This is a genomic window from Mesorhizobium sp. M0991, from assembly GCF_040318915.1.
Classification (GTDB): Bacteria; Pseudomonadota; Alphaproteobacteria; order Rhizobiales; family Rhizobiaceae; genus Mesorhizobium.
In genome coordinates, this window is sequence record NZ_JAMYNE010000035.1 from 1 (window position 1) to 51594 (window position 51594).

Sequence of the window (51594 nt, forward strand, 5' to 3'; positions counted from 1 at the left end):
CATGCCGAGCAGCAGCCTTCGTTGGGATGACGCGGTTCGTAGATGCCGTCCTCATCGATGATGAGCGTTCCGACAAGGCCGCAAACCAACCAAAATCGGACAGAAACTTGGGGCAACGGCATGCGGAGCGAGATAAGCGATGCCGCGTCCGGTTCTCTCGCGCCGGCCGAGATCGCAATCCTCCGATTTTGGTCGAAACCCTCCATACCACACCCGCCATGATAAAGGGATGCAACAGATTCTACAACTAAATTTACAGCATCTTTGCGACTCGGAAGTCGCCGGCAATGGTAGGCTCGCTACAACATCTTAGGTCAGGCACGGCTTTGGCTGAACGATGGTGCCGATTTCACTCGGACTGCACAGCACGCAACGTGGGAGTCAACAGTCAATGACAAGAAAAGCGCTCATCCTGGTTGAAGGCAGTACGAGGGGTACTGGTCTGCTGTTCGTCCAAGCGGCCCAGCGTCTTGGTCTCTGTCCAATTACGCTGTCTGCCAAACCAACTCAGTACGACTATCTTGTGGCGGAAAATCTTAACGCAATACGCGTCGACACTAACAATCTCGATGCGCTGATCCGCGAATGTTCCCAGCTACGTGCGACCTACGACATTGCTGGCATTACGAGCATCCAAGACTCGTTCTATGCGACAGCTGCCAAGCTCTGCCAGTACTTCGAGCTGCCGGGACCCAACCCCGTATCCATTGAACGATGCTGTGATAAATTCGCTCAACGTCAGCTCCTCGCGGAGGCTGGCGTACCAATACCCGCTTATGGCGTGGCAACGAATGCAGCGGAAGTACAAAGCGCTGCCGCGAAGATCGGCCTGCCGGTGGTTCTTAAGCCAGTCAACGGCAGCGGCAGCAGGGGTGTCCGATTGTGCCGCAACCTCGATGAGCTAGCCGCGCATACGGCCTATCTTTTGGGCGGGAAGCACATATGGCGTTCTTCGCCGAGGGTACTGGTCGAAGAATTCGCACAGGGGCCCCATTATTGCGCCGAGATAGTAGGAAATGAGGTCGTTGGAATTGTCGCCGCCGAGCTCGGCCCCCCACCATATTTCGTCTTCCGTGAGATCACTTTCCCGGCCTTGGTGACTGATAACGAACATGATCGTATCGTCGATGTTTCACTGAGCTGTTTGCAAGCTCTCGGCCTTGGCTGGGGACCAACGAACATTGATCTCCGGTGGACGAAGCATGGCCCAGTCGTCATTGAAGTCAATCCGCGTCTTTCTGGCGCGCCCGACCCTCAACTGGTTCAGCTGGCTTACGGTGTCGATCTCATTACCGAGCATATCAAACTTGTCATTGGGGACAAATTGAACTTGCGCAGAAGGCATTCGCACACTGCGGCCGCGCGGATCCTGCTTCCTGATCGCGATGGCACACTCGATCGCATCGGTGGCGAGAGGCGGGCGGCTGCTGTGTCAGGTGTCGCCGAGGTCAATTTGTATGTTGAACCCAAGACGCCGATCATCAGGAAAGGCGATTCGGGGGACTGGATCGGGTATGTCATCGCCGCTTCACCCAGCCCAGCTCAGACCGAAGCGATACTTCAGCGTGCCGTCGATTTAATCAGCTGGTCGATCACACCATTTCCGGCCCTTGGCGAATAGGACTAATCTGCGGCTTACTGCCGCGCACCAGCGCTGGTCGGGCGACAGGTAAAAAGTGATCTCGCCTAGGTCTGCATCGACATTCCCCGCGTGGAGATCTGACGCTTCAACGGGGAATCGCAGAATTGGACATCTATTCGGCATGCGATGTGAGCCTTGTCTGATTTCGGCCCCATTAACGCAGGGTGTGAAACGATCATCATCTGGGGTTCACCAACCACGTATTCTGTTTCACAATTTTATTACGTTGCTTCTGTTCAATAAATTCGATGTAACGCAAACTTTACAGTAAATAAATTTCGTTGGTTGCTGCCACATGATAGAGCGTTGGCGATGCCGGCCCGAGACCCGCGCGCAGAGCAGCCTCACAAGGCCAGCTTTGCGGACCAGCGTTAACATCGGCGCAAATAACTGCGGAGCAGAGTGTGGAACACCCGCCGCTCATTGCGAATTCTCAAGGTTCGAGGCCGGTAACCAGATTGTCCGGCAAGTTTCATTGGCCACGTCAATGCATCCCCTGAAGACAGTCAAGGAAGCGTTTGCGGTCGAGTTCAGCCGATTTCTCGACCCGACTGATAGCATTTCCGACTCAGAGCAGTTGTTCGAACTGTTATCGGCTTTTGTCCTGAATTTTGATTGCCCGTGGATTGCCTATGGCGCACTTACAACCCACAAAAACTTTTCACGTCCGGTCCGACGCGATACGGCCGTCATGCTGAATTACCCCGATGAATGGCAGGAGCGCTGTTTGGAGATGGGTTGTGACAGGATAGCCCCCGTCATCCAGGCGAGTCGAAAGCGCGTACGCGCCTTTCGATGGAGCGAGGTGTATAGTCACGCAAGCACGACTGAAGACGAAAGGCGCGTTTTCGATGAGGCCGCGACATTCGGCTTAAGGTCAGGCATTACCATTCCGTTGCATGGCCCAGATGGTAGCTTTGCAACAATGAGCTTTGCCCAACCCTGGGACCGAGACTTCGGAGATGGAACAATCAGCTACTTGCAACTTGCAGCGTTACATTTCCATCTGAGGATCACGAAGTTCACGAACTTGAACGGCATCGAAGAACCCTTTAACCTTTCCCCAAGAGAAAAAGAATGTATTCTGTGGGCAGCGAGGGGAAAATCCTCGTGGGAAGTGGGAGTGATCCTAGGAATTTCCGTGAATACGGTCAACTTCCATGTGAAAAATGCGATGCGAAAATTGGGGGCGGGTACCAGAACGGTAGCTGCTATAAAAGCGGTAAACTTCGGAATTGTCGAACTGTGAAAAAAGGGCATGCACCGAATTGCTTTCGACCGGAACCCGATACAACTTTATGCTGGTTGAGGAGGTCATTTCTATCGCAGACAAACAGAGTTTGGCCTGGGTTCTCTGATCGGCAGAATCGTCGAACAGCGCCGCGGCTCTTAACGGAATGGACCGGCCTCGGTCACGGCAGGGACTCCTCTTCACGCCGGGCGCTGCAGAGCTCGAGAGTTGGCGGTGGCCGTCACCCTGATGGCCGCCTGCTGCTCGGTTTGTCCGGTATCAGACCGAGTTGCACCAGATCAAGCAGCGCCTCTATTACGGCGAGCGTGAGAAAGCGGCGTGCGGCGCCTTCCTGTTCCCGCAGGACTGGCGCATGGTCACTCAGGTGAGGTCATTCTCAATCGCGATGACCAGGTGCAGGCGAGGCTCGGCCTCGTCTTCGCAAATTCCGCAAGTTTCACATTGCGCGGGCCGTGATGCGCTACCTGCGAAACAACGATCTGCCGCTGCCCGTGCGTCTCGGCTCGCCCAGCGCGCCGCACGATGTGTATGGCGGCACGCCGACAGTTCACGGTTCGCAGCATTCTTTAACACTGGCTATGCTGGAGCGGATGTCTATGGCCGCGGGCGGGTGGAAGGCAGGTGGATCCGCCATAGCGTTTATCGCCCGACGACCACCAAGGTCGCCATCGCCGACTCGGATTGCCTTCAGGCTGCTCATGGCTGGTTATATGGTTTGGGGGCGCCGCGCAAGGCACTGCTGCATGGCATCGCTGTGCCCGGAAATGCGCGCTCCGCCACAATGCGGGGCGGCTGCCTTGGGCGTCACATCACACCGTCTTCGACTACGTCGCCGCGGCTGGCTCAACGGGCGGCAGCTCACGACGGCCAGCTGTGGCAAATCGAACTCGCAGACGACGAGATCAGCGGGCGCGACCGCTCGCACCAGGCGATCAAGAAGAAGGCATCATGAAAACTTCGCTAATCCAACTCTGGCTGACGCCATCCTGAATCGCGTCGTTTCGAACACCTGTCGCATCGATCTCACCAGCGAGAGCATGCGAGAACAGCGCTCGCCTGTCGGACCGAAATACCGCACGATTGACCTGAAGTGTAACCGATCGAAATGCCAAAGAAACCCAGGATCAGTCCGAGAATGGCTGCCTTCAAATCGGAACGCCGGCCGGAATGAAATCGGAAACTGGCTCGGTGGTGTGCACAGCCATCGCCCGAGAACTGGGCGGTGTCATGTGGGCGTCGCAAAGAAGCCCAGGCGATCAGGTCATACACGTGCGACGACTTTCATCTCGCGGATAGTCGGAGCGGGACCACGGCAGAGGAATGTCCCGTCAGACGCTTTGTGGCGGGCAACATCGCCGACCAAAACGGCAGGCTTGGCCTTTCTCAAGGCTCAGCCGAACAAGACCGACCGCAATGACGCCCGCTGATGATGCGGGTCAATTTCTTTTGCAACCAAAGCCAGAAGCGCTGGGCGCTGCTAACCGCGCGCAAGTTGCTCCAAGAAAAGGCCATTGCCATTCAGAACGATGTTCGCGGGTTGTTGCGTTGTTGCGCAATTTTGGGCTCAAGGTCGGCAAGGCCAAAGCCGTCAATATCGAGGCGCGCATCCGCGAACTCATCGAGGGCATGGGCGATGAACGTCGCTAAGCGGCATGGCCGGCAAAAAGCGATCGTCACACCGTTAAAGTGGCCAAATCATCGCTTTGTCCGATATCTCTGACGTCTTTCGGGGGGCTTTGTTTCTTGCCAGTTGCGGCCTGATTTCGTCCGTAAGCCAAGAAAGAGATAACAAGGTGGTGGAAGATGTCCTTCGCGGGACAATGGATGAGGATGAGTTCGCTGAACAAGCAAACCGATCGCACTGCCGCGATCAGGAGGCTAAGAGATTGTTTCTATCATTTTCCGAACTCGATGCAGGGTGAGGCCTGAGCACCGTCGGAGATGCAGCAGCATAGGTGGGGGGCGCCATCCCGACGGTGATCTCATCAACCACGCAACTGCGGGCTTTTTCATAGTTACGGTTTCCAATGGCTTCGATCATTCTTTCTAGATGACGCGTGATGCAGCGTCGTCTGTTCATATCAGCTGCCATTTGGGTGAAGGTCGGCCCGACGCGGCACCAGATCCGGCTAACGTCCATGGCTAGTAGGCTCGCTTGATCAAGTTTCAGAATAGCCAATCGGAGCGCCCACACCGCTGCTGCAAACACGACTGGATAGTCGCGCTGACTGGCATTGCAGATATCTGCGTGAAGGGCTTTGAATTCGCGCCAGTCAGAGGTGCGATAACGTGGGGTTGCGATCGAGAATGCCAACCCTTCGAGCGCGAGGCGGAGCTTGAGCATTTCGTCGAGTTCGGGCTGGTTCAGCAGCGGTACGATTATTCCCGATCGCCGGTTTTGGTGCAGTGCTTCGGCTGCAGCGAGTTGCGAAAGCGCATTGCGCACCGGTGTGATACTAGTGCCAAAACGTTGGGCAAGCATCCGGACCGTGAAACGCTCTCCTGGGGCAAGCTGACCCAGAATCAATGCACATTTCAGGCGGGCATAGGTGCGCTCCGTGAGAACATTCAGCTTAGCGTAGGGACGCGTCGAGGACGTTGGACTTAAGGATGAGGGCATGTGTTCGAAGTCGAACAGTGGCTCGAGTGTTGGCCCGCTTTCATCCATCTTGTGTACCGCGCAGCTCGACCATATCCTTCGCTGAACGTCATCATCACCTTAGGATAGGGCCGGTACAATAGGGGGCTTGTCGGTCGTCTCGGGTACGTTTTCCAAGATGCTATCGCACAACCGCTCTACGTCGCAGACCTCATGATCAGCCGTAATGCACACCCGAATCCCCGCCTTTCCTTGCCCGACTGTCGGGAAGAACGTCACTGAGGTGTAGAAGCCGGCATCGAGAAGCTGTCTTGCGGTCGCAATCGCCTTGGCCTCCGTTCCGATGGCGATCATTCGGATCGGAAGTGAATTGCCTTGCTCGGCTGTTGCGACACGGCGGTCAAAGAGATCGATCCGTTGCGCCAACCGCCTCTGCCTTTGGCTGAGTTCTGCCGAACAGTGAATCCTGCACGAGCCAAGCGCCGCGCCAACTGCCGCCAGATTGGCGGCGGCCGAAAACGAATAGGGAATGGCGTAGCGTCGAAACAAAGCCTCCTGGTCGGGCGTTCCGACCATCAACATGCCCCCCGATGCGCCGAATCCCTTGGCCAACGAAGCCGCTATGATCGTGCGGTCGCCCAGTACTTGCGGAAACTGAGAGCGTGCAAATCCTTGGCCCTGAGGTCCAAACAGCGATATGCCATGAGCATCGTCGATGTAGAGAAAGAGCCCATAGCGTTCCTGGAGCTGGCGCAGTTCCTCAATCGGCGAATTGCCACCCATTGAGTAAACACCATCGCAGACGTAGGCGACTACCGGATTGTCGCGGCACAAGCGTTCGAGAGCGTGAATGTCGTTGTGCGCGATCGTTTCCACCCGTGCTTCATCAGCCACCACCGGCTTATGATAGGCGAGCGAGATGTGCGCAGTACGATCGAACACGACGACCGGCTTTCTCCCGCCTGTCAATTGCCCCGAAGCAAGGATGGGCATCGCACCCAGATTGGCGAGCATAACAGAGGAAAAGGCGAGCACACGCGCGCAGAACATCTCCGAGAGGGTTGCTTCAAGCTCTGCCAGAAGATCGAAATTGAGTCGCGTTCGTGCGCAAGACCAGTGCAACGAGCGATGCGCCTCAATCGCCTCGATTGCGCCAGCGACGATCACCGGATGGTTGTCGAGGCCCAGGTAGGAGCATCGCACGAAATCAATTACCTGCGGTCGACCGTCAAGAGGACCGGTGCCCAAAACAACTGTGCGTCCGGTCGTGGAGCGCCCCTGGACACCCATGAGACCGGCCGCGTGAGCCGCATCAAAATACGGCCTGCTTTGGTTGATCACGTAGGCGGTGTTTCGGAAGTGTCCGGTCAGGCGATCACCACCCGAGACATCTATCTGCTGCATGTCATTCTCCATTCTGATCTGCCAAAAACACGCAGCCGACCGCTCAGCCGAGTCGGCACAACAGCGAGGCTTGGCGACCGCTGGCCCAACTTGGGGTTCTTGCGGGCTGCTCGATCGCCCGCTGGTTCACACAAACTTAACCACTGGTCACGTCGCTAGGGTAGCTACCAAGTCAGATGGGGTCAGGTGGTGTGGACTCGTAAGTTTGAGTTGTGTGCGTCAAGTTCGTCAAAATGGCGTGGCATCGCGGTGACGTCGGCGTCTCCGCCGAGCCCCCGCGTTTAGCGGCGCGGCGGACACATGACCGTGCTCAGGCGGCCAAGGCCCTCAGGCTGTCGACTTCATGTGCTTGTGGTGAGCTAAGCGGCAGCCGATAGAAGCTCAGCGTCTCCTCGATGTTGTCCTCCACCCAATTGACCAGCTTCGGGTATTTGGCCTGCCATTTGGCGATCCACTGCGCCGGGTCGCGTTTGACCTCGGCGAGGTCGCGCCGGTCGTAGAACCATCTGAACTCCATGAGGCAGTCGTCGTCGACCCTGCGCGGCACGTAATCGAGCGCGTTTCTGCGGCACGTAATCGAGCGCGTTTCTGAGGAAGTGGGGACTGTCTGGAATTCTGTGCGCGAGGCCATGATGATGGAAAGGAGAGAATCATCACATGGCTATCGAGAAGGAACTCCTGGACAGCTGCTTGCCGGTCGTGATCCGAACGAGGTTTTCGCCAGCTAGGCGGTGCTGGTGGCGATCGGCGTGGATTGGGAGGGCCGGCGCCAGGTTCTGGGCGTGGAGCGGCCAACCGGGAGAGCCATTCGAGCTGGCGCGAGTTCCTGACGGGGCTCAAGAATCGGGGGCTCGCCGGCGTCGAATTCGTCGTCTCCGACGACCATCCGGGGCTCAGGGCGGCAATCCGCGAAGCGGTCTGGCAGCGCTGCTATATGCACGTCCTGGGACTGTCAGGAATTCTGTGCGCGAGGCCGGTTTCGTCATTGGCTGACGAACCTTTCGCCGAAGACGACGGCGAACTGGGTCTTGGCCTCGAACCACTCGTGCGGCGATCGTTTCCATTCCTCGGCCGCTTGGTTCAGCACGAGATATAGCAGCTTCATGGCCGCTTCGTCACTCCGGAAGGGTCCCCGGGTGCGGACGGCGCGGCGCAGCTTGGAGTTCAGCGCCTCTATGGGGTTCTACCGGTATGATCATGACGGTGCCATCTGGTCCCCCGCTGGAGATACGAGATTTTCGGCGTATGGTGCGACTATCCGGGACAGGGGCACCGGGAGCACGCCAAGTGCGGGCAGGCCGATGTATTCGATGAGCTGCGAGCTCGCGTTAGTAGCTGGCCGCGCCTGCGACCTGCCCGGTTGCGCCGCCAGCTTTGCGTGATCGCCGGATATCGCTGCCCAGTAGCCGGCCTCGAAGTCCTCAAGGGCCTTCATGCCGGCTTCGGCGTCCTTGGCCCGGTAGGTCGCCCGCAGCGCCGGCACGACGGGCTTGCGGTCCTTCCAGGACACGAACTCCAAGGAATGACGGATCAGGTGCACGATGCAGGTCTGGACGACGGTTTGGGGAAAGACGGCGGTGATCGCCTCGGGACAGCCCTTCAGGCCGTCGACGACGGTGATCAGAATGTCGCCGGCGCCGCGGCTCTTCAGCTCGTTGATGACGCGCAGCCAGAACTTGGCGCCCTCGGTCTGCTCGATCCAGATGGCCCAGAATCTCCTTCGTGCCATCGAGCAGGATGCCGAGCGCAATGTATACGGCCTTGTTCCTGACGAAGCCCTCGTCGCGGATCTTGACCCGGATCGCGTTGAAAAAGACCAAGGGAAAGCAGGCATCGAGCGACCGGTTCTGCCATTCGGCAACCTCCTCCAGGACGGCGTCGGTGACGGCCGAGATCAGGTCCGGCGATACGTCGATACCGTAGAGCTCCTCCAGGTGGCCGCGGATCTCACGCACCGTCATGCCGCGCGCATACATGGAGATGATCTCGTCGTCGAAGTCTGGGAAGCGGCGCTGATATTGGCGATCAGCTTCGGATCGAAGGTTCCGGCACGGCCGCGCGGGATCGTCAGCGTCATCTTCGATGTGCCCGTCAGCACCGACTTCCGCGAATGGCCGTTGAGACGATTGACGTTCCTCTGGGTGCTCTCGTCCTCGAGGTGCTCGTCGAGCTCGGCGTTCAAAATGCGCTCCGAAAGCGGCGTCTTCAGGTCGTCAAGCAGACCGTCCTTGGCGATCACGCCGGCCTCGCGCGCCCGCTCGTTGGCGCGCGTCCAAAATGAGATAGGGATAAGGTTCGGCAAGCCGCCGCTCATAGAATGCCTTCACTTCAGCGCCTCATCCAGCCGCGCCGTTGCCTCGCTCACCGTCGAGGCCGAGAAGGAATGGCCGCACAGCTCCTCGGTGATCGTCTTGACCTTCCGGGTCACACACCTTGCACGTACATCTCGACCAGCGCCGACACCAATGCCTTCTCCGAGTGCTGATAACGATCAAACAACTCCGTGGGAACCGGCCAGCCCGATCCTGCGGAACGCGAAGCTCCAGCACCCCGACCCGCGTCACCAGCTTGCGCTCGTAATAGCCGGACCGGTAACTAACCCGCTCTCGTCCGCTCGCCTTTCTCGGCTCCGATCGCCTCCGTCATCTCGGCTTCCAGAACCTCTTGCACGACACTCTGCAATACCCTGCGAAAGCCGTCCTCATCCGACAACAGCAATGCTTTCAACTCGCCTCTGCTCAGTCTAACTTCGCGATTGGTCATGTCACTTCCCCTTCCACGGGAATCGGTGATTGCAACGTCACCAGCGTGCCATAGCTGCCCCCACCTCAAAGCAAGGACCGTTCTCGCTCCAAAACCTTTTGCAGAACGGCCGAGGCTAGGCTTGCAAATGGCTGTTTTTGTCGCCCGGCCTTTGGTATAACACCGCGACCCCCATATTGGTACGCATTTAGATGCTGCAAGAGATTGAAACTCCTCTCACACCGATCGAACGGCAGGCCAGTTTGGGCGAACTTGCCTATGCTTCGCTGAAAGAATCGATAATCAGTGGGCAGTTTGTGCCAGGTAGCAAGCTGACCGTGCGATCGGTGGCGCAAGCGCTGGGCGTCAGTACAACGCCTGCCCGAGATGCCATCGTTCGTCTGACTGGCCAGGGTGCCCTGATCAATGTGGGGCCGAGGACGGTGGTCGTGCCAGTACTCACGGTCGCCACACTGTACGAAGTGACGGAGATCCGGCTTGCACTTGAAGGCTTAGCGGCCTTCGAAGCCACCGCGCATATTGAAGCTGCGGACGTCTCATTCCTTGAAGAGACGCAAAGCCGTATTAGCGCGGCGATGGACAAGGCACAATACCAGGATGTGCTTCGCCTCAACAAGGCCTTCCACTTTCGGCTATATACGGCGTCCGAAATGCCCCGCCTCCTCCCGCTGATCGAATCGCAGTGGTTGCGCATGGGGCCGTCGCTTAACAACCTTTATCCGGATTTTGCAATTCGTCGACGCGGAGCCTCGAACCATCAACGGGCCATCAGCGGATTGAAGGACCGGGACCCTCCGACCGTGCGCGCCGCGATCGAAAATGACCTGCGCGATGGATGCCGCCGTATGAGCAACCTCGTTCTGTCCCAACAAAGCGAAGCGGGTACCCCATGAATTTCATCCGGATCTCCCAGCGAGTAACCCGCCGGCCTGTGAGTGGCCCCATTTCCCGTAGCAGCCGTGCCATGGCGCCGATGCTCAGGCTATCAACCGTGTACTTTCATACACGCGACGCCCGCCCGCCTCGGCGCGTGTCAGGACGCCTCTATGTGGGCCTCGGTGTCGAGGTCGCGCAGACGCTCCAAACCCGGTCGCAGCAGGCTGGCCCCGCTGAAGCCCTCGTCCCCCGATCATCTATTTATAAGGTAGGCTGAATCCGTGCTCGCGTGAACTCGATCAGTGCCCCGTCCGGCGATCGTGTTCTCCTCCTTCTGCTGGTCGGACGACACTCGGGCATAAATCGCGGCGGACTTACTCACTTTCGAGTGTCTCAGTTTCTCTCGACTCAATGTCTCTGCGCAATTTAACCCGATCGAACCGCAGTACTACGGACCCGGATCACCTTGGTGGTATGGGACGGGCCCGCCGCGAAGCGTCGCCCATCCCGATCAATCCGCGTCAATTCAGTCACTGAAACGCTATAGCGAGTCGCCCCGCAGCGCCGACCTCGCGCTCTAAATGAAGGGCTGATACAATGAGCGAGATCTCGATCGCGCGGCACGGTTTGCGCATGCTCGCTGAGCGCCTCGCCTTTCAGCCCCTGCTAATCAGTTCGTCGCCTTTGAGGCAGAAATCTCACCGGCAAAGAAGCGTCGCGGATTGTCCTCCAAGATCGAAACGATGTCCGCCTCACTGACACCGCGGGCGTGCAGCATTGGTATGAAATCTGTGAAGATGTAGGTGTGCGCCGGGCAGAGTCCCTGCGACTTCAGGTGTTCGATCTTGGCGATTTTATCGGCGGCGAGTTGGGGAGTGACCTTGCCGAGTCTACCGCAGTGCAGGTCCATGCTCATCATGATCTGCGCACGAAAACCGTCGCGCACGAGCTTCGTCAAATTATCGGCGCGAACATCGTCCGGCTGGTAAAGAAAGACCCCGATTTGATCGAATCCGATGTAAGAGCCAGCATCGACGATGCGGCGATGGTAGGCGGGATCGAGGTTGTAGCAGCTATGGCCGATCAAGCAGCGATGGGCGGCAACGCCGCCGGCCGCGAACAGCTGCTGCTGTTCGGGCCCTGCGCAGCCGTCCGTCGTGTGGGTGATGATCGGCACCCCGGTCGTCTTCTGCGCTATGCAGGCGGCGGCAAGGAACTTCTTCTCATTTGCCGTGACAACGGGCGCGCCCGTCGAGACCTTGATGGCGCCCGCCTTCACACCGGTGTCACCGATGCCATGGGTGATTTCGCGGATATACAGCTCGGCGATCTCATCGACGGTGCGGGCGCGCCAGTAGACCGGCAGCCCCAGTTCCTCGTAATAGAATCCAGTAGTGCATACGATGTGTATGCCGGATTTTTCGGAAACCTCCTTCATCATTGTGACGTCGCGACCGAGTTCGTTCGGACACGGGTCGACGAAGGTGCGCACGTGATGCTCAGTGCGCAGTTGCACCAGCCGCCGGACTGTCTCCTCGATGAATCCCGCACGGTCGAATTTTGCGAGCGGATCGAACCACGCGCCGGGATAGGCGATGAACAGATGCTCGTGCATCAGTGTGCGGCCTAGGCGCCCAACCGGGATCAGCCCGGTCACAGTCTGCACCATCATGCGTCAGCGCTCCTCGTATTGTTCCGTGCCTTGTTAATGGGCCATCCAATCGATTGATTGACAAGCCACTATTTCTCGTAGTCATTGGCGACCCAGTCGTCTGTTGAACACCATCTCGCGAAGATCGGATTCGTTCACGTACGCCTCGTGGGCTCTAGAGCACGTCCTGTCATCGATGAATCGATTGTGATGTGACGGCTGCGTTTTGTGCTGATTCAACATCCACATCGATGGAGGTTGAGAGGTTGACGATGGGAAGAGCATTTAGCGTGGATCTTCGGTCGCGGGTCTTGAAGGCTTCTGGTCACGGAGCAGCACCCGCACACCAGCGCGCAGAGGAGCGCCCTGCCATGCCCGACTGGACAGCCGGGAGTTAAGGTGGATGCTTGATCGGGGTGATCGGCCACGCCTCAGAGTGTCGGCAGTCAGCCCACACTCAGGCGAGAGCCCGCTGCCGCCCAAAGCCCTCAATTGCGTCGCCGCCGTGAGCTTGCGCATGCTCCAGGGGCTCCAATGTGTCAATGAGCACCGTGCGTATTCCAATGATTCCGGACAGTGATTCCGAGACCAACCGGACATCCTATGGAGTGCACCCCTATTGTGAGACAGAGAAATTGCGAGACAATTTCATGCTCGTGAGTTCAAATGCGGCATTGTCCGATGGTGTCGATAAGGTCTTTTCGTATTCTTCCGGGGTGAGATAGTCGAGTGCTGAATGCAGCCGTTGCCGATTGTAGACATCTTCAATGAAGCTCGCGATACGTCGCCGCGCATCTGGTGCATCGCGATAGGCCAATCCTGCGACTTCTTCCTGCTTCAAGGTTTTCATGAAGCTTTCCGCGCGTGCGTTATCATAAGGGTTCCCCACCCGGCTCATGCTCGGCTGGATCCCATGCCCATGGAGGATATCAGAATAGCTGGTGCAAGCGTATTGAACTCCTCTGTCCGAATGATGGATCAAACTGCGGGAACCGGAACACGTGCGGAGATCGCCATTTTTAGGGCATCGACAGCAAGGCTGGCCCGCAAGTGGAGTTCGAGCGCCCATCCGATGACCTTGCGACTGAATGCATCGAGCACAACCGCCAGATAGGCGAACTGCTCGGCAAGGTGCAAATACGTGATGTCGGCGACCCAAAGCTGGTTGACGCCTGTCAGTTCCATGCCTCTGGCAAGGTTCGGCACCACCCGCCAGCTGTGCCGGGAATCCGTAGTGCGCGGCACAAATGGCCGAGTGCGCAAACATAAGAGATTATCCTCCCCCATTACCCGCAACACCCGTTTGTGGTTTACCTGCCAACCCTCGCGGCCAAGAAGGGCGCCGATCCGGCGATAGCCATACTGCCGGTTGGCCAAGGCCAGCCTTTGAATAACATCTCGCAGACCAGTTTCTTCCTGACGCGGCGCCGACTGTCGCCAGTGCCGGTAGTATCCAGCCCTGCTGACACCGGCGAGACGGCACATCTGTTCAATTCCTGGAGAGCCTTGCGGCACATGGGCTGTCATTTTTTGAATGACTTCGAAGACGCTGCACCGCCAGGTGCGTCTTTCTGCTGTTGACTGCCCCTGACATGCCGCAAGGCTTCTTGAAAAAAATCAAGTTCAACCTGTTGCTGCCCAATCTTGCGTTCAAGTTCGACAATGCGGCGACGGGCTTTTGTCAGCCCATCGGCACGACGCTGTTCAGCCGACAGTGCAAAACCTGCCGCCAATGATCTGGTGGTGCCTCGGGAGGCCGCTTCTTTGGACGCCCCTGTCGGCTCGGCGTTAGATTGCCACACACCCGCAACTGTTCACGCCAGGAATATAAGCGCTGGCGGTGAATACCCAGTTCATCCGCCAGCCGGCTGACGTTCTCCCCCCCTTTGCATCCGTAGGAGCATGGAGAGTTTCTCTTCTTCGCTAAATCTCGGCTTTCTTCCAATCATTTCCAGTCCCTGCAATCCAGAAACTGTCCGCTATTTATTTGTCTCAGTCGAGGGGTGCACTCCACCTATTCCGATAGAATACGGACGCGATTCCGAGCCGAAGCCGGGTGGCTTACAGTGCCTTTGGGTCCTTTGATGTTTGTCGGCGAACTCGTTTTCGGTCAAGCGGGAGTTCCGTCTGGGACTGCCCAGAGCCTTGTGTTTGCGCACGGCGCGCACCGGGCCCACCACATCCGCCTGGTGCTGCGGCAGCATCGTGGAAAGCAACCGCAATGCCGGTGCACTGCAGATGGCAACCATCGCCGCGGTGTACAACGTCGTGCTCTCGGGCCTTGTCGAGATCCGCGCTGATCTCGCATTATCACCGAGGCCGTTCTCAAACGGTTGCGATGGCGCGCGACAGCCGTTGCTGCGACTTGCCATAAGTTTGCGACGAAGCCGGCATCAGTGCTCAATCGATTTTGCAGCGCCGCCCGATTAACGACTAGGTTGTCGAGGTTCAGGACGGCAGGCGAGCCTCGTCGCGGAAAACTCGGCACAGTCGGATAGATGGTGTACCAAGGCAGACGGGGCCTCGCGATTTTGTCAGTATTGAGGTCTGCTACAGTTACCATCCCATGCTGATAACCTCTACCCCCATGCTGATAACTTTCATCCTTACCGCTGCGCTTTCCTGCGTCTTTGCGCTATGTCAATCCGTTCCGCTTTCGCCACGAAATTCGTATTTCGCCAATGCCCAGGCTCACCGGGGCGATGCGGCGTTGGGACCAGACTTTGCTCGCCGGCTGACTCGTAATACGTAGTCGCGTGGCGATATCTGGCACATCAATGGGCTCAGGTATCGTTTGCCGATCCCAAGGCTGCCAAGTCTGCTGACCCGGTTGCCGAAGCGGGGCCGCGCCGCAGGCGCAAGATCAGGCACCAACTGTGGCCTTGACGCGGTGCATCCATTCCCGCCAACGCACCTCCGGCGGCAGGTGATCCAGCTCGCGGAATGGTCATATGATCGACCATCGTCTGACCGCCCTTTGCCTCTTCTCGTGCGCACGGCTTCTGCCATTTGCTCTCAAAGCCCGTAGATGCGGAAGGTCGAGCGACCAGACAGTTCACGCACCGCGCCGAGTTCGAGCAATCGGTCGAACAGGCCGCGCAGTCCACGGTCGCTTATACCGGCAATCTTTTCCGAGGTAACGATCGCATCGTCGGACAGGAGCTTGTCGACAACGGCGTCCGCCGCCTTGGCCCTGAGTTTTGGTGCGACGGCAAGCAACCGATCCGCGCGGCGTTCGAGCCCCGCCGATAGATCGATGGCGCGTAGCGCCGCGCGCACCTGCGCGGCAAGCAGACTTTCGCACGCTCAGGATCTGTCTCAATGCTTGTCGCCACCGAGCTGGCCGCCGATCGACGCGGGCGAACGCTTGCGCCCAAGGCACATTCGGCGCCCAACAGCGGCACGGCCTGCGCCCAACCCAGCCGTTGCGCCAGCAGGGCATCGGCGGCCCATGCCCCCGAGGACGCGCGCCAAGCCGTAACGCTCCGTGGCCATGAATGTGCCGGTCAGCGTTGCGACCATGCCAGCGCCGGCCGCGAGTTGCCGGAGATCATCCGCCAGATCGCTGACGACCTCATCATCCGGGGCGTAGCCGAACTCTTCCAACACCGCAGCGGGGTTTTTCTCCGTCAGCAATTCGTCCCCGGGCCGAGATGCCAGCCGCCGCCAAGCAAGAAGGAAAAGGCCGGCGGGATCGACATTGTCGCCCGGTCTTGTAAGCAATACGGCATCGCGCAAGGCCGCTTCGTCCTCGACGCGACCCGCCTGCTTTGCCGTTGCCGCGGCCGCCGAAATTGCCAGCCGCTGCCGCCAGGCGCCGGCCCACCGCTCCTGCCGCCGAACCACCGCATCGAGTGCGCCGATGGTGGCGCCTGCGATGAGCGCCACCTCCTCAACATTTTTTCCAGCAAGGCTTTGCGCATCGGGAACCGCCCGACGCAACCAAGCAGGCACGGCGGCTTTCGATGCAGCGACGCTGGCTTCACCAGTCAGCGTACCGTGGTAGCGCAGGGAGAGTTTGGGTCGAAGAATCATCCGCGACAGGATGAATCCTGGCGGCGCTTTTAGCAACCCGATTTGCACATAACCGCCGCGCCTGTCGCACACATCAAACGAACGATAATGTTGCCTTATCGTTCGTCTTAAAAGGCGGCCGCGAAATGCCTCGGCCGCCCTTATTTTTCACCGGAAATGAGATTCATATCGCGGCACAAAAAGCTGCCGACTGTCGCCATCGCCGGCAAATTATTGCCTGGCCCTCGGGGTTACCGGCCGCCACCAGCCTTAGTCCCGACCAAGATGGAACCACACACCTTTGTCCATCTGAAGGCATCATGTGGCGCATTTTTGCCCTTTTCGCAACCGCTCGCCCCTCCGCAGTCACTTCCCCCCCTCCTCCCTCCCTCTCTTGCAGACGGATGGTGTACGCGCCTATCTGCCACCGATGCTTTCAACCTTGCGGGCGCAAGCCTGCAGCCGGCCGGTAGAAAATTACACGCACCGACGGGACAAGCTGATTGAGGGGATCGAAATCCCGGATGTTCCCGGTCAGAACCGTGGCTCCCAGCAGACCGGCCTGGTGAAAGATCAGCGCATCGTTGAGGAAGCGGCGTTCATGCCCCTCCCCTTTCGGCAGATGGCTGAGCCGGAACAGCAGACCGGCAAGCATGCCAGCCCGTCCCCAGGCGGTGGCGTCGGGAGCATGCAGCCGGTGTGCTGGAATATCCTCGATCGTGTCCGCTACCACTTTCAGGACCGACTTCGTCGTGGCGTGGGCCGGGTCGAGACGGCCGAACACATGGCTGAGCTCGGCAAGGCATACGGCCGAGTGGTGGCAAAGCCGATAGGTGAGAAGGTCATCGACCGCTTCGGGCGTGCGCCCCTGCAGGACATCCAGATAGACGCTGGCGTCCAATAGCAGCACGCCGCCGACAGGCGGCTCTTCCCCTGCCCAGGACAGCGCGGAATCCGGCCGCCGTTCCAGCCCCGCGGTGCGCCGCTGCGGTTTGAGAGAACGCAACGCGCTCCCGAGATCAAACGCCAAGATCGATGTCTGCCGGGATGCTGCCCTTGCGGCCGATGAGCCGGATGCCAAAATCATCCTCGAGGGCCAGCCGCGACAGGGCGAGCTCCAGCAGTTCGGTATCGGAAGTCACATGAGCGCGCTTCTTTGCCGCCTCGATCAATTCCGACGGTACCCTGCCGGAAAGGCGTGTGTTCTTGGCCGCGCCAAGAAGGCCGACCGCCCTCGCCTGCTCAAGCACCAGACGGTTGCGGGTGTGGGCAATCCGCTCCTCGCTTTCGGCCGCCGTTGTGCCACGTATGCTCATCCTGGATTCTCCTGTTGAACGAAAGATAAAGGATGTTGAACGTGAAGGCAATGAACGGCAAGGAAGGGCGAGCCTTGGAAGTGATCGTCCGCATCGTACATACATAGTACAGCGCCGTCCGGCGCTCGGAGAAGCATGCCCGGCCCATTGTCGTGCATGGCGGGGAAATCTCGGGGCCATTCGTCACGCGTCTCGCGGTGGACAATTGGGCGCTTTGGTCGCACGTTGGGGCTCTCAGAATCGCACCACTGTGACATTCAAATGATCGAGAGTTTCGATGGGCAGTCCCCGTAATTTCATGACGCCCATCGACGCGGTCGACACCAGCGACCTGCCTGACATTGTCGACGTCGTCATGGAAATGGGGCATCCGGATGAGGCTCCCGCTCCTCCCACGCAGGTCCTCGACTCGCGACAAGCATCACTGCCTGCCCATCTCGAAAAGCTGGCCGACCGCGCGCGCGATTACGTCGAGGCGGCGAGTTCGGCAAACACCCGTCGCGCCTATGCCGCCGACTGGAAGCATTTTTGCGCCTGGTGCCGGCGCCAGGCGTTTGATCCGCTGCCGCCAGATCCCCAAGTCGTCGGCCTCTACATCACGGCGCAGGCTTCGGGATCGGCAAGGGACAAAAAGTCTGTGTCGACCATTGAGCGCCGCCTGTCGTCGCTGACCTGGAACTATACGCAACGCGGTCAACCGCTCGACCGGAAGGACCGGCATATCGCCACCGTGCTCGCCGGCATCCGCAATAAACACGCCTCCCCTCCCCGTCAAAAGGAAGCCATCCTGCGCGACGATCTTGTCGCCATGCTGGAAACGCTCGATCGTGGCACGCTGCGCGGTCTGCGCGGCCGCGCCATGTTGCTTTTGGGCTTCGCGGGCGGCTTGCGCCGTTCTGAAATCGTCGGTCTCGACTGCGGCCGTGACCAGACCCAGGATGGCCGCGGCTGGATAGAGATTCTCGACAAAGGGATTTTGGTGACGTTGCGCGGAAAGACCGGCTGGCGCGAGGTCGAGATCGGCCGCGGCTCGGCCGACAGCACGTGCCCGGTTGTCGCGGTGCAGATCTGGCTCAAATTAGCGCGTATTGGCCATGGCCCGCTGTTCCGGCGCGTTACCGGGCAAGGCAAGGCTGTCGGCGCCGAGCGGCTCAACGATCAGGAGGTGGCGCGGCTGGTCAAACGAGCGGCCTTGGCTGCCGGCGTGCGCGGTGATCTTTCCGAGGGCGAGCGCGGCCAAAAGTTTTCTGGCCATTCGCTGCGCGCTGGCCTCGCGTCCTCAGCCGAGGTCGACGAGCGCTATGTGCAAAAACAGCTTGGCCACGCTTCGGCGGAGATGACCCGCAAATACCAGCGCCGGCGCGACCGCTTCCGGGTCAATCTCACTAAGGCGTCCGGGCTTTGAAAAGCCCTCCCCTTCCTCGGTCGATCCCTAGGGTGAGGCGGTCAGGTTCTTTGAGGTGATGACAACACCTCGTCGAGCACAGCGATCGCCGCGACCAGACTGTCGGCGGCCGACGCTTCGTAGTCAGGCATGATCATCAGTTGCGCGATGGCGCGGCCGACGAATTCCGGGTTGAGCCTTTCCATCCGCTCTCTGGTGCGAGCGACGTGCTCGGGGAGCGTGCGCAGGCCGTTGACAACCTCGCCCAATTGAGACCGGGCAGCAGCAGCGATGTCGAAAATGTCACGCGGCTTGGTTTCCGATCCCCGGTAATAGACCTTCTTGGCGATAATTTCCGGAATGGTTTCAAGACGCACCGTCCTGCCTTCCACTACACGGGTTTCGAACGGCGTCGTCGTTAGCGTTCCGGCAACGATGAAGTCGATTTCACCAATGCCTTCGAAGGCGAATTTCTGAAACCGGAGCCCATCCCCCTGATAATCCGATGGCACCAGATCAAAACGCAGGCGGCTTTTAGACGGGTCGATGAAGCCGAGCAGTTGAGGGTCATCGAGGAAAATATCGATGTCATGGCTTTCACGATGACCGATCTGGATCATCATAGCCGTGCCTCCGCCAAATGACCATTCGAAGTCGTAGCCGCCGGCATTCTCTCGAAGCTGGTCAATCAGATCGACGGCGATGCGAAAAAGCCGCCGCCATTCGGAAGGGCGACGGCTATCCTGTTCGGCCATCACGCAGCAAGCGGATAGCTCTCGCCGGACCAGGCGGAGAACGCAGCGGCGAAGGCTTTCAGTTCGGGGACTTGGATATGATGCACCACAGCGAACTCGACCTGCAACGCGGGGGGAACTTCACCGAGAAAGGCGCTGACATGGCCGGGGTGCTGTTTGGCCAAATCGAGATCTGCAAGGCAATGCGCCAGCGTCGCCTCGCCCAGCTGCACGCTGTAGGGCCCGTTCACAGTCGTCAGGACGGATGCTAAATGCTTGCTCATAATGGCCGTAAGGTAGTCTTTTCGGGCCGATGACACAAGTTGCCACCTTTCTCCGTCGGGAATTGCGCGACGTCATCAAAGGATCGGGTGTCCTGATCCTCGCTGTTTGAATCTCTACCCTCAAGAACGCGTTCTCAGGCCCACTAATACAGGCACAGTCGCGGCAAATCGGCTACGCGCAGCCCTGTCACATTGGGCGCTGCGCAATCTCGACGCCAGCGACGCCGGCGATGGTGCGCCTTGACCTTCTGGCGGGCTCAGTCAACCACCTGATCGAAACGATCGAGGACGTCAAAGCCAAAATGCCCATTTCCGACCACTTCGGGATCCGATCGACACCACGGCAGCGCAGGCACGTTCTTGCTACTGACCATCGGTGCTGTGATGTAGCTTAAGGGCGCGCTGATTTCTGAACGCATCAAGGCCGCAATCGTCGCGAAACGCTTCCCCATCGGCGCATTTTTGATAGGAAACCCCGTGCGTTCCTGCGAATCGGCGGCGCAGCTGCCAATGAGTTTACGGCCGTAAACGACGCCGCAGAGCAAAGCGTTTAAGCTTTCGTTAACTTTAAAATCCTTGCAAGATCCAGAGAATCGGGCCTAAGTGCGATAAATGGGTTATTGCGGATAAATATGCGCACTTACAGGTTTCTGCTTATGAATATCGCATTCGACGCCAATAAGCCTCTTTTGGATTTTGATCAGCTGATCCTGAAGCAGGGCGCGGCGCTTTCCAGCCGCCTTGAAAAGCATCGTCTGGACAACTTTCCTCCAGACGCGGTGAAAACGCTTCGGCAGTTCCAGTTGTCCGAAGTCGCCTCCTACCTCGGAATCAGCGCTGGCTATCTCAAAAACTTATCATTGAACGGCAAAGGGCCACAGCCGAATGTAACACCAACCGGACGCCGCTCCTATACGGCCGAGCAGATGCTCGAAATGCGTCATTACCTCGACCAGAAAGGGCGCTCGGATTCTCGCATGTATGTTCCCCACCGCAAGGAAGGTGAACACCTACAGATCGTAGCTGTCGTCAATTTCAAAGGTGGCAGCGGCAAGACTACCACCACGGCACATCTTGCCCAGCATCTTGCGTTGACTGGCCATCGGGTTCTTGCAATCGATCTCGATCCGCAGGCGTCTTTGACCGCATTACACGGTATCCAGCCTGAACTGGATCAATTCCCGTCGCTCTACGAAGCCATCCGGTACGATGAACATAGGAAACCGATTAGCGCGCTGATCCGGAAAACCAATTTTCCTGGTCTCGATATTATTCCGGCAAACCTCGAACTGCAGGAATTTGAATACGATACTCCGCTGATCCTCGCCGAAAAAGGCACCCGGGACATGGGGAGGCTGTTTTTCACGCGTCTCGATGCAGCTCTCTCTGATGTCGGAGACAAATTCGATGTTGTCGTCCTGGACTGCCCTCCCCAGCTTGGCTACCTGACCCTCACCGCCCTATCCTCTGCGACGGCGGTACTTGTAACGGTCCACCCGCAGATGCTGGACGTTATGTCGATGTGTCAGTTCCTGCTAATGCTTGGGGAAATACTCGATCCCATCAAGCGCGGTGGTGGAAACATGAGCCTTGACTGGATGCGCTATCTGGTTACCCGATACGAACCTGGCGACATCCCGCAGTCACAGATGGTTCATTTCATGCGGTCGCTGTTCGGAGGTTTTGTCCTCAAAAACGAGATGGTGAAATCCACCGCAATCTCTGACGCAGGGATCACCAAGCAGACCCTCTACGAGGTCGAGAGGGGTCAACTCACCCGGTCAACGTATGATCGTGCCGTGGAATCCCTTCATTCCGTGAACGGGGAACTGGTTTCGTTGATCCACAGAGCCTGGGGGAGGGCAAGCTGATGGCTAGGAAGGGCATCATGGCAGGCCTGCTGGATGAGGGCGCCGATGACGAGTTTACGCCCGTAAACTCATTCGAGAACAAGGCGTCTAATGAGCAGAACAGGGACAGCGGCTCCCAGCTTAACGTTGCAAACCCTTTGATTTCCAAGCCGTCTACATCCGCCGGGGCTCCCGGACGCCGTGGCGCTTTCGGGATGATGAGCCGCGCCGCCGACGAGATGGCCGCCAAGGTTGCAGCTGCCGAGGAAATAGAGAAGCAGCTACTGTCCGGCACCCAGATCATCCAACTGGACCCCGACCAGTTGGAAGCCTCGTTCGTCGTCGATCGTCTTGATGACGATGACGATTCAAGCCTACAGGAACTGATCCAGGCCATTGCCGAAAGGGGCCAGGACAGCCCCATCTTGGTACGGCCGATGCCAGGTTCCGAAGGTCGGTTTCAGATCGTTTTCGGGCATCGTCGAGCCAAGGCCGCGAAAGCGCTCGGCATCAAGGTGAATGCAGCAGTCAGGCAGCTCTCCGATCAGGAACACGTGATCGCTCAAGGGCAGGAAAACACCGCTCGTGCCGATCTCTCATTCATTGAGCGGGCGCTGTTCGCAAGGAAATTGGCCGTACAGTTTGACAACGCGACGATCATGTCTTCGCTGGCGATCAACAAGACCGTTTTGTCCAAACTGCAGTCCGTAACCACTAACATCCCGGATACCGTGATCTACAAGATCGGAGCTGCGAGGGGAGTTGGTAGGGACAGGTGGTACGATCTATCCGTCCTCCTCAAGAGCAGCAATGTCGATGGCCTCGAACATCTGCTGGGGCAGGACAAGTTCAAGAAAACCAGTTCCAACGACCGCTTTCTGATGGTCTTCAATCTCGCGAAGAAGGCCAACAAGACAGCCTCGATGAAGAAACTGAACGCAGTAGCTGCCAACTGCTGGGCTCCTAAAGACAAATCAGTCAACATCGTCACCAAATCACGTCCCAAGGATTTCTCGCTCGTGCTCACGGAAAAGGAAGCGAAGCCCTTCGGCGAGTGGATTTCAAGCAATCTGGGCGAACTCTACGAAGCGTTCAGAAAGTCGAAACAGGAGAACTGAAACCGCAAAAGAAAAAGGCCCCCGAACGTCACCGTCGCGGAAGCCCTTCTCAACCATAAGCAAGCTGAGAATCACATTTTCGCGAATCAGTGTCAAGCGGTTTAAGCGTCGTTTCGGCGAGCGGATTTCTTTTGCCTAATCGAAGGCGAAGGAAGAGATGGAGACGGGTATTGCAACGACGCCCTTTGGGCGGCGGCCGATGTCGCTTGCCATGCTGGCAGCGCAAAATGAGTCACGTGAGATCCCCAAGGGCAGGGTTGTCGACAAGTGGCAAATCTACCGCAACCTCTGCGAAGGCAAGAGCATCGTCGGCATCGGCGATCGCGCTCTGGCCGTTCTGAATGCGTTGCTGTCATTTTTCCCGGACAGTGAGTTGAGCGAGGAGAACGGGCTCATCGTCTTTCCCTCGAACGCCCATCTGTCGCTCAGGGCGCACGGAATGCCGGAGCCAACAGTCAGGCGACACCTGGCGGCTCTTGTTGACTGCGGGCTGATTATCCGTCGGGATAGCCCGAACGGCAAGCGCTATGCGAGGAAGGGGAGGGCAGGGGAGATACAGGAGGCATTCGGCTTCTCCCTGGCACCCCTGCTGGCCCGTGCTTACGAGTTCGAGGCGGCGGCCGAGCGTGTTCGTGCCGACAACCGGGCACTCAGGCTTATGCGCGAGCGGATCACCTTGCACCGCCGTGACATTCACAAGCTCATCGAGGCGGCCCTTGACGAAGATGTTCCGGGCGACTGGGGAGGCCTGTGGAAGCGTTTCCGCAGCGTTGTGGAGGCAATTCCGCGCCGAGCCTGCACTGCCGAGCTCGAACAGATCGTAGCCGATCTTGCCGCATTGCATGAAGATGTGGTTAAGCTGCTGGAAAGCCATATGAAATCCACGAATCCGAGCGGCAATGACTCCCAAAACGAGCGGCAGCAATCTGATTCAAATACCGACTCTACTTTTGAATTTGAACCTGCTTTAGAGAAAAGCGGGGCGACGGCCGAGCCAAGGACGAGGCCCGCAGAGGCGCCGAAAACATACCCGCTGGGGATGGTGCTGAAGGCTTGCCCCGAAATTGCGGATTATGCCGTCGACGGGATCAGCAATTGGCGCGATCTCATGATCACCGCCGCCCAGGTGCGGGGATATCTGGGTGTTTCGCCGTCAGCGTATGAGGAAGCCTGCCATGCGATGGGCCAGGAGATCGCGGCGGTGGTGATTGCCTGTATTCTGCAACGTGCTCAGCACATCAATTCCGCCGGCGGCTATCTTCGGGCGCTGACTGATAAGGCCAAGACGGGGGCGTTTTCGGTCGGGCCGATGCTGATGGCGTCGCTCAAGGCCAACGGCGCCACAGCAAGGATGACGGGATGATGATCGCCAAATCCCGCAGCTTATCGCTTTGCGCCCAGCTCAAGCGCGAATTACGATGGCCGGCTGATACCTGTGGAACGGAAAACCCGTATCTTCCGGAAGAAGAGAGTTCAGCCGATGAGCACCACCGTCACCGCCGCCGCCGTCTCGAAAAACTTCGGCGCCTATCAGGATGCCGCGGTCCGCGACCCTGTCATCATCACCAAGAACGGCCGGCCTCGCACCGTGCTGCTGGCTTACGAAGATTTTGTCCGGCTGTCGAAGCGCGACCGCCGGGTCGATCTGACCGCGGAACTCAGCGCCGACGAAATCGCCGCTGTCGAAGCCGTCGAAATGGAGCCGGGCCTTGACCATCTCAACGGCGAGCTTCCTCCGGCAAAGGTCTGACAGCAAAAAATGCTGCCGGCTGAAATCAAGGTCGGTCACGTCTTCCGCTATTCGTATCTCTGGCATTGGCAACACCGCGAGGAGCGCGAGGATGCCGCCACACGGCCATGCTGGTGCTAGCGCTGGTTACCATGTAGGAGGACGGCTCCCCGGTCGTCCGCGCCCTGCCGATCACCCGTACACCACCGTCCAATCCCGATGATGCCAGATGCCGGCCGCGGTCAAAGCGCTTGCGGCTTGACGGTGAGCGGGCGTGGATCGGTTTGACGGTGCCAACGTCGAGACAGTCGATCTGATTTCGAGATAGGGTGGTCGGCGTCGGATTCGAGGTCGAGACAGATGGAAGGACGCCCTCCGGCTATTTCCAGCGCTAGGTGTGGTCTTGTTAAACCTGACGCGGTCCGCGCGCCACGGCGGCCAGCGATTCCGTAAGTTCGGTCGTGGCGCGGCGCCCAATTATCCTAGCAATTGTGGAGTGCGACTCCTATTTTGCAAGGAAGTATCGAAGCTCACGCCGCGTCGAGCGTCCCAGCATGGCGGTCAGATCATCCGGCAGCACCGCCTCTTCTGAGGCGGAGCGGCGTGTTTGTTGCCGTCGCGGTATGCTTGCTCTTGCCCAACGCGTATTTCCGGGTTTTGATCGACGAGAGAGAGCATCTCCTCTAAAAAGATCAAAACGAAAGGCTACGGTTTATCGTTCGTTTTTAACTGTCGACGGGCACGGCGGCTTTCGGCCATTTTCGTTGCCAGAAGCGCCGCGATGATTCATGCTGTCGACGATGATTCTGCGCCCGAAACTGCTTCGCCATGGACCTGTGGTCGTCACCTGTGCAGCCCCGGCTGCGCTGGCCACTCCCGTGCCGACCTGGCTGCGCGCCGCGGCGGCCGGTCCGGACTCGATTGAAGACACTGCATTTGCCGCGGCCGCGGCGCTGACCGCCCTCGACGCGGTGGTGCGCCGGCAGGAGCGATGGGCCGGCGCCTGGCGGCGGCGGCTGGCACTCGCGGCAGCGGCGGCAAAGGCCAAACGCGCCGGCCGGGTCGAGGACGAGGCGGCGCTGCGCGACGCGCTGGTGCTCACCCGTCCCGGCGACGACGTTGGACCCGCCGGCCGTATGCTGCTTGCCTGGCGAACGCTGGCATCGCGTCCGGTCGCGACGTTGGTCAGCGAGGCGGTGTTAGTCGATGTCGCGGCGGATCTGGGGAGCGCGCTTGACGAGGCGGCGGCCGGCCAAATCGGTGACGAAATCCAGGCGATAGCTGGCGCGGTCGGTAATGCAGTCGCTGGCGCGATCGCCGCGATCGCCGTGCTCGAGCGTCATGACAGTCGCGCCGCGCGTGAGCTTGGACCGTGGCTTGCCGACGCTGTTCTGGCCGACCGGCTAGGGTGGGCGCATGCGGTGCCCCTGTCCGGCTTGCACCCGGTGGCGGGCGGTCGTCGGTTACCACATGCCGAACGGCAATCCGGGCAGGCGTCCCGGCAACGCATTTGGGCGGCTTATGCGCAGGCGGCGCTGCAGGCGATGGATCTTGCGGCCGAGCTCGGCCGCCGCGCCGACCGCCTGCTGGCTGTCGCCCCAAAACTGCGGGCGAAAGGGGCGGACAACGTCGTCGAAAAGCTGCTGTCCGACGACGCGATCGTCGCATCCGAAAAGATCGCGGGCATGAGCGACCGCGGCCTGCGCCGCCTGTTCGACCGGCTGATCGAACTTGGCGCCGTGCGCGAGCTGTCCGGCCGTCCGACCTTCCGCATCTACGGGCTGTGAGACCATGGAGCAGGCGAGGGGGAGAAGGGCGAAGGAGCGGCCAGATGACCACCTGTTCGACCGCGAACTGGATCACCTGCCGCCAGAAGTACGTTGGCGCGAATGGATGAACCGCGTCGAAGCAACCATCTTCGCTGCCAGCGAACCGGTCAGCCGCGAGGTGCTTACCCGCATCGTCGGCAAGACCTGCAGCATCGACCTTTTGATCGACGACATCCGCGAGGAGCTGCGGGGCCGGCCCTACGATCTGGTCGCGGTCGCCAACGGCTGGAAGCACCTGACGCGGCCGGCCTATGCCGACGCCATCCGTAGCGCCGTAGGCTCTAACGAACGCGCCGTCGACCTCACGCAATCCGAAGTGCTGGTCTTGATGTGCATTGCCTTGTTTCAGCCGATCACGCGCGCCGAACTCTCGTCATTCTTCGGCAAGGAGATCAGCCGCGACCTGATCGGCAATTTGCGCTCCTTCGGCCTGATCGCCTCAGGCCCCCGAAGCCCGACGCCCGGCGCGCCCTATACCTATGTGACGACGAAACAGTTCCTGCTGGAATTCGGGCTTGAAACCTTGCGCGACCTTCCCGACTTCGAGGCTCTCGAGGATGCGGGGCTGCTGTCGAAGGAAAAGCTTCTGGCGGGCGAAATCATGCCGGGGTTTTCGGGCCCCGGCGAGAGTGATGCCGACGCCGACGAATAGAGCGCCTGTGCCTGGCCGCACGACCGCCATCGTCACAGCGGCTGGCCTGAAGGAGCATGACCGTCTCACCCGGGGTGCCCTCAGTCCCACGCGAAAGCCAAGCTGGCTCGTCTGGCGCGGCTCGGTTTGGTGACCGTCACGAAAGGCAAAGAGTTCGATATTCGCGTCGGGCCGGTCGCCATGACCTTTTATGAAAACGTTTGGTTCCCCATCAAAGAAGAATTTGCCAAAAAATCGGCAAGCATGACGGAGGCATATCATGAGCAAGAATATACTCAACTGTCTGGCCGCTCTCTCGCTGATCGGGTTGGTTTCGGTTGCGGGCTATCAAAATGTGCTATCGATCGGCTACGGACAGGGAACGATTTTCCAGGCCGCCCCGTAGCAACGGACAGGGCACCGTCGTGAGTCCGGACTGCGATGGATGAAGGGCAGGGTGTGGTCGTCTAGACTGATCCGGCCTCTGAAAATGCCCCTCGAGACGCCAATTTTCGCGTCGGCGATGAGCTCGGCCTACGACAGATCGTTGCAAGATAAAGCCAATGCCGTAACGGCGGTTTTTGTTTTCTGCCTGCTCGCGCTGAGCATCATAGTGGTGCTGTTGGTCGCATGGCTTAGATCTGAGGCGTCGAACGAAGACAAAAACAAAGCAATGGCCGCCAATATGTTGATGGCCAGTGTCCTTCCGACCAAATTGTCTCGATTATTGACGACTTGGGGGATGATCTGTCTGTGCAGCGCATATTCAGGAATGTGTTTGCCTTCGCGCCCGACAATGGCGAGCATCTAATCAGTCACTACATGAATCGCAATCTATTCGGACGGATCGAGGCAATGAACCTCGCTATTACCGATCGTCGGCGGGACAACGAGCGGTCTTAAGACACTGGGCGATCTCTATCGCGAGGTTAAGCACCTCAACGCAGGGCGTCCGGTACGGTCCACGATAAAAATAGAGTTATGTAGGTCGCTTGCGCGGGCATAACCGGTCCGGCTATGGGCGTCACCTCAGGGTTTAGGTCCCGAGGCTACCTTGTCACAAACAGCCGCTGTCAACCCAAATGTTACGCTGACCTGTCGCCGGGTTTGTTACGTCACGCCGGGGTATACCCTGCCGTGACGGCGAAGAAATAGCTGCCGACCTTCTTAGGCTCGGCCGGTTAGAAACGGACAATGCCCAGGATATTTGGTAGTACGGCCTGCTTCTATGACACTCGTGTGCGAGGGGCTTAGCGCGCACGTGGGAGAAGTGTCGCAGACTGTGGTGGTAATAGCGCAACTTTGCACAGTAAGGCGCCCCGCAGTCACATTCGGACTAGCACTCGATCTTCGTCGTAACCGCCCGATTTGCGACGATCCGCTTCGGCCGACCGCTGCCGCGACAGAGAGGCCATCCCGAAGACGTCCGCCTTGCGGACCAAGACGCGGGGGTCGTCGCGGATGATCACGTCCTGCCGCTTCAGGTCGATCATGATCGACGTGCTCGTCTCCGGAAACGGCTGGCGCTTGGCCGTGAGAGAAAAGAGTGTCGTGCGACGGCGCAATGGGTCTAGCCGGACGATATGCTCGTGGTCAATGTCACCCGAAAGGTGCACCGCGCACCCGACGTAGCACCTGAGCACACCCTCCAGGTCGACGACGCGTCGGCTGTTGATAACCAGGCGACCATCCTCGTCGATCGCCCCGAGGCCGTTATCAGCGGCGCGGCGCATGGCGGCTGCGGTCCGCTGTGGATCCGCAAGAGCATGAAGGTATTCGAGCGTCTGCTCGGCAAATTGCTGCTGACTGCCGAAGTGATGGCGGATGTCCCGCACCATCGACGGGCTAGGACGGTAGGCCGAGCGTGAGCGGTTAAGGAGATTCAGCGCCTGGTGGACCAGCAAGTCCTCACGGCGGTCGGCTGCCGCCCGCTCGAACAGCCTCTCGTCGATGCGAGTACCCTGGCTGACGTCTTGCGCTCTCGCGAATGAGACGCGCTCCGCCGCAAGCAGATCATGCACATCGGACGGCACTTCGTCGGGATGGGGCAGCCGCCCGCGCTGCAGCGCGAACTTGGCGATCGCGTCGATCGCATTCGCGATCCTATCGGCAAGATGGGGTTTGGCGCTTAACACTTTTGCCCGACGGTCGGTCCGGTACTTGCTCGTGGATGCCCGCCGCCCACGCCGTCGTTCGAGCAGGAAGTCCTGCTCGTCCTCAGGCGAGCGGAACAGCGCGAAGATGCCAGGCGCCAGGGCGATCGGCTCGACACCGGCGGTTTGGGTCAGCACCACCTTGAATTCAGACTGCTGAAAGTACTTCTGGAAGGTGCCGCGGGCGGTCAGGTAGCCGTCCCCGAATCGCCGTAGGCCGTCTACGGGTACCGCGCCGACGATCAGAACCGAGACGAGCAATACGCGGCGAGCGAGCTCCCACGCCGCTTTGAGGGCGACCACCCGCTCGGCCGGATCCTCGATTACGTTCAGGACGAAGCCGAGGTTGACGATCTCGGCATCCTGCAGGCTTATGTCGGGCGCGAAGTGGGGATCCCATCCGGTGGCCTCCACGCCCGCTACCGCGAGCGCCCGAAGGTCGTCGCCCTGCCCGCACCCATAGTCGAACACCGTGACCCCTGGCCGGATGAGGCCGTGCCGCACGGCGAGGGACATAGGCTGCGACAACGTGTGCCGTACCATCGCGGTGCGATGACGATGGACGGTCGCGCTGGTCATGCGGGCACCACCTCATCGCCGACGACGGCGAGGCCCGCCTTAGCGAGCCGCTCGGTCCACGCCTTGCGTCGCCCGATGGCATGGCTGTCCTTGAACATGCCCTTCGCCACGAGTTTCCGAGTCCTCTCGGTCCACCGGGCCACCCGCGGATCGTGCGGCATCAGCAACTGCTCCTTGCGATGGAGGACCAGCGGATTGTTAGATCGGCTGAAGTCTGTCCGAGTGTGCCGGCCTGTTGCAAGGTCCACCCGCGTCGAAGCGATCAGACACGGGAATGCGGCGATGTCGAAGTCCTCGTACTCGAGCAGTCCGACGACATCCCTTTCGACCCGGGCAACATTCCACCGTGGCGGACATGCTGCCGCAACCGCTTGGTCGACCTTCGCTCGCGTTTCTTCCGCCAGACCGTCGATCGCCTCGCGGTGGACGTACAGCGCGCCACGGACGAACTTTCCGAGCACCATCTACCTCCCCGCTTCCTGGCGCGCCTCCAGCCACGTCGCGATTACGGCGTCGGCCAGCTCCTCAACCTCGTCGTCGCCGATAAACGGAACCTGCAGATAGATCTTGTCGTCGGTGTCGAGCTTGGCGATCAGATGCCCCTTGCCGAGCAAGCGCTCAGCACCCGCCTCGCCAAGGGCGATCCGCGAACTTCCCTCGTCGCCTAGGCGTAGGATCATCTTATTGCCAAGGTTCGTCCTCAGCTGCATAGTCATGACGTGGTTGTCGGCCCGCTGATATACCATGAAGAGATGGAAACCGGCGGCACGGGACTTGGTCGCGATTTTGTTAATTAGGCCATCGACCACCTTCTTGAAATCGTCGTCCTGCATCCAGTTGGCGACTTCGTCGAAGAATATTACTATGCGGGGCATCCGCCGGCCGGGAGGCATCTTGCGGTTGTACTGATCAATGTTCCGGCAGTTCTCCCGGCTGATCTCGTCGTACCGCCGGTCCATGTCGCCGACCAGCCGCTCGAGGAGTCCCATCGCCTCCTCTTGGTCGTCGATGATTCCGCCCTTGAGGTGCGGCAGGCGACGGGCCCAAGCGTAGTCGACGCCGCGCTTGGGATCGATCAGGTGCATCTCCAGCTCGCCCGGGCTGTTGAGCGCACACAGATCGAGCATCAGGTTAGTGACGAGGATACCCTTGCCGCTCCCAGTTGTGCCCGAGATTAGGCTGTGGGGTGCCGCACGTTCCTGCGCGATATAGGAGCTGGCCAGCGGCAGGTAGCAGAGGGTGCCGTCATCCTCCTTCTCACCGAGCAGCGGCGAGGTGCGTTGACCGTCGACCGGATCTGCCGCGCGCTTAAGCCAAGCATCGGCAAGGTGCAGAATCGCGCGTGCTGGCCGGCGCAGCCCAATGGCGATCTGACCCGGCATAGGCGATATGCGGACGATGTCGAGGCCGTAGCGCGTGAGCAGATCTGTGCGCTTCCGCTCAAGCCAGGCCACCGTCAGGGTACGGCCACCCACGTACACGAGGCCGGTATTTGGAGTGAGCCGCTGACCCATGACTGGTGCGTCCATACCCTCCGCCTGCAGTGCCGCCCGCAACGCGTCGATCTGCCCAGTCAGCCAGGTGCGGCCCTCCGCCTCGTCGCCAGTGTTGCGCAGGCGGTGAAGGACTTTCATGATCTGCGGGCTCCAGGGGCCAGCGGCGGCGGGCGGCTCGTCCGCGACTTTGACATCGTCCGGCCCTGCGGACGCTGCACCGCTCGTCGGCGAAGGCTTGTTGGGTTCCGGTTCGGGCGTTGGCGGCGGCGGTGCGTCGTCCGACGGCCTATTTCGACCACGGCTCGAGTTACCTTGCGGCGTCGAAGCCACCTTCGATTCGCCAGCTTCGGCTCCCGCGTTCGGCTGAGGCCAGCCGGCAGGTACGTGAATCATTGCGGGCAGCGTGTCGTCGGCGAGGCCGCGAAGAGCCTCAGCCGTCTCTGCTCTGGAGAACACCCACTGAGCTAGACGTCGGCGTTCCGCAATCACTTTCGCCTCGTCGGGTAGATGAGGCATCGGCTCGAAGACGGTGTCGAGCTCGTGGCTGAACACCATCGAATACCCGTCGACCGAGATAGGGAACGTGCCCTCCCGCAACCCCTCAAGCCAGCGGTCCTGTCCGATCCCGCCGACCTGGTCGAACGGTTCCATATGCTCAAGGACCATGTCCGCGAGCCGGTGCCGCCATATGGCGGGATCTAGGTTGGCCGAACCGCCGAGCAGGCGGTGGTTGAGCGCCGTCCACGTCGCTTCGAGCTGGCTGGCCGAACGCTTCCGGTGTTCGGAGATGCCGTCCTGGCCGACATACTTGGCCTCGGCGATCACAACACGGATCTCTGGTCCGTTCGCACCGACGGCTAAGTCGATTGCGAGGATGTCGGCCATCTCGCCGGTCAAATCCAGCCAGTCGCGGTAGTCGTCAAGGAAGAACCATGCGGTCCTGTTCTCGCGATCCACGCGGAGCAGGCGGTCGAGCTCGCGCTGGGAGAGCACGAGGCCGAGGAGTTCGTGCGCGTAGTTCGCCCACTGCGCGCCACGCATCACCACACCGCCCGAGAGCTGTGCCGCGCGCGTGAACAGCTCGTGGCGAAGAGCCGACAGCGTGTCTGCGTCCAGCCCCTGGAGCAGGACGCCGACGTCTGTGTCGATGCAGTCGCCGAGTTCGCGCTCGGTGATCTCGGTCGAGACTATAACGTTGTGCGTCGATCCCGGCACACTGAAGTAGCGGATGATGCGGCGTTCGTCGGTGGCGATGAGCCGCCGATCCGCGACGCGGTCGAAGGTCATCACCCAGTTGCCGAGCTTGTGGGCCTTGGCAAGGATCTGGCTGACCTCTCCCGCCTTGAATTCGACTTCCTGGACGGGCAGCCAGGGTTCCGGGTTGGTCGCCACGTCCCGCATCATGATCGTGCGTAGCGCGTCGACGTATATCCGGCCAGCGAGTGGTTGCCTCGGCGCAGTGAGGTACAATGCGGAAGTAGTGTTCCCCTTCCGAAACGGACGCCGCTTCGAGCGGGCCGTCGGGACGAAGGTGGCGATTTCCTCACTGGTGCCGTCGTCGAACCCCTTCGTCCAGCGCACCTTGCTGCTCCGCGCGATCACGTCCTGCAGGACGACGACGTCGTTCGCCTTCTGGGTTTCCTGCGCGAGCGTCTCGGGGCTGAAGATTCCCACGCGCAGGCGCGACAGGAAGTTACGCGCGGCCTCGCTGGCGAGGCTGGTGTCGATCTCGTGGCTTATGCGACGGTTCTGCCGCTCGTACACCTGGCGCAGTCTGATGGGGTCGTCATCAGTTACCACGAGTTCGCATCTGATCTCGCTGTCGTCCTCGACGCGCCTCGACAGCCCGTTGGCCATGGCGAGCGGAAGGTTCTCGGAATCGGCGTTGAGGATCACCACCGAGAAGTTCGCGCGCTCATGTGGCCGAAGCTTGAGGTATTCGTCGGCAACGCGGTCGAACGCCGCGATAGCCGCATCTGCAGGTTCGTTGGTAACACCGTGCTGCGTGCCGCCAGAGATCGGCTCGAGCAAACTATAGCCCATGATCGCTTGGGTCTCGGCGACAAGCTGCGCATCGAGGCCGGGCAACAAGGCAATGTCGCCATAGTAGGTGCGGCCGAGCGTTGCGATCCGGTCACCGACGAAATCCTCTATCCCGCTCCGCTGTTTGGGATCGCTCATCACGACTGCGGTCATCGCGTCGGCCAGCTGGCGGGCCTTGGCGCCAATCTCAGCGAGCCGCAGCGGGTGCCAGGCAGTCAGGATGGCCGATGGCGTCTCGCCCTCGACGGTGATGAGCCCGATGCTCACCAGCGGCGAGAGAAGGTCCCGGATGCATAGCTCCTGCGGCGCGATGGTCATGACGCTTCGTAGCAGGTCGCCATAGAGTTCGGCTTGGAGCAGTATCTCCTCGGCCCCGATGCCGGTGCCACGCACTAGTGCATCCAGCGCGGCGCCATAGGATGCCACGAACGCGTCGTATGCGGAACGAAGTTCCTGCCCCTGATCTGAGGTGATTACGCCCTGTTCGACGATGGCAGCGAGTGACCTAGGCCAGGTGACGTCGATCCGGTTCTCCTCGCGCCCGGGGTTTGCGAGCAGGCCTTCACTCTGCTGAAACGCGTCCGATACGGAACTTCGCTGCGCGAGGTCCACTGTGCTTGGCGCTGCGCTGCGGCTTGCCCGGTTCTGGTGGATGCGCCCGGAGATCAGATGGGTCGGCTGCGCTGCGTCCTGCTGGCGGATCTGACGCAGGTCGATCGAGAGCGAGAGGCCGAGCGCCTCGGCATGCGGCTTCCAGATCATCTGCGCGCGATTGGCGTGCGGCTTGCTCGATCTGTCCTTCAGGACGACCTCGAGCTCTTCGGGGGTGACGAAGAAGGCTTCGAACTCGAGCTCGGTCGCAGCCTTCCCACTACTCGTGTTCTCCTCCGCGACGTTCTGCTCCCAGCCGTCCTCCCAGCATCGCCCGAAGTCGAGGACGGTGTGCGGCGCGAGCAGTTGGAGGAGCCCGCGGTAGCGGTCTCGCAGATAGCGCAGGATGCGCGTGTTCTTTTCCGATGCCCAGAAGTCCATCTTCTCCGCGTTCCGGAGTCTGATGAACAGAACGCGTGCGACATCGTCACCATCGGCGTCATCCGTCTCAGGGAAGGCGCGATGCGCGAGGCGCAGCATACCTTCGCCGAGGTCTCTCGTCTCGATCGGCGCGCGGAAGACCATTCGCTCCCACCGCTTGTAGAGCTTCGGATCCGTTTGCAGCCGTGGACGATGCCTAGCGAAGAAGTCATCCACCAGCTCGGAAGGCTTGAGATTTTCCTTCGCCAGATCCGCGAGCAGCTCGTCCTCCGCTGCCTTCAGGGTTCCCGGATACTGCCGATCAAAGAACGACTTCGTCTCGCCACCGAACGACTGCTTCGGCTTGCGCTTTGCGTCGCTGAAGAACGGCTCAATGCGATCCCATCCGACTTCGGAAACCGCTTGCTGGCTCGGTGTCCACTGACCGTCATGGACGCCTCGATCCGCGACGAGTGCCTGCAGCTTGTCGTGCACATCGTCGTTGAGGGTACCATCCCTCTTCATGTCCGCCAGGCGCTGGCGCAGCTCGCCCCTGTTGAGCGGATCGCCGTCCTTCGCGCGCAGGTAGATCGCCGGCTGCGCATCTTCGACGATCTTGCGGAAAAAGCGCGCTGCCGTCTCTGGAGATTCCGTAATCTTCATACGCGGATCGCCACTGTCGCGCGGAAGCCGCAGTGCGGGCAGCGCTGCGCGGACGGCGTTCTCGGGCGCGAGGCCCTTGTCAATTAAGTAGAAGACGACGCTCGACACGAAGTTGCCGATGGTTTCGGCGTCGTGTGCGACGAACGCGCCGAGCACGCCCTCCAGCACGTTGGTGAACTTATTGCGGATTTCGTCAGAACTATGCTTCAGAGCCTCCGCCGACCAGATCGCAGAACTCTGCAGTAGCCACGCCTCATCGATCTTCGAGTTGTGTGCCAGCGTGGGCTCGGTCGCCTTCACCATGTCCGGCGGAACGGTGCAAACGGTGAGCTTCATTCCCGGGGTGGCATGGTTCCGGTGCCACGGCGCTGTCTGGTCGGAGACGATCGCAGGCGATACGTCGCCGACCGCGAGTTGAGGATGGACGAAGACCTCGACCCCACCCCCGTGCGCGGCGGCGTCCTTCGCCACGCTCTTCGCGATGGCGCTCGTAATCGCGGCGTCCATTCCGATGATGCAGTAGAACGCCCTGCCGTTCGACGAATCCCGCACCTCGGAGAGACGGCGTGCCGCGACCTGCCCGATCAGTTCAAGCGTAGACAAGTTGTGCTGCTCCGCTGGTCGTCGTGGCGTTGTGGAATGGGTTGATGACGAAGGCGCAGTCGTCGGACTTCCGATCAAGAAAGCCGAGCACGCGGAGCCTGTCCTCGAGCCGTCGCTCGTTTTCCTTCAAATCCGCAAGAGGCGCCGGAAGGGCGCTTGTCTTCACGTTGAAGGCTATGCGCACCTCTTCCGGGCCGATGACGATATTATATCTCGTCATCAAGCGGTGGAGAAAGTCGCCGAACTCCATCGGTGTCGTGATGTTGGCCAGCACCAGTGCCTCGAGAAACGCGTCGCTAGGCGCATACCATGTGCCCGAGCTGCGTTGCGCTCTGAGCATCCCGATGTGCTTCGCGTGGTTCGAGAAGGTGGAGGTGATCGAATGCCCCTTGCTGTTCTGTGCCTGTGTGCGCAGCTCGGCGAGCTGTTCCTCGGGGGGCGGCATCCAGTCCGGATTGGGTGATCGGCTAGGCTTCCACCGGAAGCGCGTGGCGAGGAGGTCCATCGCTTCCTTCCCGCCAGCCGCACTGGCCAGGACGGCGCTCCAGTGGTCGGAATCCGCGAAGGCGTCGATGAAGGCGCCGATCGCCTCGATCTGCATCGACCGATGGCGCCTGAACTGGTTGGCGGAAAGCTTGCGTATGGGGTTGTTGCCGGTCGCCCCGAGAAGGTCAAGGAAGAACGGCGGTACCGGGACGTTGTCGCCGATGGTCTCCTGGGCGCGTTCCAGGATGTAGAGGATCTGCATCAGCCCGCTAACGCGCTCCAGTGGATCGAGCAGGTTCTCGACCGGGATGTTCCGCAGCGATAGCAGGGCGACCCAATCCTCAGCAAGGCGGTCGTAGCTTGAGGCGCTGGACATCGGAAGATATCCGATGTGCGTGTCCCCAACGGATGCCGTGGTCGGTCCCCCGATACGGCGCGCCAGTCGGTTCCAGGGGCTTCCAGAGTTGAGCAGGCGCGTCTCGATCAGATGGCCGAGCTCGTCTCGCAGCGAGGCGCGGTTAAGCATCAAGTACAGCATCTCGCCCGTACGCCGCATGAACTTACGGTCGAGCGAATTCTTGTCGTTGACGTCCGCGAACAGCATGTCGGGGCCGAGCGGTAGGATGTGCCGTGACGTCCACCGCTTCGCCGACTGGGCCTCAATCTCAGCGGTACGCAGGAGCTCGACCGACCGCGCCATCTCGCCGAACGTGTCAAACTCATCCTGGAGATACCCGAGCTCCAGGCCGGTATAGTCTCGGCTGACTGTCTCTAGCCATCCGTGCCAGCGCGCCTTCTCATCGACCGACTGGCCATTGGCGATGCGGATCACCTCGCGATCGCGGAAGAGCATGTGCCTGAGCTCGTTGTTAAGCCGCAGTCTGTAGGTGATGGCCTCGTGCTCTGCCGACGTAACGGAGGCGACGGCCGTAAATACGGGGTCACCCAGTCCCTTGCGGTGGAAGCAGATGTGCAGCGCCTCGACCACCGTGAGCCAGGGCGATTGGTCATCGTAGAACAGCAGGCCCCAGATCGCGTACTCGCACCAGAGCTTCACGCTGGAGAGGTTCTGGGTCTCGGGCACCCGAACGGCGCCTTCCGCGAGCTGCAGGAGCTGATTCCGGGTTGTCATCAGATCTCGATTCTGTTGGCCTGAACTTCGCCCTGGGCACCGAGCGACAGCATGCGCACGACCTCTGGGCTGGGTTCGTCGTCGACATGCATCGCGCGGATAGCAGCGGTAGCCACCAGCGCGTAGTGGCGTATCTCCTGATGACATTGCCGGGAGAAGCTCGCGGGCAAGCTGCCGTTCGCCACGCGCATCAAGTACTCGAACAGGAGCGGCCGCAGATCCAGCTGCGGCATCTTCGACTGCTCCCAGAGCTTGGGGACAGCGACGCCGAGGGAAGGCCGTAGGGTGACTGGATCGCGTGACAGCTTGACCGAGAGGTTGGTGGAGGAGGTGCGGTCGACGGCCTCGACCGTCGCGACGCGCCCGGAAGGATCGTCCGTCTTGCCGATCGTGCCGGACAGCCAAAGGTGGTTGTCGTCCGAGGCCATCATGCCCGTGAGCGCGCGGTTGAGCCCACGCACCAGGTGACGGGTGAACGCGTCGGTGACGTCCCGTCCCGCATTGGCCTCGAGGACGTCCAGCAGCCCAAGATACTCTCCACCATGATGGAAGATCGTGAGGCGCCAAGGTGTCGCCGCCTCGAAGTTCGAGTGGTCGGGAAACAGGAAGAACGCGCGTCGGCGCTGCGCCTCGAGGCCGCGGCGGAAGTTTCGGATCGCCACATCGCCACCACCCCCACCGAGATACTCTCGCCGAAGAGGGTCGAACAGGTTCGAGCCGTAGGTCGGCTCCTGCCCGAACAGAGTAGCGTAAAGCTGCTTGGGCTCGCGCTGGACGAGCATCGCGTCCACCAGGTTGTTGGTCTCAAACCCGACGCCGAGGACCTCGAAGATTCCAAACACGCGGTTCGCACGGCGCCGGTCATCCCGCAGGTTGCGACCCATCGCGTTGTTGTATGGGTTGGTGCTGCCATAGTCACAGGCTGCGGCGCGCCTTTTTGCGGTAGCGCAGTCTAGCAGTGGGCGATCGGCGTTCTTTGCGTCGCCGAGGATGATGTTCACGACGAGAGTGAGCAACTGCCGAATCGGCACATGCTGATCGTTGGCCGCAGCTAAACGAAGGGACTCGCGTAGCCTGCGGCGGAACGAGGACGGCACCCCGTTGGAAGCCATCAGCAGCGATCGGTTCAGCTGAATGGGACAGGGGTTGTTGCCCGTAGCGACTGCGCATCCGGAGCAGGTGCTATCCCAGTCGGGATGGTCGAGGACGGCGTCGAAGATGGCGTCTACGGTCGCGCTGCTCCACGTCCTGCTGAGGTTCATGAGCCGCAGCGATACGCCATTGGCGGTCTCGCTCTCCGCCCGCAGCATTTCGGTTATGTGTTCATGCAGCATGCGATAGCGTCCCGCCTCGGGCCCACCGGACCGCGCGGCGTCGCGGAAGTACTTCAGCAACTGCCCGTCGTTCGCGGCCACCAGATACAGGCGCTCGTCAGCTTCACCGAGAAGGGCGCTAGCGAAGCTCGCGAGCTCGGCAACCTTCTCGCTATCCGATATCTCGCTCAGGTCGCGGATGACGCGGAGTTCCCTGCCGTCAGGCATCGCGATCCGAAGCACCCCCTCCGCTCCAGGCCAGCCAATCAGCGCGGCTGGGTGGTGGTCCTCGAGGAATCGCCGGATATGGTAGGTCTTCCCGTCCCCGGCCGTTCCAGTGAGGATGACGTTCCTTGCACCGTCGCCGGCAAGCTCCGCAGCGATGTCTTGAAGGCGGGGAGCCGGCGTGCTGATGCTGGCGATACCGTACTCGCCCTCGGCCAGCCGCACGTTCTCGTCGCACAGGCTGTCGGACGTGGCCACGGGCCCGTATGTCGCGAGGAAGTCTACCAGCCTGTTATGGACCTGCGCGTTCATCAGAGATGGCAGACGGCACAGCCGTCCTCAGCCTTCGACCGGACTGCGCGGCGTGGCATGTTCTCCACGTCATCCAGCGAGCGGCCATCGACCCAAGTATACTTGCGGCCCTTCTTCATCGTCTCGTACGCTTTCGCCTTCTCATACAGTTCCGGGTGGCGCTCCTTGAGCCCCTGCCACTCGCCGATCTGCTGGTAGAAACAGAAGTAGCAGCCCGAACGGCTGCGCCACTCGTAGTAATCCGGCAGGCCTAGGCCCGCGCTGTCGAGGATCCGTCCGACCTCCGCGATGTCAATCGCGTCGTCGCGGTACGGATACACGGGCGTGATATTAGGCTTTTCCGAGATTACGACGGGTTTACTGCCAGCCGTGCCGGTCCCGAGGTAGCCAGCCCGGTTCTCGTCCGCGCGGATGCCGATGTAGGAGTACGCCCTATCGCCGCCGATGAAGCGCTCAAATGGGGCGATCTTCATTATCCGCGTGCACCACCTGGCGCGTGGGCTGGGAAGGAAACCGGCGAAGTGTTCAAATAGCGCCACGTCGAATGCCGTGCGCCCTGGCTTCTCCGCCACGTCGAACATCTCCATCGCTGAGACGCGATGTATCCTGACGCCGAGGATGTTCTCGAGTCGGTCGAGATAGCTGATCGTCTCGGGAAGCTCGACGCCGGTGTCGGAGAATACGTATTCGAAATTCACCTCGGGGTTTCGTTGCTTAAGGTATACCGCAAGCGCGGACGAGTCCTTGCCGCCAGAGACAGGCACGATGTGTCGCGCCTCGGTGTCTTTCACCGCGTCGTCGACGTTGGTGGCTAGTAAGCTCATCTTTTCCCCCCCGCTGCCTGTAGGCTACGAACCTGACTGTCTTCGGTCTCGTCGATTTTAACAAGCATTCTAGTGAGTTCTTCCACTCGGGCCTGTACGATCGGCCTCAGCGCGACCGTGGGGGTCTCGGTATCAAGCGCGGCCGCCTCGATCCGCTCCCGTGCGTCGCGCAGGGCCGACCTGAACTGCGCCGAAGTGCGATCGTCCCACTTGTCTAAGCTGCGCTGGAGGAGAATCGAACTGAGAGCGTTCGCGAGCGACTTGGGTGAGAAGCGGCCGTTGACGGCCTCGACGGCCTTCCGCAGCACGGCTCGGTCGACGATGCGGAGGTCGTCGCGACGGTCGAGCGATCCGGCGTCGAAGCAAGCCGCCCATGCTGTCACCGCCTCCAGTGGATCCATGCCGAGATACGTGGATCGAAAGCTTTCCGCGATCACCCCGACAGCTTCCTGCGCGAATTCGTCGCGAAGATGATCGATCTCATTCCTCGCGATTTCAAGCTTCGCGATCAACGTCGGGGAGGGCTGCTTGGCACCAAGTGCTGCGGGCAGGGATTCTAGTAGGAGCTTCACGGGGTCAGAGGTGCTTCCGACTGTCCGCAGCAACCCTTTCGAATACATCCCTAGCTTTTGTGAGCGTCTCGACCCGTCGGGAACGGTGAGTAGCCAACGCGTCAATGCATCATAAGCGAAGCGGACAAGTTCGTCGCTCGCCGTTGGCCGCTCGTGCGCGAAGATATAGGCGATCTCTGCGAGGTACTCACTAAGTTCCGGCGTGGGGTCTAGGACCTGCACGCAGAACCCGTTCGGATTCGATACCATGTTGTCGAACTGGAAGCCTAGCGTATCGGCGACGTACTGGCCGTTGTCGTAGAGCGCCACCGCGCGGGAGAAGTGCTTGAAGCCTGCAGCCATCAGTACCGGGATGACGGCCAGGGGAACGCCCATCGGTGCCGATGCCAAAGTCGACACGAACGTGTGCAGGTTCCGATACGCGCCGCTGTTGCGGCCAGTTGGCACCCGGAAGAAGTCGGCGATGCGTAACCAGACCTCCTGTAGGCCTGGATCGGTGATTCCGTCGGGATCAGCGAAGCGCGTTGATCCGGCGGGTCGAAGCCCCGTGTTCTCGATGACAGTGCGGTATATCGACCCTTCCGCGCTACGATCGCCTTCCTCATAGCCCAAACGCACTCGATCGGAGCGTTCGAGGATCGACCCGACGACGCGAACGCGCGCCGTCTGCATCGTGCGCGACGCAGTGCTGCGCATCAGCTGCTCGTTCGCAATTGTGGGTGTCTTGTGGAACCATTGGCTCAAGAGGCGCGACGCCGCCATAGAGCCTGGCCGTTCCGGCGAAATGTCCAGGCGTTGGCCCAGGGAATACCAGGTCGCAGCGGTGGCGCGGGGATCCAGTAGTCCCCGTAGAAGTGTCGCCAGCTCCTCGAATGCGACCGACTGGAGTTCGTCGATCTCTGTCGTCACCATCGGATCCGAAGCCACAAATTCCTTGTCGCCGCGAAGTGCCTCGATCGATGTCAACTCTATCGCGGCACTTTCTGCAGCGAGCGGCCTGTCGGGAACCACGATGATCGCCTGCATGCTGGACTTCTTCGCCAGCTTCTGCGCGGCCGCGATGTCAGCCTTGTCCTCCGCAAGCACGTAAATGATCGTGTTCTCGGCGCGGTCGCCGTCTTCAAGCAGCCCCGCTAGTTCGTCGACTGAGGCGTAGCGTCCGATCAGAAAGCGGTTCACGCCGAATTCGGCGTTATGTCTCGGTGCACGAAGATGAGGCGCGGGAAAGCGGTCTTCCAGGAAGGACCGGAGATCGAAGGCGCTCGAGCGCCGCTCCCGTTCCTCGCGTACGCGGATCGCAACGTCGACGTCGGCGCCGTGCCAGACCGCCACGTCGTCGGTGTGCCGGCGCCAGAGCAGTAACTTGGCATCAAGCAGCTCGTCGACCGCGTCCGCGACTTCTGCGGTGGGGAGTTCTGTCTCGGCCACCGCTAGCTGGAGAACGTCGCGTGGAAGGCGCTGTCGTACGCCACTGGTTCCAAGCTGCAGAAGGCAGGCAGCCGCGAGGAGCATCCGCTGGAGCGCGGTGTCCGCCCTCGACCGCGCGCTCTCGGTTTCGATCCAGCGCCGATAGGTGCCGCCGATGCCCACATCGGTCCGCATGGCGTCCGAGAACGCCGTGTACACCGCCTCAATGTCGACCTTACGCGTTAGATCGATCTCACGCAGGAAGGAGAAGAGGCTGCGTTCATTTTGCCCGACCCGGGCGACCAGCGTCGGCAGCACTTGCAACGCTCCGGCTGATAACGGCCTGACGTCGTCAAGTATCGCACGCGCCTTACCTGCGTCCTCGATGCCGTCGAGCCACTTCCACTTGACTACCTCGTCAGCAAGGGCCGCAGTAACGGGAGCCATGATGCCTGCTATCTTCGGCGGACGCATTTCCGAGACGACGTCGGCGATAAGTCGGTAAAACTCCTGGCTGTCCTCGATCATCCGAAAAGGTCGGAACCGCCCTTCTATCTTGCGCCACTCGCTACGCGAGGTCTCGTTCAGGCGTGTGGCGTATGCGAGGAGGTTCTGGTGGAGGAGCAGCGTGAGGCTCATAGTGGGGCCGGACGCACGCGCCACGCGCTCAGCGAGACGCTGGACGACGTCTAGTTCGCCCGACCGCCCATCAGCCACCAGCCCTTCGAGATGTCGGCCGAACTCATCCCATATGATCGCGACGTGATTCCATCCTCCGTCGCGCATCGCTTTGCCGAACCCATCGAAGCTCTTTGGCGGCTGAGCCATTCCAAACGCCTCCGCGAGCGCGGCGATCGGATCGTCGATCATCCCCGACAGGACGATGACGCGTCCCTGAACAGACGTCGAGATGCGGTGGCGCAACGCCCCCCCAACTGTGGGATCGACTTGATCGGTGCGCTCCAAAACGGCGGCGAGCGCGCGGCGATCGTCAGCCGAGTTACGGATCGCCAACGCCGCGACACCGGCAGCCAGGCTCTTCCCGCTGCCATACGGCGCGATGACCATCGTGGTGGAACCGCGTTCGGCTATCGCGGTGATGATGGGAAGCGCGCGGCGCGTCGGACGATAGTGCCCGAACCGGTCAGGATGCTCCAGATCCTCGATAAGACTGAGCGAGCGGAAGAAGTCAGCGCCAATCATGCTCCCGCCTCAAGGCGGAAGTAGTAATCGCGAAGCCAATGCTCGATCGGCCTTATCGTGGCCCGCAGATACCGCTCTCCGGCGAGCGTCTCGACGACGACTCCCTTTGTCCACATGGCACTGGATGCCTTGCCAACCATCTCGTCGACGGCGTCAAGTCCGGCGCAGAAAACGCGGCCTGGTCCGAAACGGAGCGTCGCAAGTTCCCGCAGGGAGACTGCATCTTTGCCGGTTTCCTTGGCCAGTAGGGACGAGCAGGCGAGGAAGGCCTCTGCCGGCAGGCCAACTGGTGTCCGAGTGCGCTCGTACCGCCGCACGAGTTCATGACGCATGATGAGACCCAGTTCGCGGAACGGGCATGCCCCGACATCGTCGGGATCAACAACATCAACCCCCGGTCGCGCGGCATAGGCGCTCAGCAGGCAGGCCACGTCCTTGATCGCCATTGCCTCGCTTGCTGGTCGCATCGCCCTGGTGCGGGTAAACTGGAGGAAACCTTCCACGCAGGCCGCGCGATCGAAGATGCGCTCGGAATAGTCGTTAAAGAACCAAGACCAGATCGTGCCCTCGCGCGTCGCAAGAGCAAGATGAAGGAACCACCAGGTGCCTGGCAGCTCACAATAGGGATCGTGGGCGATGACGAGATCCGCGATCTCTGACGGCACGCGCCCGGTCCGGGCCTCGCCCTCGGCATCGCGCGCCAGGCCGGTAGCCTTGAGCCAGAAGCCGAGCGACTCGACCATCTTTGAGCCGAGACCGAGATCGTCCCCAACGTCGGTACTGGGATGGAAAGCCCCATCCTGACGCATGCGCGACAAGCCTTTTGGCAGCCAGCCGTACCGCACGGGGAACGTGACGTGCCCGCCATAAGAGAAGCGCATCAAGCTCGTGTCCACGCGACGCTCCTCAGGTGTTCGACCGAACCGGCAATGATCGACACCGCCTCGTCGATCTCTGTTTCTGTACTCAGCACGGAGAGCGAGAACCGGACTGTCTCAAACGCCTCGCTCTCTGACAGACCCATCGCGATCAGCACGTGCGAGGGTTCTGGCCGCCGGCTGGCACATGCCGAACCCTGCGACGCCGCGACACCGCGACTGTCCAGCTGTGCGATCAGTGACATCCCGTCAATCCCAGGAAACCTTACGCTGGAGATGTTGGGCAGGCGTTCTGCAGCGGCTCCAAGCCTTACATCAGGGATCGCGGCGCGTAGTGCGGCTTCCAGTCGATCGCGCAGCGCCTTCATTTGGTCGACGGATTTGCTCAGCCCATCAGCACGCTTGTTGCACGCGGCCCCGAACCCGGCGATCAGGGGAACGGCCTCGGTGCCGGCTCTGAGCGCGCCTTCCTGATCGCCCCCGACGAGCAGGGGTACGAGCGACACGCCTCGCCCTGCCGCCACGATCGCTCCTATCCCCATGGGCGCATGCAGCTTGTGCCCGGAAACTGTGACCAAGTCTGGACCGACGCCCGGAGAAAGATCAATGGCCAGCTTTCCGAATGCCTGCGCGGCATCTGAGTGGAACGTGGTCATTGGACGTGTCGCCAGCAACGCAGCGATTTCCTTGATCGGCTGGATCACGCCGGTCTCACTATTCGCGTATTGGATCGAAACGAGAAGCGGCCCCCGTGCCCCAGTGACCAAGGTTTCAAATCGGTCCAGGTCTACGATACCCGCACGATCGACTGGAAGGTAATGGAGGGTCGCACCGATCGACGAGGAGCGCACGGCCGCTCGGAGTACCGACGGGTGCTCGACGGTGCTGGTGATGACTGTAGTCGCTGCAACGCCCGCGAAGACGGTGTTGTTAGCCTCGGTGCAGCCGGACGTGAAGGTCACGCCCTCCTCCTCCGCACCGGTTATCAGCGACAGCACACTATCGCGCGCGCGCGTCAGGATCGCGCGCGAACGGTCTCCGAGCTCATGGGCGCTCGCCGGATTGGCCGCGCCGCTACGGAGCGCGGCGATAACTGCTTCGATCACTTCCTCAGTGGGTGCAGTGTTCGCAGCGGCATCCAGGTTGATCACCTTCGCGGTGCCGGACGCCGAAAATTCATTACCGATCCCGATGTTTAGCACTTCATCCCGCCATCCCCCGAACGTTCGATGGCTTATAGGATAGGCCTCTAGCACCGCCAACGATCTATCTGCGCCAGTAGTCACGGGACCGCTTCGGCGATTCCGTGATCTAGGAAGATATCAGGGATCGTCTCGTTCCTGCAACCGCTAACCGGGGGTTGGAATGTTATGTGAGCTTCGTTCCCGGACGAGTTGAGACCCGGGGGGCCGACCGCCTCATGCAGTCGCGGCGCGAGATCATCTTTCCGAAAACCGACATGGCTCGACCAAAGCAAGCCACCTTGACCCGAGTGCGCCGCGTCACTTTCCCGTCTTATGTTTGACGCCTGCTATTCGGCTGCGATCGCCAGGCTTTCTCGTCAGGAACGCCTGCAATGTTGGCCTTCGAGGCAAGCTTAGAAAGATCCATGTTCTCAATAACCTGCGGGAGGGTATTTCCAACTTCCTGTTTTTTTATATGGCGGAGCCGGGGACAGACCCTTGCCGAGGTCACGGCGCTCCTTCATTTCCGACATGTCCTCGATCTCGAAGAAAGAAATCGATGCCTGTGGCTGTCCATGGCTGTGAAACACCTGCTTCAGGTGATTTTCCTTTCGTGGAACATGCGCGTTGCTCCCCCCGAAGCCTCCATTATTCGCCACGATCACCAGCTGGTACATGTGATAATGCAGGGCGGCCGCCATCTGGTCGAAGGTGCCGACATCCTGATTCAGCGCAGGAATGGCGAAAACGTCAGACCTGTTACGAAGGTCGGATGCAAGCCTGAGATCGGTCGCGTCATAGCAGACGGCCGCAGTGAGCCAGAGCGGATCTGCCAAGAGATTTGTTGTCCATTGGTACCCAACAAGCCATTGAACAGGTCGGAAGCCACGGACCAATTTCTTGGCCTCCCAGGCTTTCTCCATCTTGGCGAGGTGAAACTTCCCTTGGCGTCTGGTCTTGATCTGGAGGCCCCTGCCGGTCATGAGTTGAGGCAATATCCATATTGCCGAATTGACTGGAGGCAAGCCAGGTTCAACCTCCTCATACGTCAGGCCGGTCAGGATGATGGTCTTGTAGGCTCGCGCGAACGGAATGAGATGGGTCTTGATATCGCGTGGATGGACCGCGAGCTCGGGCAAGATTAGCCAGTCTAGTCGCTTGTCCTGCGTCTGATGGGTCGCCCGGAGCTCCAGCATCTTTTCCACTGCCGCGAGCGCGGTCGAAAGGTGATTTCGATGCTTCTGTCGGATAGCGGTGCCGGAAAGCGTGAGATCTCCATCCACGATTTCATGAGCTTCTGGGGTAATGGTCTGCACCACGCAACCCCGAAGCGGTCGATCCTCTCGTGGATATGCCAGGAGCGGCGCCAATATCGGTAGCATCAGAGTGCCCGTTGCCTCTCCGACATGGCGTCTCGCTGCCTCCAGTTTTTCGTGCAGGAACAGGACAAGCTGCTCAGGGTCTCGCTTTAGCCATTCGCCGTCGTCGACCCTGCACCCCGGCCATGCCAGCATCGAATAGAGCAGGTCTTCGGTCGTGTGCGAAATGGCAAGCCAGTCGTCACCGAAACCCTCATGTCCGTTATGGAGGCCATAGGAACGTTGGTACCAATGGCTGCGCACCTGCCGATAGATAGTCCTCGTCTCTCGCCATGATGGCATACGGACTTCGGTGAAATCGAGGTTTCCGGTAAGTATGAACCTGACAAGGTACCCCATTTGGAATTTCCAGCGTAGACCCGAGTCACACCAGATCGGAGGTTCGTAGAGCGCCTGCAGGAACCCTGATGGCGCATACGCCTTGTCAGCAATCCGAACCCCCACAACCTCGGTGTGTCTGCGATCGCTCGATAGCTTCACCTCGATGGATGAAGGCGTCATTGCGTAAGGTTGCTTTTCGGTCAGCATCATTTTGGCGAATGCATACATGAAGCTCAGGACTCCTATCTCATTCCGGAGATCGGGGTCCGTTGGTGCACGTGGGGATTTGCACCGCGACAAGGACGTCCAGCCGTCGTGTGCCGGACTTGGCTGATCCCCGAATATCCACGACGGCTGCAATTCGGCGGCGAAGGCAGGATCGCGAATCGCGATTTCCTCGAATAGATTCGTATCCACCGAACCAGCTACCAGTTGCCTTGCTTCACTTTCGTCGAGGACCGACCGCCTGGCCATAACCGCAAGCGTCGCGAAATCGGCATATGTCGAGGCCTCCCGATCGCGGTTCAGAAAGGAGAGAAACTCTAGATAAAGCCGAGTCTCCGGCATCCTAACACGCTCGGTCCAGCGCTTGTCCGCTTTCTCCCTCATTACCGCCAACAAGAGGACTGCCTGCTGCCTTAGGTACCAAGGTGTCGTCCGAGTGGCGGATGACACCACTTGAAGGGCTTCGGCCGCCAGCACTGCCCGGTATTCCTCGACATCGACGTTGCTAGGCAGGTACTCGTCATCCTCCACGAAGCCGGTCTCGGTTGCACCGGCCTTGAACAACTCGGAGAGGCAGTACAGGGCAACAAGGCGCGGCTGGCCCCGCGTTCGCTTGAGGTATGGGCGCAGAAGTTCCAGCACCAGCCTAAGAACTTCGGGCGATGGCCAGATGTCCAGACCGATGCGCAGGAGCCGCACGTTTGATGGATCGTCGATCCATTGCTGGACGAGACTCAGCGCGAAATTACGCGCCTCGTCGTCGAGTTCGGACCGCGTCATCGCCGCCCCTCGGAAGGGCGTTTCGTCCGCCGGTGGGTCGGTTTCGACGCCGATGGCCCTACCACCGTCCAGAAGGGGCCGCAGCGATCGGAACGTGGTTCTGAAACGCGCAGCCGAAAAGCGGGCCACGGTTGCGTCCCTTACGTCTGGAACCGGAAGCATTCGATCGTTACTGGCTTTCCTACTTTGATTGTAGTGTTCCTGCGCACGTACGAGGCTCTGTACGGCGTCGATTATTTCCTCGCCCCTCGTAGCGTCAAAGCCACCCGAAAGTGCGCTCTGAATCCTGGCCATCTTCCGCCCCTGACGGAGCAGTGGACGATTTTCACCACTAAAGTTAGCCGCCTGCGTCTTGTCATCGGACACCAGAAGTCCCGGCGCCGCGTCGGCAAGAACCCCCGCCAACCACGCGAAGACCGAGAGTTTGATTTCTTCCAGATCCCGGTCTCGCTGGACGGTCACGACCAGGCGGACGTCGTCGACGTAACGGGTTGTATCGCGGAGCGAAATGCCGGCGGAGATCGTCGTTTCCCTGCTGGCGGCGAGCTGGCGGTCGAAATCAAGCAAGGCAAGGTTCGCGAAGAAGCCGGCAGAAACCAGGCCCTGCGGCAGGCAGATCTCCTGGAATCCGCGAATTTCTACTCCCTTCTTGGCGTATTCCTCAACATCGGACCGATCGTCTTTATGCCATCTCCAATGCAAAACATTAGCAGCGAGTTCGTAGAACCGGGGATCGTCGCCTTCGCGTTTGATACCCTCGAGCTTTTCCATGAGCATGGGTGGCCGCACGCGGTCGTAAAACTGCTTCAGGTCAGAGCTGACGATTACGACTCGACGGCCGTCAATTTCCAGCTTTTGGGCGATTTCTTCGGGGCGGCCGATGAAGCTTCGATAATCGATAGAGAACGACCGGTACAGCTTTGACGACCCCCAACGATGCTGAAGGCCACCGAAACCATCAGAGTCGCAAAAGAGTCGGTTGCCGTAGGACAGGACGGAACTCCATGCTTTTTCCTTGTCTTCGGACGGGCGCGGATCGCCCTGTAGGGATTCGACGCGGTCTGCCAGGCAGAGCATTACGGCAGTAGCCGCGACCTGGTCGCGAAGGCTGACGTGGGCCAGGGGCCGCAAGTTTACCTCCCTGGAGTCCTTTGGCCCCCAGATATCGGACCTGGCCGCCGCCCACTTTTGGCTTTTGGGAGCTGGCACGAGCCGGAGCGGCAGGGTAGTCCACTTCCCCGTCCGCAGTTCGTCGCCTATTGATTGCAGGAAGTCAGGAAGGTTCGCGGTGGCGAAATCCAGCTCCAAGGTATCCGAGAACCAGTTGTGGTACCGGATCCAGGCAGAGGCCTTTTTCCATGCCTGGATGAGGACGTATTCTTGCGAAACAGCTTCAATCGTTGGGTTGAGACGTTGCATGTTTCCCCGCTTGGCCTAACCCGCTTCGAGCCGGCAAATTTCTTGAGTAAACTGTCGTGGGGATTACGGGTTGCCGCAACGACGAATTGCAACTGCAGTGATCATCAACGCCCTGAATCCTCGAACGAAACCTTGAAACTCTGATATCCCGATGGCCAAGCACCAGCAATCGTGATTGCTCATGTCGGCTTCGTGCCCGAAAAGGTTGGCTGAAACCACTGGCAAAATCGCCACGCACGCATGACACCCCCCTCGGGGCTACGCCCTCCCGGCGGTCTCATGCGTGCGCCACAAGTGGCCGACTTTTGCGCCGCCGCCTGGCCTGATTTTGCTCCGCCGTTGACAGTCGCATTAAATTGACTGAGGCAGCGTCACTGTCATTCGGCTGCCTTCTGAAGCTTCCCGAAAACAAACAGCTTGCCTTCGCGGACGCTGCCTTCAAGTGATCTCGCCTTCGCCAGATGCGCTGCAATCGCGCTGGCCAGCATGCAGCCCGTTCCGCGTATCGATACGGCAAGGCGCGGCATGTCAAAGCGGATTGGTCCTTGATCCAAGCGCAACAGAATATCGGTCGATCGGGGTCCCGCCGCGTGGCCGCCCTTGATCAGCAGGGCCTGCATCCCGGCCAGCAGCAATTCCTGGCCTTGCCACACTGCGCCGTCTTCATCCACCGCTGGCTCTAAGCCAACAAGAAGCGCCAGCTCGATGAGATTGGGTGTGACGAGGCGGCAAAGGGGCATCAGGTCGCGTTTCATGGCGGCGACGGCCCTTGCGTCCAGCAGCGCCCGGCCTGACGTCGAGGCCAGCACCGGGTCGAGTACTGCCGGCACCTGTGGATTTTCGCGTAGCACAGCCGCGACGGCTACGACGATCTCGGCCGTTGCGAGCATGCCGATTTTGATTGCCGCCACCTTGTTGGCCTGCAGCGCGGCGCGCATTTGATTGGCCACAAGATCGGGCTGCGAAGGATGGATTTCCATCACGGCTTCGTGCGTCTGCACCGTCAGCGCTGTGACGGCCAGGCAGGTGCGCACGCCAATGGAAGAGATCGTCTCGATATCGCATGCAATTCCAGCCCCACCGCTGGAGTCTGATCCGCCGACCACGAGCACATGCGGTTCTCGCCTCAGCGCCATGGCTTTGTCTTTTCGATCCATTCTCGCGTGCGTGCTTCGGGATCGGCATTCAACGTGATGTCGGTGACCACTGCCGCGGTGTCCGCACCAGCCTCGAAAACACCGTCGAGCCGGTCGGGGTTGAGGCCGCCAATGGCGACCAATGGGATCGGCGCCACCCGATGCTTCCACTCGCTGATCCGCTCGAGCCCTTGCGGCGCCCATTTCATCTGCTTCAGGACGGTGGGATAGATGGGGCCGAGCGCGATATAGTCGGGCTCGGCAGCGATGGCCGTTTCCAGTTCTAGATGATCGTGCGTGGAAAGCCCGAGCTTCAATCCGGCGTACTTAATCGCCAGCAGGTCGGCCGCAGCCAAATCCTCCTGGCCGAGATGGACGAAGTCGCAGCCTTCCTCAATTGCCGTGCGCCAATAGTCGTTGACGATCAGTTGGCAACCATGGACCGCGCAGACGCCGTTCGCGCGGCGGATTTCCGTCCGCAGCGTGGCCTCGTCCCTATCCTTGATGCGCAACTGAACCAGCTTGACGCCAAGCGGCACCAGGCGTTCGATCCAGGCGGCGCTGTCGACGATCAGGTAGAACGGATCGAGCTTCATGAAAAAACCGCCCTGCCGATGGTTGGCGTCGACGGCACGGCGACGTCGCGGGGCTCGAGCATTCCCGAGCTGAACGCTTCACGACCGGCCTCGACCGCCTTGCCGAACGCACGCGCCATGCCGACCGGATCGGCCGCCTTGGCGACCGCGGTGTTCAGGAGTACGGCGTCAAAGCCGAGCTCCATAACGGTTGCCGCGTGCGACGGCCGTCCGAGCCCCGCATCCACGATCAGCGGAACGCCTGGGAAATGTCCGCGCATCGAGCGCAGCGCCGTGATGTTGATCGGTCCGAGAGCGGAACCGATCGGCGCGCACCACGGCATCAAGACCTTGCAGCCCGCCGCAAGCAGCCGCTCGGCAACGATAAGGTCGTCGGTGGTATAGGGGAATACAGCAAAACCGTCCTCACACAGGATGCGGGCGGCTTCGACCAGACCGAACACATCCGGCTGCAGCGTGTCGTGGTTGCCGATCACTTCGAGCTTGACCCAGTTCGTCCCGAAGATCTCGCGCGCCATCTTCGCGGTTGTGACCGCTTCCTTGACGGAGTGGCAGCCTGCGGTGTTGGCAAGGATTCT

The 51594-nt window shown here is 60.4% G+C and carries 38 protein-coding genes and 7 pseudogenes; 14 read left to right on the forward strand and 31 right to left on the reverse strand.

The window, feature by feature from the left end:
- Positions 1–206, reverse strand: a pseudogene (locus NKH70_RS30420) (hypothetical protein); the annotation flags it as partial.
- A 185-nt stretch (positions 207–391) separates the two neighbouring features.
- Here NKH70_RS30420 and NKH70_RS30425 point away from each other — a divergent pair.
- The 4 genes and pseudogenes from NKH70_RS30425 to NKH70_RS30440 form a co-directional block, all read left to right on the forward strand.
- Positions 392–1621: an ATP-grasp domain-containing protein gene (locus NKH70_RS30425; protein WP_353026991.1), complete on the forward strand. Its 1230-nt coding sequence runs from the start codon at positions 392–394 to the stop codon at positions 1619–1621.
- A gap of 508 nt (positions 1622–2129) precedes the next feature.
- Positions 2130–2891 (forward strand): LuxR family transcriptional regulator, encoded by a 762-nt coding sequence (locus tag NKH70_RS30430; RefSeq protein ID WP_353026993.1) that lies wholly within the window; start codon positions 2130–2132, stop codon positions 2889–2891.
- Between the two features lie 271 nt (positions 2892–3162).
- Positions 3163–3846 carry a hypothetical protein gene (locus tag NKH70_RS30435; RefSeq protein WP_353026995.1) on the forward strand — a complete coding sequence of 228 codons (684 nt, stop codon included), beginning with the start codon at positions 3163–3165 and terminating at the stop codon, positions 3844–3846.
- A gap of 424 nt (positions 3847–4270) precedes the next feature.
- Positions 4271–4529 (forward strand): annotated as a pseudogene (locus tag NKH70_RS30440) (IS110 family RNA-guided transposase); the annotation flags it as partial.
- Positions 4530–4764: 235 nt separating this feature from the next.
- On the opposite strand, the gene NKH70_RS30445 reads toward NKH70_RS30440, so the two are convergent.
- The 3 genes and pseudogenes from NKH70_RS30445 to NKH70_RS30455 form a co-directional block, all read right to left on the reverse strand.
- On the reverse strand, positions 4765–5562 hold the full coding sequence (locus NKH70_RS30445; RefSeq protein ID WP_353026996.1) for a GntR family transcriptional regulator: 798 nt from the start codon (positions 5560–5562) through the stop codon (positions 4765–4767).
- A 51-nt stretch (positions 5563–5613) separates the two neighbouring features.
- Positions 5614–6897, reverse strand: coding sequence for an aminotransferase class I/II-fold pyridoxal phosphate-dependent enzyme (locus tag NKH70_RS30450; protein ID WP_353026998.1), 1284 nt, complete (start codon positions 6895–6897; stop codon positions 5614–5616).
- A 333-nt stretch (positions 6898–7230) separates the two neighbouring features.
- Positions 7231–7462 (reverse strand): annotated as a pseudogene (locus NKH70_RS30455) (transposase); the annotation flags it as partial.
- 163 nt (positions 7463–7625) lie between these two features.
- On the opposite strand from NKH70_RS30455, the pseudogene NKH70_RS30460 reads away from it, so the two are divergent.
- Positions 7626–7843: pseudogene (locus NKH70_RS30460) on the forward strand (transposase); the annotation flags it as partial.
- A 36-nt stretch (positions 7844–7879) separates the two neighbouring features.
- Here the strand turns inward: NKH70_RS30460 and NKH70_RS30465 are convergent.
- Positions 7880–9136, reverse strand: a pseudogene (locus NKH70_RS30465) (IS256 family transposase).
- Positions 9113–9660: pseudogene (locus NKH70_RS30470) on the reverse strand (transposase); the annotation flags it as partial. The pseudogenes NKH70_RS30470 and NKH70_RS30465, both read right to left, overlap by 24 nt.
- A 191-nt stretch (positions 9661–9851) precedes the next feature.
- Between NKH70_RS30470 and NKH70_RS30475 the strand changes: the two are divergent.
- Complete coding sequence (locus NKH70_RS30475) at positions 9852–10553, forward strand: GntR family transcriptional regulator (RefSeq protein ID WP_353027000.1); 702 nt, start codon at positions 9852–9854, stop codon at positions 10551–10553.
- Between the two features lie 653 nt (positions 10554–11206).
- On the opposite strand, the gene NKH70_RS30480 is transcribed toward NKH70_RS30475, so the two are convergent.
- From NKH70_RS30480 to NKH70_RS30515, 8 genes and pseudogenes are all read right to left on the reverse strand, one after another.
- Positions 11207–12208 (reverse strand): phosphotriesterase family protein, encoded by a 1002-nt coding sequence (locus NKH70_RS30480; protein WP_353027001.1) that lies wholly within the window; start codon positions 12206–12208, stop codon positions 11207–11209.
- Positions 12209–12803: 595 nt separating this feature from the next.
- Complete coding sequence (locus NKH70_RS30485) at positions 12804–13256, reverse strand: integrase core domain-containing protein (protein WP_353027002.1); 453 nt, start codon at positions 13254–13256, stop codon at positions 12804–12806.
- Complete coding sequence (locus tag NKH70_RS30490; protein WP_353027003.1) at positions 13166–13714, reverse strand: IS3 family transposase; 549 nt, start codon at positions 13712–13714, stop codon at positions 13166–13168. Before NKH70_RS30490 ends, NKH70_RS30485 begins: the two co-directional genes overlap by 91 nt.
- Positions 13711–13920, reverse strand: a complete 210-nt coding sequence (locus tag NKH70_RS30495; RefSeq protein ID WP_353027004.1) for a hypothetical protein — start codon at positions 13918–13920, stop codon at positions 13711–13713. Before NKH70_RS30495 ends, NKH70_RS30490 begins: the two co-directional genes overlap by 4 nt.
- Positions 13869–14132: a helix-turn-helix domain-containing protein gene (locus NKH70_RS35890; RefSeq protein ID WP_502908429.1), complete on the reverse strand. Its 264-nt coding sequence runs from the start codon at positions 14130–14132 to the stop codon at positions 13869–13871. Before NKH70_RS35890 ends, NKH70_RS30495 begins: the two co-directional genes overlap by 52 nt.
- Before the next feature lie 1070 nt (positions 14133–15202).
- A pseudogene (locus NKH70_RS30505) lies at positions 15203–16222 on the reverse strand (DUF1403 family protein).
- Positions 16223–16637: 415 nt separating this feature from the next.
- The gene (locus tag NKH70_RS30510) at positions 16638–17231 is read right to left on the reverse strand and encodes a type II toxin-antitoxin system VapC family toxin (protein ID WP_353027006.1); all 594 of its coding nucleotides are present in this window, start codon (positions 17229–17231) and stop codon (positions 16638–16640) included.
- Positions 17221–17517, reverse strand: coding sequence for a hypothetical protein (locus tag NKH70_RS30515; protein WP_353027008.1), 297 nt, complete (start codon positions 17515–17517; stop codon positions 17221–17223). The genes NKH70_RS30510 and NKH70_RS30515 overlap by 11 nt, the downstream gene beginning before the upstream one ends.
- A gap of 277 nt (positions 17518–17794) precedes the next feature.
- Between NKH70_RS30515 and NKH70_RS30520 the strand changes: the two genes are divergently transcribed.
- A complete protein-coding gene (locus NKH70_RS30520) occupies positions 17795–18922 on the forward strand; it encodes a site-specific integrase (RefSeq protein WP_353027009.1) in 1128 nt (375 codons plus the stop codon).
- A gap of 41 nt (positions 18923–18963) precedes the next feature.
- Here NKH70_RS30520 and NKH70_RS30525 read toward each other — a convergent pair whose 3' ends face one another.
- The 3 genes from NKH70_RS30525 to NKH70_RS30535 all read right to left on the reverse strand — a co-directional run bounded on the left by NKH70_RS30525 (position 18964) and on the right by NKH70_RS30535 (position 20464).
- Entirely contained in the window at positions 18964–19656 is a 693-nt protein-coding gene (locus NKH70_RS30525; protein ID WP_258597354.1) for a nucleotidyl transferase AbiEii/AbiGii toxin family protein, read from the reverse strand.
- Positions 19656–19868 carry a hypothetical protein gene (locus tag NKH70_RS30530; protein ID WP_258597356.1) on the reverse strand — a complete coding sequence of 71 codons (213 nt, stop codon included), beginning with the start codon at positions 19866–19868 and terminating at the stop codon, positions 19656–19658. Before NKH70_RS30530 ends, NKH70_RS30525 begins: the two co-directional genes overlap by 1 nt.
- Before the next feature lie 308 nt (positions 19869–20176).
- The gene (locus NKH70_RS30535; RefSeq protein WP_353027011.1) at positions 20177–20464 is read right to left on the reverse strand and encodes a hypothetical protein; all 288 of its coding nucleotides are present in this window, start codon (positions 20462–20464) and stop codon (positions 20177–20179) included.
- A gap of 111 nt (positions 20465–20575) precedes the next feature.
- On the opposite strand from NKH70_RS30535, the gene repA reads away from it, so the two are divergent.
- The 7 genes from repA (at position 20576) to NKH70_RS30570 (ending at position 27482) form a co-directional block, all read left to right on the forward strand.
- Positions 20576–21790, forward strand: coding sequence for a plasmid partitioning protein RepA (gene repA / locus NKH70_RS30540; protein ID WP_353027013.1), 1215 nt, complete (start codon positions 20576–20578; stop codon positions 21788–21790).
- A gap of 17 nt (positions 21791–21807) precedes the next feature.
- Positions 21808–22887, forward strand: coding sequence for a plasmid partitioning protein RepB (gene repB / locus NKH70_RS30545; RefSeq protein WP_353027015.1), 1080 nt, complete (start codon positions 21808–21810; stop codon positions 22885–22887).
- A 157-nt stretch (positions 22888–23044) separates the two neighbouring features.
- Positions 23045–24250, forward strand: coding sequence for a plasmid replication protein RepC (repC, locus tag NKH70_RS30550; RefSeq protein WP_353027017.1), 1206 nt, complete (start codon positions 23045–23047; stop codon positions 24248–24250).
- 117 nt (positions 24251–24367) lie between these two features.
- Positions 24368–24637, forward strand: coding sequence for a type II toxin-antitoxin system Phd/YefM family antitoxin (locus tag NKH70_RS30555; RefSeq protein WP_353027019.1), 270 nt, complete (start codon positions 24368–24370; stop codon positions 24635–24637).
- Positions 24638–25404: 767 nt separating this feature from the next.
- Entirely contained in the window at positions 25405–26403 is a 999-nt protein-coding gene (locus tag NKH70_RS30560) for a DUF1403 family protein (RefSeq protein WP_353027021.1), read from the forward strand.
- Between the two features lie 4 nt (positions 26404–26407).
- On the forward strand, positions 26408–27097 hold the full coding sequence (gene scpB, locus NKH70_RS30565) for an SMC-Scp complex subunit ScpB (RefSeq protein ID WP_353027023.1): 690 nt from the start codon (positions 26408–26410) through the stop codon (positions 27095–27097).
- A gap of 259 nt (positions 27098–27356) precedes the next feature.
- Complete coding sequence (locus NKH70_RS30570; protein ID WP_353027025.1) at positions 27357–27482, forward strand: hypothetical protein; 126 nt, start codon at positions 27357–27359, stop codon at positions 27480–27482.
- Between the two features lie 128 nt (positions 27483–27610).
- Here NKH70_RS30570 and NKH70_RS30575 read toward each other — a convergent pair whose 3' ends face one another.
- The 14 genes from NKH70_RS30575 to NKH70_RS30640 form a co-directional block, all read right to left on the reverse strand.
- Positions 27611–27883, reverse strand: a complete 273-nt coding sequence (locus NKH70_RS30575) for a hypothetical protein (protein WP_353027027.1) — start codon at positions 27881–27883, stop codon at positions 27611–27613.
- Positions 27884–28401: 518 nt separating this feature from the next.
- Positions 28402–29808, reverse strand: coding sequence for a DNA phosphorothioation-associated putative methyltransferase (locus NKH70_RS30580; protein WP_353027029.1), 1407 nt, complete (start codon positions 29806–29808; stop codon positions 28402–28404).
- Positions 29805–30272, reverse strand: coding sequence for a class I SAM-dependent methyltransferase (locus NKH70_RS30585; protein ID WP_353027031.1), 468 nt, complete (start codon positions 30270–30272; stop codon positions 29805–29807). The genes NKH70_RS30580 and NKH70_RS30585 overlap by 4 nt, the downstream gene beginning before the upstream one ends.
- Positions 30273–35624, reverse strand: a complete 5352-nt coding sequence (locus NKH70_RS30590) for an FtsK/SpoIIIE domain-containing protein (RefSeq protein WP_353027033.1) — start codon at positions 35622–35624, stop codon at positions 30273–30275. It abuts the gene before it with no gap.
- Positions 35611–37242 carry a hypothetical protein gene (locus NKH70_RS30595; protein WP_353027035.1) on the reverse strand — a complete coding sequence of 544 codons (1632 nt, stop codon included), beginning with the start codon at positions 37240–37242 and terminating at the stop codon, positions 35611–35613. The genes NKH70_RS30590 and NKH70_RS30595 overlap by 14 nt, the downstream gene beginning before the upstream one ends.
- Complete coding sequence (locus tag NKH70_RS30600; RefSeq protein ID WP_353027037.1) at positions 37242–39092, reverse strand: hypothetical protein; 1851 nt, start codon at positions 39090–39092, stop codon at positions 37242–37244. The genes NKH70_RS30595 and NKH70_RS30600 overlap by 1 nt, the downstream gene beginning before the upstream one ends.
- Positions 39092–39916, reverse strand: a complete 825-nt coding sequence (locus NKH70_RS30605; RefSeq protein ID WP_352631259.1) for a phosphoadenosine phosphosulfate reductase family protein — start codon at positions 39914–39916, stop codon at positions 39092–39094. The genes NKH70_RS30600 and NKH70_RS30605 overlap by 1 nt, the downstream gene beginning before the upstream one ends.
- Positions 39913–43098 (reverse strand): hypothetical protein, encoded by a 3186-nt coding sequence (locus NKH70_RS30610; RefSeq protein ID WP_353027039.1) that lies wholly within the window; start codon positions 43096–43098, stop codon positions 39913–39915. Before NKH70_RS30610 ends, NKH70_RS30605 begins: the two co-directional genes overlap by 4 nt.
- Positions 43095–43994: a DUF4007 family protein gene (locus tag NKH70_RS30615; RefSeq protein ID WP_353027041.1), complete on the reverse strand. Its 900-nt coding sequence runs from the start codon at positions 43992–43994 to the stop codon at positions 43095–43097. Before NKH70_RS30615 ends, NKH70_RS30610 begins: the two co-directional genes overlap by 4 nt.
- Positions 43979–45262 (reverse strand): cysteine desulfurase family protein, encoded by a 1284-nt coding sequence (locus NKH70_RS30620; protein ID WP_353027043.1) that lies wholly within the window; start codon positions 45260–45262, stop codon positions 43979–43981. Before NKH70_RS30620 ends, NKH70_RS30615 begins: the two co-directional genes overlap by 16 nt.
- 329 nt (positions 45263–45591) lie before the next feature.
- Entirely contained in the window at positions 45592–49284 is a 3693-nt protein-coding gene (locus NKH70_RS30625) for an RNA-dependent RNA polymerase family protein (RefSeq protein WP_353027045.1), read from the reverse strand.
- 377 nt (positions 49285–49661) lie between these two features.
- Entirely contained in the window at positions 49662–50420 is a 759-nt protein-coding gene (locus NKH70_RS30630) for a hydroxymethylpyrimidine/phosphomethylpyrimidine kinase (RefSeq protein ID WP_353027047.1), read from the reverse strand.
- Positions 50411–51016: a thiamine phosphate synthase gene (locus tag NKH70_RS30635; RefSeq protein ID WP_353027049.1), complete on the reverse strand. Its 606-nt coding sequence runs from the start codon at positions 51014–51016 to the stop codon at positions 50411–50413. The genes NKH70_RS30630 and NKH70_RS30635 overlap by 10 nt, the downstream gene beginning before the upstream one ends.
- Positions 51013–51594: beta/alpha barrel domain-containing protein (locus NKH70_RS30640; protein WP_353027051.1), on the reverse strand; the 582-nt coding region annotated here is incomplete at its 5' end. The genes NKH70_RS30635 and NKH70_RS30640, both read right to left, overlap by 4 nt.

Bases quoted from the DNA above. Each gene is read 5' to 3' on its own strand.
- NKH70_RS30570 (WP_353027025.1), top strand. From the start codon at position 27,357: ATGAGCAAGAATATACTCAACTGTCTGGCCGCTCTCTCGCTGATCGGG.
- NKH70_RS30630 (WP_353027047.1), bottom strand. From the start codon at position 50,420: ATGGCGCTGAGGCGAGAACCGCATGTGCTCGTGGTCGGCGGATCAGAC.
- NKH70_RS30450 (WP_353026998.1), bottom strand. From the start codon at position 6,897: ATGCAGCAGATAGATGTCTCGGGTGGTGATCGCCTGACCGGACACTTC.
- NKH70_RS30610 (WP_353027039.1), bottom strand. From the start codon at position 43,098: ATGATTGGCGCTGACTTCTTCCGCTCGCTCAGTCTTATCGAGGATCTG.
- NKH70_RS30625 (WP_353027045.1), bottom strand. From the start codon at position 49,284: ATGCAACGTCTCAACCCAACGATTGAAGCTGTTTCGCAAGAATACGTC.
- NKH70_RS30605 (WP_352631259.1), bottom strand. From the start codon at position 39,916: ATGAGCTTACTAGCCACCAACGTCGACGACGCGGTGAAAGACACCGAG.
- NKH70_RS30425 (WP_353026991.1), top strand. From the start codon at position 392: ATGACAAGAAAAGCGCTCATCCTGGTTGAAGGCAGTACGAGGGGTACT.
- NKH70_RS30520 (WP_353027009.1), top strand. From the start codon at position 17,795: ATGGGCAGTCCCCGTAATTTCATGACGCCCATCGACGCGGTCGACACC.
- NKH70_RS30515 (WP_353027008.1), bottom strand. From the start codon at position 17,517: ATGAGCATACGTGGCACAACGGCGGCCGAAAGCGAGGAGCGGATTGCC.
- NKH70_RS30580 (WP_353027029.1), bottom strand. From the start codon at position 29,808: ATGACCAGCGCGACCGTCCATCGTCATCGCACCGCGATGGTACGGCAC.
- NKH70_RS30600 (WP_353027037.1), bottom strand. From the start codon at position 39,092: ATGAACGCGCAGGTCCATAACAGGCTGGTAGACTTCCTCGCGACATAC.
- NKH70_RS30595 (WP_353027035.1), bottom strand. From the start codon at position 37,242: ATGACAACCCGGAATCAGCTCCTGCAGCTCGCGGAAGGCGCCGTTCGG.
- NKH70_RS30485 (WP_353027002.1), bottom strand. From the start codon at position 13,256: ATGGGCGCTCGAACTCCACTTGCGGGCCAGCCTTGCTGTCGATGCCCT.
- NKH70_RS30445 (WP_353026996.1), bottom strand. From the start codon at position 5,562: ATGGATGAAAGCGGGCCAACACTCGAGCCACTGTTCGACTTCGAACAC.
- NKH70_RS30430 (WP_353026993.1), top strand. From the start codon at position 2,130: ATGCATCCCCTGAAGACAGTCAAGGAAGCGTTTGCGGTCGAGTTCAGC.
- NKH70_RS30525 (WP_258597354.1), bottom strand. From the start codon at position 19,656: ATGGCCGAACAGGATAGCCGTCGCCCTTCCGAATGGCGGCGGCTTTTT.
- NKH70_RS30555 (WP_353027019.1), top strand. From the start codon at position 24,368: ATGAGCACCACCGTCACCGCCGCCGCCGTCTCGAAAAACTTCGGCGCC.
- repC (WP_353027017.1), top strand. From the start codon at position 23,045: ATGGAGACGGGTATTGCAACGACGCCCTTTGGGCGGCGGCCGATGTCG.
- NKH70_RS30490 (WP_353027003.1), bottom strand. From the start codon at position 13,714: ATGACAGCCCATGTGCCGCAAGGCTCTCCAGGAATTGAACAGATGTGC.
- NKH70_RS30560 (WP_353027021.1), top strand. From the start codon at position 25,405: ATGCTGTCGACGATGATTCTGCGCCCGAAACTGCTTCGCCATGGACCT.
- NKH70_RS30585 (WP_353027031.1), bottom strand. From the start codon at position 30,272: ATGGTGCTCGGAAAGTTCGTCCGTGGCGCGCTGTACGTCCACCGCGAG.
- NKH70_RS30575 (WP_353027027.1), bottom strand. From the start codon at position 27,883: ATGCTCGCCATTGTCGGGCGCGAAGGCAAACACATTCCTGAATATGCG.
- NKH70_RS30635 (WP_353027049.1), bottom strand. From the start codon at position 51,016: ATGAAGCTCGATCCGTTCTACCTGATCGTCGACAGCGCCGCCTGGATC.
- scpB (WP_353027023.1), top strand. From the start codon at position 26,408: ATGGAGCAGGCGAGGGGGAGAAGGGCGAAGGAGCGGCCAGATGACCAC.
- repA (WP_353027013.1), top strand. From the start codon at position 20,576: ATGAATATCGCATTCGACGCCAATAAGCCTCTTTTGGATTTTGATCAG.
- NKH70_RS30480 (WP_353027001.1), bottom strand. From the start codon at position 12,208: ATGATGGTGCAGACTGTGACCGGGCTGATCCCGGTTGGGCGCCTAGGC.
- NKH70_RS30475 (WP_353027000.1), top strand. From the start codon at position 9,852: ATGCTGCAAGAGATTGAAACTCCTCTCACACCGATCGAACGGCAGGCC.
- repB (WP_353027015.1), top strand. From the start codon at position 21,808: ATGGCAGGCCTGCTGGATGAGGGCGCCGATGACGAGTTTACGCCCGTA.